This is a genomic window from Burkholderia latens (genome assembly GCF_902499045.1).
Classification (GTDB): domain Bacteria; phylum Pseudomonadota; class Gammaproteobacteria; order Burkholderiales; family Burkholderiaceae; genus Burkholderia; species Burkholderia latens.
Genome location: NZ_CABVPL010000058.1, coordinates 1 through 47,620 on the forward strand (window position 1 = coordinate 1; position 47,620 = coordinate 47,620).

A 47,620-nucleotide genomic window follows, 5' to 3' on the forward strand; every position below is an offset into this window, starting at 1 on the left:
ACGCGAGCTCGACGCCGCGCAGGTCGAGCGCGCCGGGCAGCGGCTGCTCGCGCTTCACGCTCGGCAGCGCGCGGCGCGCGTCCGGCCGCGCGGCAACCGGCGGCGCGTTGCCGGTCGAGTTGTTCTGCGCATCGGCCGGCAGCGATTCGACGTAGCGCAGCTCGTCGTCGGTGTCGTTGTAGCGCAGCACGGCGGGCGGCGCACCGTCGACGACGACGTACGGCCGCGGAATCGCGTCGCTGTAGCGCCGCATCCAGTATTCGGCGACGAACGGCAGCGCGATGCGTTCGCCCGGCGCGAGCCGCACGGAGCCCGGCTGCGGCGTCAGTTCGTACAGGTCGCCCGTGAGCCGCCGCAGCGCGAAGCCCGGCCGGTCGATCCGCAGCAGGCGGCGGATGCTGTGCAGGTAGAGCTTCCAGCCGCCGTCGGCGATCGGCTGGTGGCCGCGGTTCTGCAGAAACAGGCGGCCTGTCGCGCAAGCCGCGCCGTCGGCGCCGAGATCCGCACACGGCACGCCGGCCGCGGCCGCGTGATTGTCGTCGACGGCGACGCGCAGCGCGAGACCGTTCGCGAGCAGCGCGGCGAGATCGGCCGGCTGCGTGGCGGCCCGGGCGGTGCCGGCGACCGTACCGGCGGCCGGTTGCGCCGGCTCGGCGCAGCTTGCCGCCGGCAGCAGTGCCGCGATCAGCAAGCCGGTCAACAGGGAAGGCAACGTGCTTTTCATTCGAACTCCTCAGACAAAAGGGGGCGTAGCGGCATCGCGGGACGACGTCGCTGCGGTCGGGTCTTTCAACGGAGCTGCGGGGACACCAGCGCCCGGCGCGACGACATCGCAACGGGCGTGTTCGGCACGCGGACCGCGTGCATTACGGAACGGGGCGCGGGCACGCGTGCCGATCGAATCGGTGCGGGCGCGGATGCGCGTTCATCGGGGACGAGCGACAGCCGCTACGGCGCCGACGGGGCGATGGCCGGCGCAATCGCGCCGGCGCGCGGGCGCGCGCCAGACCCGGGATTCGCATGTCTCCCCCATCGAATGGAAGCGGCCTGCCAGCGGCCGTGTGGAAAGATCTTATGAAACCTTTTATTGGTATTCAAGTGGTATCAATCTGGCGCTAAATTGGCATCGCTCTGACACGCGTATCCGCGCGACCGGGACGAAAAAAACCTCGCATCGAGCGAGGTTCGTTTCGATCGACACGGCGGCGACGGCGGCGGTGCGGTCGCCCGCTCGTCCGCCGCGCCGGTATCGGACGTCAGCCGCGGCGGGCGCGCGCCGGCGCTTCCTGCGATGTGTGCCGCGCTTCGAGCCACATCGCGTTGACGATGCCGAACGACAGTGCAACGCCGATACCGAGAATCCAGCTGAAATACCACATGATCCGACTCCTTGCGAAACGGTGGGCGAGGGCGCCTGCGCCCCGGCCCGGTTCAATGCATCAATACATCGAGTGCTTGTTCTCTTCGAGCGACTGGTGCGTGACCTTGCCGCGCATCACGCGATACACCCAGCTCGTGTAGATCAGGATGATCGGCAGGAACACGATCACCGCGAACAGCATCACCTGCAGCGTCATGTGGCTCGACGTCGAATCCCACACGGTCAGGCTGCTGCGCGGATCGAGCGACGACGGCATGATGAACGGGAACATCGAGAATCCCGCGGTGAGGATCACGCCCACGATCATCAGGCCGGTGCAGAAGAACGCCGTCTTTTCCTGCTTCGAGCCGGCGAGCAGCAGCGCGAGCACGCCGCCCGCGATCCCGACGACCGGCGCCGCGATCATCCACGGATATTCGCCGTAATTGGCGAGCCACAGGCCCGAACCCGCGGCGACGTCCTTGAGCAGCGGGTTCGCGACCGTGTCGGTCGGCGCGGCATGCGTGATGTGGAAGCCGCCGACGTAAGAGGCCACCAGCACGCCGGCCAGCACGAACAGCACGACCGCGAGGCACGACGCGACGCGCAGCGCGATCGACGCGCGGCGTGCGATCGCGCCGTCGGTCTTCATCTTGATGAACGCGGCGCCGTGCGCGACGAGCATCGTGACGCTGACGAGCCCGCAGAGCAGCGCGAACGGGTTCAGCAGCGCCCAGAAACCGCCGTAATAGGTCACGCGCAGGTCGCTGTCGAACTTGAACGGCACGCCCTGCAGCAGGTTGCCGAACGCGACGCCGAACACCAGCGCCGGCACGAAGCCGCCGACGAACAGCGCCCAGTCCCAGCCCGCGCGCCAGCGCGGGTCGGGCCGCTTGCTGCGATAGTCGAAGCCGACCGGCCGGAAGAACAGCGCGAACAGCACGAGCAGCATCGCGAAGTAGAAGCCGGAGAACGACGCCGCGTAGACGAGCGGCCACGCGGCGAACATCGCGCCGCCGGCGGTGATCAGCCACACCTGGTTGCCTTCCCACGTCGCGCCGACCGTGTTGACGATGATGCGGCGCTCGTCGTCGGTCTTGCCGAGGAACGGCAGCAGCGCGGTCGCGCCCATGTCGAAGCCGTCGGTGACGGCGAAGCCGATCAGCAGCACGCCGACGAGCAGCCACCAGATCAGCTTGAGAGTTGCATAGTCCATAGCGATTCCTTGTTCGGTTGCGACGGCGTGCTCAAACCGCGGCGCGCTCGCGGGCGGCGGCCAGTTCGTGGTGATAGCGGCCGGTGTGCAGCGACGACGGGCCGAGGCGCGCGTACTTGAACATCAGCTTGATTTCGATGACGAACAACACGGTATAGAACAGGATGAAGCCGGCGAGGCTCAGGTACAGGTCCGTCGACGTCAGGCTCGACGCGGACAGATGCGTCGGCAGGATGCCCGCGATCGTCCACGGCTGGCGGCCGAGCTCGGCGACGACCCAGCCGAACTCCGCGGCGAGCCACGGCAGCGGGATCGCCCACACCGCGTAGCGCAGGAACCAGCGGCGGTTGTCCTGCAGCAGCTGCCGGCGCGCGCAGAACCAGAACGCGGCGACGAAGGTCGCGAGAAACAGGAAGCCGAGGAACACCATGATCCGGAACGAGAAGAACACGGGCGCGACCGGCGGGATCGTCTTCTTCGCGGCGGCCTTGATCTGCTCCGGCGTCGCATCGATCACGTTCGGCGTGAACTGCTTGAGCATCAGCCCGTAGCCGAGATACTGCTTGTGCTGGTCGAACAGCGCGCGGGTCGCGTCGCTCGTGTCGCCTTCCTTGATCTTCTGCAATGCGCCGTACGCGACCATCCCGCTGTGGATGTGTTCCTCGCTGTGCTTCGCGAGCTCACGCAGGCCGATCACCGGCTCGTCGATCGAGCGCGTCGCGATCAGGCCGAGCGCGTACGGGATCTTGATCGCGTAGTCGGTGCGCTCTTCCTTCTGGTTCGGGATGCCGATCAGCGTGAACGACGCCGGCGCCGGCTGCGTTTCCCATTCCGATTCGATCGCGGCCAGCTTCATCTTCTGCACTTCGCCGGTCGTGTAGCCCGATTCGTCGCCGAGCACGATCACGCACAGCGTCGCCGCGAGGCCGAAGCCGGCCGCGACCGCGAACGAGCGCAGCGCGAAGTCGACGTCGCGCTTCTTCAGCAGGTACCACGACGAGATGCCGAGCACGAACATCGCGGCCGTCACGTAGCCGGCCGACACCGTGTGCACGAACTTCACCTGCGCGACCGGGTTGAACAGCACGTCGAACAGGCTCGTCAGCTCCATGCGCATCGTCTGGTAGTTGAACTCGGCGCCGACCGGGTTGTTCATCCAGCCGTTCGCGACGAGGATCCACAGCGCGGACAGGTTCGAGCCCAGCGCGACCAGGAACGTGACGATCAGGTGCTTGACCTTCGACAGGCGGTTCCAGCCGAAGAAGAACAGGCCGACAAACGTCGATTCGAGGAAGAACGCCATCAGGCCTTCGACCGCGAGCGGCACGCCGAAGATGTCGCCGACGTAGTGCGAGTAGTACGACCAGTTCGTGCCGAACTGGAATTCGAGCGTGATGCCGGTCGTCACGCCCATCGCGAAATTGATCCCGAACAGCTTGCCCCAGAACTGGGTCATGTCCTTGTAGACCTGCTTGCCGGTCATCACGTAGACGGCTTCCATGATGACGAGCAGCCAGGACAGGCCGAGCGTCAGCGGCACGAACAGGAAGTGGTAGAGCGCCGTGATGCCGAACTGCAGACGCGACAGATCGACGACTTCGCTACTTATCATGGTGGTCTCCCTCGGAGGATGCAGGCGCCGGCACCGAGAGCAGCTTCTCGGCGACGACGGCAGGCGGCAGCGACATGTGCTCGGCCTGCGGATGATTGAAGAATGCGTATTTGAGCGACATCAGCAGGACCAGCTTGACGATCAGCACCAGCGTGATGTCGCGCACGAGGGTCGGCCCGCGTGCCCACGCCGCAATGCGCGCGCGCCAGCGCGCCGTGCCGTCGGCCTGCGGGGAAGGCGCTGAGGGCTCTTTATTGATCGAGATCAAGGCAATAATCCTGAATCGATTTACGTTGGTTTTGGGGCGACTTTACGTCGGATTTATGACGGCAGTTAAGTTGTTTTAATTCTTATAAGCCGACATGCCAATTTTAAAATGCCCGCTTTCCGGTGCCGAGCGCCGCGCTGCGGCAGACCGTCGCGAACTGCGGGCGAAAACTTGAGGTAGATCAACGTAATGCGGAAGGGCGTGGATTCGGCACGATACCCGATCGGTACAGTCGATTAACAGATGAAGCGCGAGGCGACACGACAGGCGAAAAAAAACCGCTGCCTGGCGGGCAGCGGTTTTGAGTAAAACGCTTTGAATCGCGAACTTATGCGTATTCGGCAAGTGCGGTGCGCATCTTCTTCATCGCGCTCGCTTCGATCTGGCGGATGCGTTCCGCCGATACGCCGAATTCGGCCGCGAGGTCGTGCAGCGTCGAGCCGCCCGAGCCGTCGTCGTCGACGTTCAGCCAGCGCGCCTCGATGATCCGGCGGCTGCGCGCGTCGAGCGCGTCGAGCGCCTGCGCGATGCCGTCCGTCTGCAGCATGTCGCGCTGACGCGCGGCCAGCACGGCGGTCGGCTCGTTGTGCGAATCGGCCAGGTAAGCGATCGGCGCGTACGCCTCCTCGCCGTCCTCGACTTGCCCTTCGAGCGCGATGTCGCCGCCCGACAGGCGCGTTTCCATCTCGGTGACTTCCTCGCGCTTGACGTTGAGCTCCTGCGCGAGGCCGTCGATTTCCTCGGGCGTCATCGCCTGCATGCTCTTCTTGTGGCTGCGCAGGTTGAAGAACAGCTTGCGCTGCGCCTTCGTCGTCGCGACCTTCACCATCCGCCAGTTGCGCAGGATGTACTCGTGGATCTCGGCCTTGATCCAGTGGATCGCGTACGACACCAGGCGCACGTTTTGCTCCGGGTCGAAACGCTTCACCGCCTTCATCAGACCGATGTTGCCTTCCTGGATCAGGTCGCCGTGCGGCAGGCCGTAGCCCAGATAGTTGCGCGCGATCGACACGACGAGCCGCAGGTGCGACAGCACGAGGCGGCGTGCCGCGTCGAGGTTGTTGTGTTCGCGGAATTCGGTCGCGTACTTGCGTTCCTCTTCGGCGGTCAGGAGCGGGATCCGGTTGACGGCCTGGATGTACGCGTCGATGTTGCCGAGTTGGCCCGGCAACATTGCATGAGGGGCGAGCGCGAGCGAGCCCGCCGATTCGGCCTTGGCCGGCGTCGGGCTCAGGGTGTTCGGAAGGGTCAGGGCGTGGCTCACTAAAAACTCCTTTGGAATCAGGGACGAACCCGTAGTCTCGGATGAGATTCCGGGGCCCATCTTAGCACTCCCGCAATTCGAGTGCTAATTCCTTAGAGGCCACGGGGGCATCCAAGTTCCCGGTTTTCTATCGAATCGTTGGAGTCGATAGTCTAATTTGCGACCGGGGTGGCGGTACGAAGTTCCGTAAGTGCTTGTTTCCGATAGTAATCAGTAGACGTTTTCGATTTTTGTAGTTTTGGAAGCAAACAATTTCGCTTCGCGATGCCGATCCGAAAAGTCCTTTACCATACCATTCAGTTCGCTCGGGCCGGCCGCTGCGGCAAGGCTCCATTCAACCCGTAAAGTTGGAGTGTCAGATGAACAATAAGAAGAACCGCCGGCCGCGAAACCGGCTTGCGCTGCATGCGTTGCTGGCCGCGTCCCTGCTTGGCGGATCGGGCGCCGCGTTCGCGGACCGGTGGGGGATTCAGGCGGGCGGCGGGTTTTCCGATCGCCACGGGATCGACAAGGCCGATCTGGGCGTCGTTTGGGATCCGGGCTGGAACTGGTGGGAAATCGGCGGCTGGCACTTCGCGTTCGTGCTGGAAGGTCATGTCGGCTACTGGCACACCGGCGGCAACGTGCACGCCAACATCGGCGAATTCGGCGCGACGCCGATGTTCCGTTTCATCAAGAGCGCGGGCCAGGTTCGCCCGTTCGTCGAAGCCGGCGCCGGCATCCGGTTCCTCACGCATCCGACGATCTCGAACAATCTGTCGCTGTCGACGTCGTTCCAGTTCGCGGACGTCGTCGGCGTCGGCGCGCAATTCGGCGAACGGCAACAGTATCAGGTCGGCTACCGCTTCCAGCATGTGTCTAACGCGGGTATCAAAGAGCCGAATCCTGGTATAAATTTCCACCAGTTCTACGTGCAGTACAACTTCTGATCCGCACGCCGGCGCACGGCGGGCGCGTTGCCGAGGAGTCAGGCGATGGCGAAGGTGGTCGATGCGATTCGCGCGCTCGAGCGCGATCGGTTCCGGGCGATGGTCGACGGGGACGGCGAGGCGCTCGACGCGCAATTGTCGGACAAGGTGTTCTTCGTGCACACCAACGGCAAACGCGAAACCAAGCAGCAGTTCATCGACGCCATCGTCGCCGGCCGCCGCCGCTATCGCCAGATCGAGATCCAGTCGCAGGACCTGCTGCCCGTCGGCGATGCCACCTGCGTCGTGACCGGGCGCGCGTTGATCGAGATGGAAACGAACAACGGCGGCCTCGTGTTTCCGATCGCCTACACGGCCGTGCACACGCACGAGCACGGGCAGTGGCGGCTGCTCGCATGGCAGGCGACGCGGTGCGCGACCGAGACATGAGCGCGCGTGGCGCTCGTTTTCATGTCCCGACCGAAGCGGCCTTCTGGGCCGCTTTTTGCTGGCCCGTGCGGCGCGGATCGCGCGGCGCACGGGCGGTCGCGCACCGTTCGCTGACGTTCGAACGCTGAAGCGAACCTTGCCGGTCAGGCCGCCGCGCGGCGGTCGGCGCAATGCCAGGCCGACCGGTTGATCGCACTGACAACCGCATCCAGCGCGGCGCTCGCCGGATCGTCGTGTACGCCCACACCGTGCCGCAGCGGCGCATCGCCGACCCGGCAGCCCACCGATACCGCGATCCGGCCATCCGCCGTGCGCGCGTGCTCGCACGACGCGACGTCGATCGTCGTGCCGGCCGCCGCCGCGAACGCCGCGGCCGCGCGCTGGACCGCGTCTTCGGGCGTCGCGCCGGCCGGCGCCGCGCCCGCGATGTCGCGGTTCTGCCAGCGCGCGCCGTCGCCGTGGCGCGCGGCCGGGCCGTCGGTCTCGAAGAATTCGCGGGCGAACAGCGCGCAGATCGCATCGCCGGTCACTTCCTCGCCGGATGCGTCGGCGAGCGTCTGCACCGCGTGGCTGAATTCGATCTGCACGCGTCGCGTCGGCGTGAAGCCCATCCCGCGTTCGAGCAGGAACGTCGCGCCGCCCTTGCCGGACTGGCTGTTCACGCGGATCACCGCGTCGTAGCTGCGGCCGAGGTCGGCCGGGTCGATCGGCAGGTACGGCACTTCCCACACCGCGTCGGGGCGCTGCTGCGCGAAGCCCTTGCGGATCGCATCCTGGTGCGAGCCCGAGAACGCGGTGAACACGAGGTCGCCCGCGTACGGATGGCGCGGATGCACGGGGATCTGGTTGCAGCGCTCGACCACGCGGCGCACCGCGTCGATGTCCGAGAAGTCGAGGCCCGGGTCGATGCCTTGCGTGTAGAGGTTCAGCGCGAGCGTCACGAGATCGACGTTGCCGGTGCGCTCGCCGTTGCCGAACAGGCAGCCCTCGATGCGGTCGGCGCCCGCGAGCAGCGCGAGTTCGGCGGCCGCGACCGCGGTGCCGCGATCGTTGTGCGGATGCACGGACAGCACGATGCTGTCGCGATACGCGAGGTTGCGGTCCATCCACTCGATCTGGTCGGCGAACACGTTCGGGCTCGCCGCTTCGACGGTCGCCGGGAGGTTGACGATCATCTTGTGATCGCGCGTCGGCCGCCACGCCTGTGCGACTGCGTCGCACACCTCGCGCGCGAACGTGAGTTCGGTCATGCTGAAGGTTTCCGGCGAGTACTGGTAGGTCCAGTGGGTGTCCGGGCGGGCCGCCGCGTGTTCCTTGATCATGCGCGTGCCGTTCACCGCGAGCGCCTTCACGTCGTCCTTCGACATCCCGAACACGATGCGCCGGAACGACGGGCAGATCGCGTTGTACAAGTGCACGATCGCGCGCGGCGCGCCTTCGAGCGCGTCGAAGGTGCGGGCGATCAGGTCTTCGCGCGACTGCACGAGCACTTCGATCGTCACGTCGTCGGGAATCCGTTTCTCGTCGATCAGTTTGCGGACGAAATCGAAGTCGGTTTGCGACGCCGACGGAAAACCGACTTCGATCTCCTTGAAACCGATCGCGACCAGCATGTCGAAGAATTCGAGCTTCTGCTCGATGCTCATCGGCTCGATCAGCGACTGGTTGCCGTCGCGCAGGTCAGTGCTCATCCAGACCGGCGCCCGCTCGATGGTGCGGGTGGGCCAGCGGCGGCCGTTGATGCGGACGGGCTCGAACGGGCGGTATTTGTCTTGCGGGTTGCGCTTCATCTTCGGGACCTCGGGTCTCAAGTCGCGAGCGAAGACGGGCGGCAAGGGCGCAGGTTGGCGCTGCCTCGCACCGTGGCGCGGGAAACGCGCTGCGGGTGCGGATGATCTTCGCGAATCGGCCGACGGATAGACGGACGAATGCTGACGACTTCGGGTTGTAAAAACGGCGAGAAGGGTGCTGCGAGGAACTGCTGGAGGGACCGTGCGGACAGCACACGGCGCTAAGACAGCTTTAGGCTAGTCGTAGCGATAGCGACCGCGCTAGGCGGCCGGAGGTAATTCGGAGGGTGTTCGGAAAGGAACGCATGACGACAACTCTATGCCAGGATGCGTGCGCGTGTCAAATGGTCAGTCGGAAGGCCGGCGCGACCGACGGGCCGGCCCGGCGGATCACGCCGCGATCCGCACGATCCGCACGATCGTTTCGACCTGTCGCGCGAGCGTGTCCGGCACCGGGATTTCGCCGCGCAGCACCGCGTCCGTCCATGCGGCCGTGGTCGCCGCGTCGCGCGATTCGGGCAGCGCGACCGGCGGCGCGTCGCTCGACGAACGCTCGGCCTCGATCAGCGTGTCGCACACGCCGTCGTGCAGCCAGTCGACCTGCACCTGGCGCCGCGTGTCGGCCACCGCTTCGCCTTCGGTGCCGCGCGCGAGCAGCGCGCCGCCGAGCGCGGCGTCCGGATGGTCGCGGAACAGTGCCGCGAGGCTGTCGCGATAGGGCGGATGCGTGTAATTGACGAGCCGCAGCCCGGCCGGCGCGAACGGCTGCAGGATCTTCACGAGCGTGTGCGTGGAGTTGCGCACGCCGAGCACGCCGCGCAGCGCCAGCAGCCGCGCGATGCGCGGAGCGAGCGCGTCGATCGGCGCGAACGCGACGCGGCGCTCGGCGAGCATGTCCTCGATCGCGTCGTGCGACGTCGACGGTGCGATCGACAGCGCGGAGAAAATCTCCGCGCTCGTCACGCGGCCGGGATCGCGTTCGACGCCGTGCACGAGCACCGGCACGCCTTCGCGCGCGAGCAGCAGCGCGAGCAGCGGCACCAGGTTCGGCTGCTTGCGCGCGCCGTTGTAGCTCGGGATCGACACCGGGCGGAACGCGGCATCCTGCACGTGCACGGGTTCGAACGACGCCTGCGCGGCGGCGAGCATCGCGGCCAGTTCGTCGGCGCTTTCGCCCTTCAGGCGATAGGCGATCAGGATCGCGCCGAGCTCGACGTCCGACACGCGCGCATCGAGCATCGCGCGATAGAGCTCGAACGTGTCTTCGGCGGACAGCGCACGCGCGCCGTTCGGGCCGCGGCCGATTTCCTTGATGAAGCGGGCGCAAGGGAACGGCGAGGCTGCGGAGTCTTGGGGAGCGGTCATCGGAACGTGGGGCGGCGGCCGGCATCGGGGCCGCGGTAAGCGGTCGGCAATGCCCCGAGTATCGCACGGGCGTGGCCCGGCCAAGCGCGCGGTTCTCGTGCGCCGACGCGGTGCGGCGCGCTAAACTCGGGTTCCCGGCGGCGCCGAGCATGCGCTGCGGAGCTCGCGCCCCCTGCCGCCGGCCGAATATCACTACGAGAGACACCCGATGAAGCTCTACAGCTATTTCCGCAGTTCCGCGTCGTACCGCGTGCGGATCGCCCTGAACCTGAAGCAACTGCCGTTCGATACGGTCCCGGTCCACATGCTGCGCGACGGCGGCGAGCAACTGAAGGATGCGTACCGCGCGCTGAATCCGGATGCGGTCGTGCCGACGCTCGTCGACGGCGACGCGACGCTGCAGCAATCGCTCGCGATCATCGAATACCTAGAGGAAACGCATCCCGAGCCGGCGCTGCTGCCGAAGGACCCGGTCGACCGCGCATACGTGCGCGCGATCGCGCTGCAGGTCGCATGCGAGATCCATCCGCTGAACAACCTGCGCGTGCTGAAGTACCTGAAGCACACGCTGAAGGTGCCGGAGGAAGCGAAGAACGCGTGGTACCGGCACTGGATCGAAGCGGGTTTCGCGTCGCTGGAGACGCGCCTCGCGAACGATCCGCGCACCGGCAAGCTGAGCTTCGGCGACACGCCGACGCTCGCCGATATCTGCATCGTGCCGCAGGTGTTCAACGCGAACCGCTTCTCGATCGACACGACGCGCTTTCCGACGATCCAGCGGATCGCCGATCACGCGTCGACGCTCGACGCGTTCAAGGCTGCCGAGCCCGGCGTGCAGCCCGACGCCGAGTAACGCCGCGGCCGCCGGCCGACGGTGTGCGGCCGCGCATGAAAAAGGGCGCCCGAAGGCGCCCATGACGATGCGGCCGGCAGCGTTCAGCCGAGCAGCGCGTCCGCGAATTCGACGGCGTTGAACGGCTGCAGATCCTCGACCTTCTCGCCGACGCCGATGAAGTAGACCGGCACCGGGCGCTGCCGCGCGATCGCGGCGAGGATCCCGCCCTTCGCGGTGCCGTCGAGCTTCGTGACGATCAGGCCGGTGAGGCCGAGCGCATCGTCGAACGCCTTCACCTGCGTGAGCGCGTTCTGTCCCGTGTTCGCGTCGATCACGAGGAGCACCTCGTGCGGCGCGCCGTCGTGCGCCTTCGAGATCACGCGCTTCACCTTCTTCAGCTCTTCCATCAGGTGCAGCTGCGTGGGCAGGCGGCCGGCCGTGTCGGCCATCATCACGTCGATCTTGCGCGCGCGCGCGGCGCTGACCGCATCGAAGATCACCGCGGCCGGGTCGCCGCTTTCCTGCTGGACCACCGTCACGTTGTTGCGCTCGCCCCAGACCGCCAGCTGCTCGCGCGCGGCCGCGCGGAACGTGTCGCCCGCGGCCAGCAGCACCGACTGGTCGAAGCTCTGCAGGTGCTTCGCGAGCTTGCCGATGCTGGTGGTCTTGCCGGCGCCGTTCACGCCCGTGATCATCATCACGAGCGGCTGCGCGCGGCCGAGCATCAGCGACTTCTCGAGCGGCTTCAGCAGTTCGACGAGCAGGTCGTGCAGCGCATCCTTCACCTGCTGCGGATCGGTCAGCCGGCCCGTGCGCACCTTCTCGCGCAGCGCGCCGAGCAGGTACTCGGTCGCGTCGACGCCGGCGTCCGACATCAGCAGCGCGGCCTCGAGTTCTTCATACAGATCCTCGTCGATCTTCGTGTTGACGAACACGCCGGTGATGCTCGAGCCCGTCTTCGCGAGCCCGGACTTCAGGCGCGCGAGCCACGATTTCTTCGCCGATGCGTCCTGGGTCGGCGGCGGTACGATCTCCACCGCTTCGACGACGTCGTCGCTGCCGTCGTTGGCGGGCGTGACCGTCATCACGACGGCCGGCGCGGCCGGTTGGGCTGGCGCGGGCGCTTGCGGCGCGGCGGCTGCCGGGCCGGGCTCGGCAACGGGCGCGTCGGACGGCGCGTCCGGCTGCTGCGCGTCGGCCGATTGCGATTCCGCGGAGTCGGACTCCTGCGTTTTCTTGAATCGTTTGAAGAAGCTGAACATGGTCTGACGTCGGGAAGAGGGCGGGGCGCCGCGGCAGCGGAGCGCCGGACGGGCCGCCGCGTGTGCGCGCGGCGGCCGAAACCGTGCATTTTATCAGTGCGGCGCGGCACTCGCGTCAGCCGGCGCCGCCGCTGTGGTAACGTGCGCGTGTTTGGCGGTGCGCCGTCGTGCGCACCCGGTCCCTCCGTCGTCGATATTCCGTATGTCCCGTTCCTCTTCCGGCCGCCCGGCGGCCTCCGCCAGCCGCGGCAAGCCGCACACGATCCGCATCATCGGCGGTGACTGGAAACGCACGCCGCTCGCCGTGCTCGACCTCGACGGCCTGCGCCCGACCCCCGATCGCGTGCGCGAGACGCTGTTCAACTGGCTCGGCCAGGACCTCGACGGGCAGCGCTGCCTCGACCTGTTCGCCGGCACCGGCGCGCTCGGTTTCGAAGCCGCGTCGCGCGGCGCGGCGAGCGTCGTGATGGTCGAACGCCATCCGCGCGCCGCACAGCAGCTGCGCGCGATCAAGGACAAGCTCGGCGCGCGCTCGGTGGAAGTCGCGGAAGCCGATGCGCTGCGGCTCGCGGCCGGGCTGACGCCGGGCGCGTTCGACGTCGTGTTCCTCGATCCGCCGTTCGGCGAGCCGGCCGTGCTCGATCGCGCGATCGCGCTCGCGGCTCCGCTCGTCGCGCCGGATGGCGCGCTGTACGTCGAGACGGGCGCCGAGCTCGAACCGGCTTCGCACGACGCGCTCGCGGGCTGGCAGGTGGTGAAGCACGGCAAGGCCGGTGCGGTCCACTATCATTTGCTGCGGCGCGAAAATGATGAATAATGCGCGTTCCATACGAGGCGGCGCGCTGCAACGGCGACGCACGCCCATCTCGGCAGCGGCGTGCGCGTCGCACGGCTGCCACCCCGATTGCGTGATGACAGGAGGAGCGACATGGTAGTCGCCGTGTATCCCGGTACGTTCGATCCGCTGACGCGCGGGCACGAAGACCTCGTGCGGCGTGCGTCGAGCATTTTTGATACGCTGGTGGTCGGCGTCGCCGACAGCCGCGCGAAGAAGCCGTTCTTCTCGCTCGAAGAACGTCTGAAGATTGCGAACGAGGTGCTCGGCCATTATCCGAACGTGAAGGTGATGGGCTTCAAGGGCCTGCTGAAGGACTTCGTCCGCACCAACAACGCGCGCGTGATCGTGCGCGGCCTGCGCGCCGTGTCCGATTTCGAATATGAGTTCCAGATGGCTGGGATGAACCGCTATCTGCTGCCCGACGTCGAGACGATGTTCATGACGCCGTCCGATCAGTACCAGTTCATCTCGGGGACGATCGTGCGCGAAATCGCGCAGTTGGGCGGCGATGTCAGCAAGTTCGTGTTTCCGTCCGTCGAGAAGTGGCTGACCGAGAAGGTCGCTGCGATGGGAGGCCCGGCCGCGTGACGCGGCGCCGGCCGGTTTCGATCCGAAGCCGGCCGCCGGCCTGAAGAAGTGAGATCAGTATGTCTTTGATGATTACCGACGAGTGCATCAATTGCGACGTGTGCGAGCCCGAGTGCCCGAACGGCGCGATTTCGATGGGCCCGGATATCTATGTGATCGACCCGAAGAAATGCACCGAGTGCGTCGGCCATTTCGACGAGCCGCAGTGCCAGCAGGTGTGCCCGGTCGAATGCATTCCGCGCGATCCGCAGCATGACGAATCGCACGCGCAGTTGATGGAGAAGTATCACGCGTTGATCGCCGCGAAAGGCGACGACGCGCAGTAATCTTGCGGTGACGCCTCGGGCGTCACGACGCCACGGTTTCCTCGGCCGGCGCCGTTCGGCGCCGGTTTCGCTTCAGCTTCGGCTTTGGCTGCAGCCTCCTGCAGTTGCCGCCTCCGCTTCCGCTGCCGTTTCAGCCGAGCACGTCGCGCAAGGCCGCGACGAGCGCGTCGCATTCGGCGTCGGTGCCGACGGTGATGCGCAAGTGCTGGTCGATGCGCGGCGCGCGGAAGTGCCGCACGAAAATTTCCCGATCCTTCAGCTTCGCCGCGATCGCGCCCGCATCGTGCGCGGGGTGGCGCGCGAACACGAAATTCGCGGCCGACGGCACGACGTCGAAACCGAGCGTCTCGAGCGCGTGCGTGAGCCGCGCGCGGCTGTCGATCACGCGCCGGCAGGTCGCGTTGAAGTAGTCGGTGTCTTCGTACGCCGCCTGCGCGGCGGCCTGCGCGAGCCGGTCGAGCGGGTACGAGTTGAAGCTGTCCTTCACGCGGTTGAGCGCGTCGATCAACGCCGCATCGCCGAACGCGAACCCGACGCGCATGCCCGCGAGCGAGCGCGCCTTCGACGTCGTGTGCACGACGAGCAGGTTCGGATGGCGGTCGATCAGCGTGATCGCAGATTCCGCGCCGAAATCGACGTACGCTTCGTCGATCAGCACGACCGACGACGGGTTCGCGGCCGCGATCCGCTCGATGTCCGCGAGCGGCAGCGCGCGGCCGGTCGGCGCATTCGGGTTCGGGAACAGCACGCCGCCGGCGTCGTCGAGATAGTCTTCGACGCGGATCGAGAAGTCGCCGGCCAGCGGCACGATCGTCGTCTCGACGCCGTACAGGCGCGCGTAGGTCGGGTAGAAGCTGTACGAGATGTCGGGAAAGCGCAGCGGCCGGTCGTGCTTGAGCAGCGCCTGGAACGCGTGCGCGAGCACCTCGTCGGAGCCGTTGCCGACGAAGACCTGGTCGGGGTTGATCCGGTGATGGGCCGCAACCGTCTCGCGCAGTGCGCGCGCGAGCGGGTCGGGGTAGCGGCGCAGCGTGTCGCCGGTATCGCCGAGTTCGCGCGCGATCGCCGCGACGACGCGCGGCGAAGGCGGATAGGGATTCTCGTTGGTGTTCAGCTTGACGGGGTGTGCGAGCGCGGGCTGTTCGCCCGGCACGTAAGGCACGAGTTGCTGAACGACGTCGCTCCAGTAACGGCTCACCGCTTGGCTCCTGACGGGCAAAAACGACCAGAGTACCGCATGTGCGCGTTGCAGTGCGCAATTGCGGGGAAGGGCGCCGCCGTGCGGCGCGACCCGACGGCAAGCTGCACCGTGCCGGTGCAGCGGGCGTCAGCTGCGATGCAGCTGCATCGTCGCGCGGTCGAGTTCGCCCTTGACGACCATCGGCATCACGGCGAGCGCGCGTTCGATCGACGCGTCGATCACCTCCTGCTCGTCGCGGCGCGGCGGCTTCAGCACGAAGTTCGCGACGTCCGGCTTCGCGCCGGCGCGCGCGCCTTCGGGAATCAGATCGCGCGGATGGCCGATGCCGATGCGCAGCCGCCAGTACTGCTGCGACGACAGGTGCGCGGAGATGTCCTTCAGGCCGTTGTGGCCGCCGCTGCCGCCGCCGAGCTTCAGCTTCACGGTGCCGGGCGGCAGGTCGAGCTCGTCGTGCGCGACGAGGATCTGGTCGGGCAGGATCTTGAAGAAACTCGCCAGCGCGACGACCGACTGGCCGGAGCGGTTCATGTAGGTCTGCGGCTCGAGCAAATGAACTTCCTCGCCGTGGAGCCGGGCTTTCGCGTAGAAGCCGTGGAAGCGGCGCTCGTCGCGCAGCGTCGCGCCGGCTTCGCGGGCGAGCTGGTCGATCAGCCAGAAGCCGGCGTTGTGGCGCGTCGCGGTGTATTCCGCCCCGGGATTGCCGAGGCCGACGATCAGTTTGATCATGACGTTTCGTAGGCGGCAGCGGCCGCCTGGGCGCAGAAAAAGAAAAACCCGCCGGGCAAGCCGCGGCGGGTTGCGTCGACCGTTTCGCGAAACGGATCGAATGGCGTGTAGGCAGCCGCTTAGGCAGCCGGCGTTTCGCCTTCGCCTGCTGCGTCCGACACGGCGCCAGCCGGGACCGTCGCCGATGCGACAACCGGGTTTTCCGCGTCGACGTGCGCGACCAGCGCGACGCCCTTCGGCAGTGCGATGTCCTTCGCGTGCAGCGACTGACCTGCTTCGATCTTCGACAGATCGACTTCGAGGAATTCCGGCAGCGCCGACGGCAGGCACTCGACTTCGATTTCCGTCGCGACGTGCGAGACGACTGCGCTCGACAGCTTCACTGCCGGGCTGATTTCAGCGTTCAGGAAGTGCAGCGGCACCTTCGTGTGCAGCTTCTTCTTCGCGTCGATGCGCTGGAAGTCAACGTGCAGCACGAGTTGCTTGAACGGGTGGTATTGCACGTCGCGCAGCAGAACCTGTTGCGACTGGCCAGCGATTTCCAGGTCGAGGATCGACGAGTGGAAGGCTTCCTTCTTCAGTGCGTGCCACAGCGCGTTGTGATCCAGTTCGATCTTTTGCGGGGCTGCTTCGCCACCGTAGACGATACCCGTGGTCTTACCGGCGTTGCGCAGGCGGCGGCTCGCACCCGTACCTTGCTGTTGGCGCTCGAAAGCGACGACTTTCATGTGATTCTCCAATTGCTGCCCGCGACCAGGCAGTAAAACGGGGCCGGCGAAATGGCGGCCCCCGATGAAACGGACGGGGTTTCGTCTATCCCGTCCGATTGTGCAAAAAGCGAAGCGTTGCCGCTTCGCTTTCTGCGCATGCTAAATCGTGTCGTTCCGCGATCAGGATTCCGCGAACAGCGACATCACCGAGTCGCCGCGGCGAATCCGCGAGAACGTTTCTGCCAGCAGGCTCGCGCTCGTCAGCGAGCGGATCTTCGAGCAGGCCAGCGATTCGGCCGACAGCGGAATCGTATCGGTGACGACCAGCTCGTCGAGTGCCGATGCGGCGATACGCTCGGCGGCGCCGCCCGACAGAACCGGGTGCGTCGCGTACGCGAATACCTGCTTCGCGCCACGATCCTTGAGAACTTGCGCGGCCTTGCACAGCGTGCCGGCCGTATCGACCATGTCGTCCATGATCACGCAGGTGCGGCCTTCGACTTCACCGATGATGTTCATCACTTCGGCGACGTTCGCCTTCGGGCGACGCTTGTCGATGATCGCGAGATCGCAGTTCAGCTGCTTCGCGAGTGCGCGGGCGCGGACCACGCCGCCGACGTCCGGCGACACGACGAGCAGATCCGAGTAGTTCTGCTTGCGCAGGTCGCCCAGCAGGATCGGCGTTGCGTAGATGTTGTCGACCGGGATGTCGAAGAAGCCTTGAATCTGGTCGGCGTGCAGATCCATCGTGATGATCCGCTCGACGCCGGCGATTTCCAGCATGTTCGCGATGACCTTCGCCGAGATCGCGACTCGCGCCGAGCGCGGGCGACGGTCCTGGCGGGCATAGCCGAAGTAGGGGATGGCGGCGGTGATCCGGCCGGCGGACGCACGCTTGAGCGCGTCGACCATGATCATCAGTTCCATCAGGTTGTCGTTCGTCGGCGCGCACGTGGATTGCAGGACGAAGACGTCCTTGCCGCGCACGTTTTCCTGGATCTCGACCTGGATTTCGCCGTCGGAGAAACGGCTGACCATTGCTTTGCCGAGGGGAATTCCAAGGATATTGACGACTTCCTGGGCCAGCGCGGGATTCGCGTTGCCAGTAAAGACCATCAGGCCATCATGGCTGTGGCTGCTCATCGTGCACCTGCTTCAGGCTTAGGCGGGAAATGCGGGAAAATTTTTGGCAGGGGAGGAAGGACTCGAACCCTCGCATGCCGGAATCAAAATCCGGTGCCTTGACCAACTTGGCGACTCCCCTACACTCAACTGATAACTTCACCGGACTTGTAGGCCATCCGGCAAAGCAAAACTTCATGACGCGAAAGCGAAGAGCGGATGCTCGTTCAGACTCTCGGCAACTGCACCGTTCCAACCGGTGGGCAGCTTGGCTTTCGCCGCTTCTGCCTCGTGCTTGCTGGGAAATGCTGCAAACACGCTAGCTCCGGAGCCGGTCATCCTCGCGGGGGTCACATTATACAACCATTTGACCACCTGTGCAACTTCCGCGTACTTACTTGTCACAACTTGCTGCATATCGTTCCGGCCGAAACTGTCTGGCCATCCCGCATCGCTGTTTTGCCGTGCAAGAAAGTCAGCAATTGTGACTGGCTTTGTGTCCCTTGTCAACAACTCGTCTGAAAAAATTTCAGCGGTGGGGACATGCACTCGCGGCGTCACAACCAGGAACCAGCGAGTCGGCAATTCTACCTCAGCTAATTCTTCTCCGATACCCTCTGCGAACGCATTTTTTCCAAAAACGAAAAACGGAACGTCGGCGCCGAGTTTTACCGCGAGCGACTGCAATTCCGCGCGCGGCAGGTCGAGTTGCCACAGGCGGTTCAGCGCGAGCAGCGTCGTGGCCGCGTCGGAACTGCCGCCGCCGAGGCCCGCGCCCATCGGCAGGCACTTGTCGATCTCGATGTCGACGCCGGCCGCGGTGCCCGTATGCGCTTTCAGCAGGTTGGCCGCGCGCACGACGAGATCGCTTTCCTCGGGCACGCCCGGCACGTCGGTGACGCGTGCGACGCGACCGTCGTCGCGCAGCGTGAAATGGAGCGTGTCGCCCCAGTTCAGCAGCTGGAACACGCTCTGCAGATCGTGATAGCCGTTCGGACGACGGCCGGTGATGTGCAGGAACAGGTTGAGTTTCGCGGGCGCGAGGCAGTTGCGCAGCGAGCGGATCGAATCGGTCATGCGTATGTCGGGGCTAGGTTCGCGTGCTTACTGGTCGAGCACGAGCTTGATGTCGAGCGGCGGCGTCGCGCGCACGAGGTTCACGCGTTTGACACCGGTGGCCGGTGCGTCCGCGTAGGCGAGGTAGTCGATCGTCCAGCCGTCCTGGCGGATCTGCTTCAGCCGCGCGGCGTCGGCAGGATCGCGTACCGTTTGCGCGGGCGTCGCGGGTGCGGGCGTCGGCAGCAGCCAGTAGCGCAGGCCGGCCAGCGGCAGCGAGAAGCCGAGCGTGTTCTGCATCAGTTCGCCGACGTCCGTCGCGTATTGCGGCTGGCGGTTCGGCAGTTCGAGCGACGCGGCCCGCGGCGTCGACTTGACGATCGCGAGCGTTTGCCCGAGCGGGCTGCGCAGTTCGAGCGACACGTCGTCGCCGTGCTCCTGCCAGTCGAAGTTGCCGTACACGTTCTGTTGCCGGCCGAGGCGGTCGTTGTACTGCACGGCGAAGCGGCCGTGATAGGCATGCGTCGCAGCCGTCTGCAGCCCGGCGCCCGCCGGCGCATTCGCCGAAGGCGGCGTGCTCGCGCAGCCCGCGAGCGCGAACGCCGCGGCGGCCGCGGCCAGCGTGCGCTGCGCGCGGGAAGACAGGAAAGGCATCGGGAACATCCGCATCAGAGGCCGTTGATCTGCAAGCGCTTCAGCGTCTGCACAAGCGTTTCGTTGTCGGGCTCGAGCTTCTGCGCGGCACGCCACGCGGTGCGCGCGTCATCCTGCGCGCCGCTCTTCCACAGCACCTCGCCGAGGTGTGCGCCGATCTCGGCGTTCGGCTGCAGTTCGTATGCGCGTCGCAGCACCTTCGCCGCGCCGGCCGTGTCGCCCATCCTGTACTTCACCCAGCCGAGGCTGTCCATGATGTACGCGTCGTTCGGCGCGAGCGACAGCGCCTTGTCGATCAGCTTGCTGGCCTCCGGCAGGCGCTGGTTGCGATCGGCGAGCGAATAGCCGAGCGCGTTGTACGCCTGCGGATTGTCGGGCTGCGTGCGGATCAGCTCGCGCAGCTGCTTTTCCATCGTCGCGTAGTGGCCGGTTTTTTCGGCCGCCATCGCGTAGTCGTAGCGCAGGTCCGGATCGTCCGGGAAGTCCTCGACTGCGCGCCCGAGCCGCGCCTCGGCCTCCGGATAGCGCTTCGCGGTGAACAGGATCGACGCATCGGTGCGCGCGACGACGGCCGCATCGCGCGGATCGCTGATCGGCAGATCGTCGAGCACCTTGCGCGCCTCGTCGATCTTGCCTTGTTTCTGCAGCAGCTGCGCACGGGTGATCTGCGCGGGGAGGTAGTGCTGACTCGTCTGGTCGACCTTGTCGAGCCACTGCGACGCCTGCGCGTCGTTGCCCTGCTCGATCGCGATCTGCGCGAGGTAGATGTACCCCTGGCCGACGTCGAGGTTCGGCTGCTTGTCGCCGAGCTGCACGTACTGTTTCAGGTACGCGGTCGCGTCGTCGAGCTTCTTCTGCTGGATCTTGATCAGCGCGAGCGCCATCAGCGGCGTCGGATCCTTCGCGTCGAGCTTGCGCATCGTCTCGAACTGCTTCTGCGCGTCGTCGAGGCGATCGTCGGCGAGATAGAGCTGCGACAGCGCGAGCCGCGCGTCGCGCGACTTCGGATTCTGCTGAACATATTTCTCGAACGACGCGATGCCGGCCGCGCGCTCCGCGGGGCCCATCTGCGACAGCATCAGCGCTGCCGGCAGGTAGTCGGGGCGAATCTGCAGCGCCTGCTTCAGCGACTGCGCGGCGCCTTCCTTGTCGTCGACCGCGAGCTGCTGCCGCGCGATCGCGAGGTGCGCCTCGGGGCGGTTCATGTCGTTCTTCAGCATGTCCTTCAGCACCGCGAGGCCGCCGACGCGGTCGGAGCCGCGCACCAGCAGCGCCTGCAGCGCGAGGATCGCGGGGCCGCGCGTTTCGCCGGTCGCGCGCGCCAGCTCGCGCGCGAGCATCGGCTGCGCATCGGCCGGCTTGCCGGCGAGTACGAGCAGCGCGGCGTCGACTTGCGACGCGCGGTTCGAATCGGGTGCGTACTGGCGCCACAGATTGGCCGCCGACAGCGCGTCGGCCGGGCTTTGCGCGCCGAGCGCGATCTCGGTCGCACGCTGCGCCATGCGCGGATCGCGCGTGTCGCGGGCAAGCGCGAGATAGGTCTGGTAGGCCGGTGCCGGCTGGTTGCGCTGGAGCGCGACCTCCGCGGCGAGCACCTGGTAGACGATCTGGCTCGTCAGCGGGACGCCCGGGAGATCCTTTTTCTCGTCCGGCATCACGTGCTCGAACGCGCCCTGCGGCTCCGCGTCGTCCGATGCCGGACCCTGCGCGTGAGCCGGGAAGGCGGTGAGGGTCCAGGCGGCGAACAGCGCGGCGCCGAGCGCACGGCGGACCGGGAAGGCACGCGCGCCGCACGCGGCGGCGGGGCGCTTCAGGGGCATCTTCGAGGGCAAGGTCATGGAAATCCGTTCGATGTTTCAACCGATTGTAACGCGCTCGCTACAATACACGCACGATCGTGAATCCCGCCTCAGACCCGCAAAACATGCCAGAGTTGCCAGAAGTCGAAGTCACGCGCCGGGGCATCGCGCCCTTTGTCGCGGGCCGCCGCGTCGAGCGTGTCGACGTCCGTACCGCGATGCTGCGCTGGCCCGTGCCGGCCGGGCTCGCGGAGCAATTGCGCGCACGCGAGGTGCTCGCCGTCGAGCGTCGCGGCAAATACCTGCTGTTCGAGGTCGACGCGGGCTGGTTCATCGTCCATCTCGGGATGACGGGCACGCTGCGCGTGCTGCCCGCAGCCGGCGTGCCCGTCGCCGCGAAACACGACCACATCGACTGGATCTTCGACGAATTCGTGCTGCGGTTCCGCGATCCGCGCCGTTTCGGCGCCGTGCTGTGGCACCCGCGCGAAGCGGGCGACGTGCATGCGCATCCGCTGCTCGCGAGCCTCGGCGTCGAGCCGTTCTCGCCCGCGTTCAGCGGCGCGCTGCTGCACGCGCGCACGCGCGGTCGCACGGTGTCGGTCAAGCAGGCGCTGCTCGCGGGCGACATGGTCGTCGGCGTCGGCAACATCTATGCATCGGAGAGCCTGTTCCGCGCGGGCATCCGGCCGACGACCGCCGCCGGCAAGGTCTCGCTGCCGCGCTACGAGCGGCTCGCCGACGCGGTGCGCGCGACGCTCGCCGACGCGATCGAGCGCGGCGGCAGCACGCTGCGCGATTTCGTCGGCAGCAACGGCGAAAGCGGCTACTTCCAGCTCGACTGCTTCGTCTACGACCGCGCGGGGCTGCCTTGCCGCGTGTGCGGCACGCCGATCCGCCAGATCGTGCAGGGCCAGCGCTCGACCTATTTCTGCCCGACCTGCCAGCGTTGAACGCCGCGCTGCAACCTTTTCCGAAGATTCGAACACTTGAAGCCGCCCCGTATCGCCCCCGCTCCGTTTCCCGTCACGCCGCTGCACCGCACGTTCGCCACGCGCCTGATCGCGTGGCAGCGCGAGCACGGCCGCCACGACCTGCCGTGGCAGAACACCCGCGATCCGTACCGGATCTGGCTGTCGGAAATCATGCTGCAGCAGACGCAGGTGTCGACCGTCATCCCGTATTACGCGCGCTTTCTCGAGCGCTTTCCCGACGTCGGCGCGCTCGCGGCCGCGCCCGCCGACGACGTGATGGCGCTGTGGGCCGGCCTCGGCTATTACTCGCGCGCGCGCAACCTGCACCGCTGCGCGCAGGTGGTGGCCGCCGAGCATGGCGGCGTATTCCCGGCGACACCGGACGCGCTCGCGGAGCTGCCCGGCATCGGCCGCTCGACGGCCGCGGCGATCGCGTCGTTCGCATACGGTGCGCGCGCGACGATCCTCGACGGCAACGTGAAGCGCGTGCTCGCGCGCGTGTTCGGCGTCGAGGGCTTTCCGGGCGAGAAGCGGGTCGAGAACGACATGTGGGCGCTGGCCGAGTCGCTGCTGCCGGATGCCGCGAACGCGGCCGACGTGAGCGCGTATACGCAGGGGCTGATGGACCTCGGTGCGACGCTGTGCGTGCGCGGCAAGCCGGATTGTGCGCGCTGCCCGTTCGCGGGCGACTGCGTCGCGCAGTCGACGGGCCGGCAGCGCGAACTGCCGGCCGCGCGACCGAAGAAGGCCGTGCCGACGCGCAAGACGTGGATGCTGGTGCTGCGCGACGGCGACGCGGTGCTGCTCGAGCGGCGCCCGCCGTCCGGCATCTGGGGCGGGTTGTGGTGTCTGCCGCAAGCCGACGGCGATGCCGCGCTGGCCGAGCTCGCGCGCGGCTTCGGCGGCGCCGGCCCGGTGCCGCTCGCGCCGTTTACGCACACGTTCACGCATTTCCGGCTCGAGATCGAGCCGCGGCTCAGCGACGTGACGAACGGCGGCCCGCCGCACGCGCAGGATGCCGAGACGGCGTGGGTGCCGCTCGCCGCGCTCGACGCGTATGGCGTGCCGGCGCCCGTGCGCAAGCTGCTCGATGCGCTTAGCGGGCCGCTGCTGTAACGAAACGGGAAGCGGCGCGTGCGCTCGCGGAAGCGCAGCGTCGCCCAAGGGCGGCTTGTCGATCGGACGGAGTAATCGCGGGATTGACGGCGCGGCGCCGGTGCGCCGCGACAAGTCGGCGGGCGCCTACAGCCAACCGTGCCGGTCGAGCACGTGGTGCACGGCATCGATCCGCGCGCCGACGTCTGGAAACTCCATCAGCTTCTGCCGCGCGCGCAGGTCGAGCGGCAGCAGTTCGGCAAGGCGGTTCGACACCCAGCTCGGATCGTCGAGGCGGAACGGTTCGGCGAACGGCATCTTGTCCGGCTCGGTCTTCTTCAGCGCTTCGATGATTCGCTCGAGCACCTCGGCGCACGAGCCGAATTGCGCGAGCGCCTGTTCGCCTTCGAGCGGAATGTCGTCTGGCAGCGGTTCCGCGATGCCGACCAGCAGCCCGTTCGCCTCGACGCGATACGACAGCAGTTCGAAACGCTGCGTGCCGACTGCCTGCAGATACAGCATCCCGAATTCGCCGGTGTCGCATTCGGTGATGCGCGCCATGCAGCCGATGGTCTCGGGCACCGACACGGCGCCGTCCTGTGCGACTTCGGGGCCGCTCTTGAGCAGGCACACGCCGAACGGCGCGTCGTCGCGCAGGCATGCGCGGCACATGTCGAGATAGCGCGCCTCGAACACCTTGAGCGGCAGCCAGCCACCGGGAAACAGCACCGTGTGCAGCGGAAACAGCGGCAAGTCGATCAGGGTGGTCGATAGGGTAGACATGGCGCGCCGGCGAGAGGGCGGGTGTCGCTAAGGTCGGTCGACCTCGGTGACGAGCCGCGACGACGCGTCGACATCCACGGGCGCGTCACGATGCCGCACGATCACGTTCGCATCGTGCGCGAGGCGCGCGGCGAGCGTTTCCGCGATGAACACCGAGCGATGCTGACCGCCCGTGCAGCCGATGGCGACGGTCAGGTAGCTGCGGTTGTCTTCGCGAAAGTGCGGCAGCCATTTCATCAGGAACGCATGGATGTCGTCGATCATCTGGTGGACGATCGGCAGTGCGTCCAGAAACGCGATGACCGGCTGGTCGAGCCCGGTGAGCGGGCGCAGCTCATGGTCGTAGTACGGATTCGGCAGCGCGCGCACGTCGAACATCAGGTCGGCGTCGAGCGGCACGCCGCGCTTGAAGCCGAACGACTCGAACATCACCATCAGGTCGTTGTTCTTCTGCTCGATGAAGCGCTTGACCCACGTGCGCAGCACGTTCGCGCGCAGCGTGCTCGTGTCGATCTGGTGTCCGAATTCGGCGAGCGGCGCGACGAGTTCGCGTTCGCGCTCGATCGCTTCCTCGAGCGACGACAGCAGCCCGACGTTCGCGTCGTGCGACGGCGAGCCGGACAGCGGGTGACGCCGGCGCGTTTCGGAGAAGCGTTGGATCAGCGCCTGCGTGCTCGCGTTGAGGAACAGCACGCGGACGTCGTGCTCGAGCGACAGCGAGCGGATCAGGCCGGGCATTTCGTCGAGCGACGCGCTGGAGCGCGCATCGATCGCCACCGCGAGCCGATGCTGGCCGCCCTCGGCAAGATAACGGGCGAGTTCGGGCAGCACGTGCGGCGGCAGGTTGTCGACGCAGTAGTAGCCTGCGTCCTCGAGCGCGTTCAGCGCGACGGACTTGCCTGAGCCGGAGATGCCGGTGATGAGGACGATGCGCATGGGAAGCTGAGAATCCTGACGTTTCATCATAGCACCGGCTCGACGCGTCGGCGCTGCGAGGCCGGCGCGAGGAGGTTACACGAGCTTGCCGGGGAACTGACTGTCGGGATCCTGCATCGCGAGCCGTTGCCGATCCATGAAGTCGCGCAACGTGTCGATGCCGCGCAACTGCAGGATCGTGTTTCGCACGGCGGCCTCGACCAGCACCGCGAGGTTGCGGCCGGCCGCCACCTGGATCGTCACCTTGCTGATCGGCAGACCGAGCACGTCGACGGTCTGGCTTTCGAGCGGCAGCCGCTGGAATTCGCCGTCCGGGCGGCGCACCAGCTGGACGATCAGCTTCAGCTTCATTTTCCGGCGCACCGCGGTTTCGCCGAAGATCGTCTTGATGTCGAGCAGGCCGAGGCCGCGCACTTCGAGCAGGTTTTGCAGCAGCGGCGGGCAGCGGCCTTCGACGAAATCGGGGCCAAGTCGAACGAAGTCGACGGCGTCGTCGGCGACGAGGCCGTGGCCGCGGCTGATCAGTTCGAGGCCGAGCTCGCTCTTGCCGAGCCCGGAGTCGCCGGTGAGCAGCACGCCCATCCCGAGGATGTCGAGGAACACGCCGTGCAGCGTCGCGCGGGGCGCGAGGATGCGCGACATGTAGAGCCGCAGGCTGTCGATCACCGCGGCGGCCGACATCGGCGTCGTGAACAGCGGCGTGGACGAGCGCGTGCAGCGCAGCACGAGTTCCGGCGGCGCCGCGGCGCCGCCGGCGACGACGAGAAACGGCGGCTCGAGCGCGATCAGCTCGGCCATGTGGCGCGAACGGTCTTCGTCGGTCTGCCGCTGGTAGTAGTCGATTTCGGCTTCGCCGAGCACCTGGATCCGGTTCGGGTGGATCAGGTTCAGGTGGCCGACGAGGTCGGCGCTCGACGTTGCGTTGCCGACCGTGTCGGCCGAGAAACCGCGCTCCCAGCCTTCATGCCCCGTCAGCCAGCTCAGCTTCAGCGTGGCCGCGTTGTCGTCGAAGATGCTCTGGGCGTTGATGCTGGACGTATCCATGACTCTCGTCACTCCAATGAGCCGGTGCATGCGCGCGGCGACGGGCGTCGCCATGCCGGGCCGGCGCCGGGCGGCCCTGGACGGCGGCGCGTGCCGCCTCGTTCGGGAAAATATTCCGCCCGGATCAACTCAAGGTTGCCACTGAGTGAGCAGGCGATGCAACTCGGCGATATCCGTTTCGTTGTGCAGACGCTCGCGCGCGTCGCGATCGGACAGCAGTTGCGCGATTTCCGACAGGATCTCGAGGTGCTGCTGGGTGGCTTGCTCGGGGACGAGCAGGAAAATCAGGAGACCGACCGGTTGGCCGTCGGGCGCTTCGAACGGGATCACGTCCGCCAGCCGCACGAACGCGGCGAGCGGGTGCTTGAGGCCCTTGATGCGCCCGTGCGGAATCGCCACGCCTTCGCCCAGCCCGGTCGAGCCGAGGCGCTCGCGCGCGAACAGGTTGTCCGTGACGGTGCTGCGCGCGATGCCGTTCTGATTCTCGAAGATCAATCCGGCTTGTTCGAAGACGCGTTTCTTGCTGGTGACGGAGAGGTCGATGACGACGTTCTCTATGGGCAGGATTTTGGCTAGGCGATTCATGTTGGCAGGCGATTGGGCGGCCTGGGGTCTCCTTGCGGCGGCAGACTGATCTTCCATGTTCGGCGATATCAAGGCGTTCGGCACGGGTGCCCTGCAACGCAGTGATCGCACCCGATGCCCCCCGGCGATAACCGGGACATTATAGAGCACAGCCGCGCGCGTGGCGCAGCATGGACGGACCGGTCGCACCACGACCGCACGGACACAAAAAAAACGCCCGGCGAACCGGGCGGCGTGCGTGTTGCGTTGACCGTTATTGCGGCGGCAGTTCGATCTGGTCGATCGACGGCTGGAGCTTGATCGGGTCGTGCGCATGGGTCTGCAGACGCTCCATGTGCTTGACGACCTGGCGATCCAGCTTGTCGATCAGCAGATCGATCGCAGCGTACAGGTTGCCGTTCGCGCTTTCGACGAAGATGTCCTTGCCCTTCAGGTGCAGATTGATTTCCGCACGCTGCTGCTTGTCCTTTTCCTTGTGGTTGTCGACCGAGAGGATCACAGTGCCATCGATCACCTGATCGCTATGGCGTAGCACCCTGTCCAGCTTGGTGATCACGTATTCGCGAATTGCAGGCGTGACTTCCAGATGATGTCCACTGATCTTCAGGTTCATAGTGCTTCTCCAAGCGAGTGACCACCCGGCCGCATCGAGGCGGCGCTCCGGTCGACTTGCCCCCGCCGCACGTGGCAGCGGAATCGCGGACAGGTCGCCCGGCCTGTTCCCCGTATGCGCGGTGGCCGGAACACGCCTGCCGCCGGGCAGGCAGCAGGCTTAAAGAGACTTGCGCAGATTCACTGCCGGGATCTTGAGGGCTTCGCGATATTTGGCAACCGTGCGGCGCGCGACCACGAAACCCTGTTCTGCCAGCAGCTCGGCAATGCGGCTGTCCGAAAGTGGCGATTTTGGGTCTTCAGCTCCTATCAGTTGCTTGATCAGGGCTCGGATGGCGGTCGACGATGCGGCGCCTCCGGTGTCGGTCGAAACGTGTGATCCGAAGAAGTACTTAAATTCAAGCGTCCCGAACGGGGTCAGCATGTACTTGCCGGTTGTCACACGGCTGACAGTCGACTCGTGTAGGCCCAGCGTATCAGCTATTTCCCGCAAAACCAAGGGGCGCATGGCAATTTCACCGTGCGCAAAGAAATTCTTCTGACGCTCGACAATGGCCTGCGCGACACGCAGGATCGTGTCGAAGCGCTGCTGGATATTCTTGATCAGCCAGCGCGCTTCCTGCAGCTGCTGTTTCAGCGAACCGGCCGCCGGATCGCCGCGGCTGTTGCGCAGGATGTTCGCGTACAGGTTGTTGATCCGCAGGCGCGGCATCACTTCCGGATTGAGTTCCGCGAGCCAGCCCTGGCCGGCCTTCTTCACGATGATGTCGGGCACGACGTAGTCGGCCTCGGCCTTGCCGTACGCGGCGCCCGGGAACGGCTCCAGCGAGCGGATCAGCGCATGCGCGTCGCGCAGCGCGTCGTCGGTCGCCTTCAGGTGCTTGCGCAGCCGCGTGAAATCGCGCGCGGCGAGCAGTTCCAGGTGCTGCGACACGATTTCCAGCGCGAGCGTGCGCGTGGGGGACGGATCGAGGCGCAGCAATTGCAGCTTCAGGCATTCGGACGCCGAGCGGGCCCCGACTCCCGGCGGATCGAAGCTGTGCAGCAGCGCGAGCGCCGCATTCAGTTCGTCGCAGTCGATTTCGAGTTCGGGCGGCAAGTCGGCGAGCACCTCGTCGAGCGACGCGGTCAGGTAGCCGTCGTCGTCGAGCGATTCGATCAGGAACATCACGAGCGCGCGGTCGCGCGGGCTCGCCTGCGTGACGCGCAGTTGCGCGGACAGATGGTCGCGCAGCGACGTCGCGGCTTCCTGGACCTGCAGCGGCGGGAGGTCGTCATCGTCCGATGCGCCGCTCGAACGACCGAATTCGTCGAGATTCCACTGCGGGCCGTCGCTGGCGTCGCCGGACGCGTAGCCGTCGTATTCGTCGGCACCGGCCGGCTCGTCGCGTTCGGCACGGTCGCCGGACTGGCTGCTGCCGTTCGATACGCTCGGTTCGGCATTCTGGCCGGGCGGTGTCTGCGCGATCAGCGATCCGTCCGCCGCGACGCGCAGCGGACTCGCGATCCATTCGTCATCGTTTTCGAGCAGCGGATTCTGCGCGACGGCCATCGCGACTTCCTGCTGCAGTTCGAGCGTCGACAGCTGCAGCAGCCGGATCGACTGCTGAAGTTGCGGGGTCAGCGCTAGATGTTGCGACAGGCGGAGTTGAAGGCTGGCTTTCATGGCAAAGAGGGAGTCATACCGGCAGTTTGCCACGACCCAGGCGCATTGAGCCATCCGCGATTACGCGCGGCGCGGCGCCCGGGCGCGCAGGCCGCTGCGCGGGGGCGTGCGGGCGCGGCCCTGCGCGGCGATGCCGGGCAGGGTGCAGCCAGCCAGGGGGAGTTACATGCGGAAGTGTTCGCCGAGGTAGACGCGGCGCACGCTTTCGTTTTCGATGATTTCGCTCGGCGCGCCGGCGGCGAGCACCGAACCGTCGCTGATGATGTACGCGTGGTCGCAGATGCCGAGCGTTTCGCGGACGTTGTGATCGGTAATCAACACGCCGATATTGCGCTGCTTCAGGAACTTGACGATCTTCTGGATCTCGAGCACCGCGATCGGGTCGACGCCGGCGAACGGTTCGTCGAGCAGGATGAAGCTCGGATTGGTCGCGAGCGCGCGCGCGATTTCCACGCGGCGGCGTTCGCCGCCGGACAGCGACAGCGCCGGGTTCTCGCGCAAATGGCCGATCTGCAGCTCGTCCAGCAGCGCCTCGGTGCGCGACGCGATCGCATCCTTCGACAGCCGCTTGCCGTCTTCGCCGTGCTGCAGCTCGAGCACCGCGCGGATGTTCTCCTCGACGGTCAGCTTGCGGAACACCGATGCTTCCTGCGGCAGGTACGACAGGCCGAGCGACGCGCGCTTGTGGATCGGCAGCAGGCTGATCGAGCTGCCGTTCAACGAGATCTCGCCCGCATCCAGCGGCACGAGGCCGACGATCATGTAGAACGACGTCGTCTTGCCGGCGCCGTTCGGGCCGAGCAGACCGACGACTTCGCCGCTCTTCACGTCGAGCGACACGTCCTTGACGACCGTGCGCGAGCCGTAGCGCTTCTTCAGGTTGCGGACGACGAGCGAGCTCGTCGTGCCGGCCGGCTGGCGGTTCGGGAGCGCGTTCATTGGCCCGGCGCTCCCTGGATCGTGGTCGACGGCGACAGCTTCGCCGGCGCGCCGTTCAGCGGCCCGGCGCCGCCGTTCTTCGGCGACAGCATCGCGCGCACGCGGCCGTTCGGGTTGCCCGGCGCCGCGACGTCCTTGCCGCCCTTCGCGGTGTAGAAGTCGTGCTGGCCGTCGTACGTGATCACGCTGCCGTGCACGGTGTCGGCGATCGTCGACGTGCCCTGCAGGCGGCGCACGGTCGCGGCCGTCGTCAGCGTCGTCAGGTCCTGCTTGCCGTCGTAGTCGATGCGCTCGGCGTCGCCGTCGATGTATTCGTCGAGACCTTCGCGCTTCTGGCGGAACGTCGCATGCTTCTTGCCGCTGCCGAACGACGTCGCGTACTGATAGCCTTCCGGGTCCTGGCGCACTTCGACGCGGTCGCCCTTGATGATGATCGTGCCCTTCGTGATCACGACGTTGCCGGTCGCGACCGTCACCTGCTTCAGGTCGTCATAGGTCAGATTGTCGGCCTCGACGTTGATCGGCTTGTTCTGGTCGGCCTTCTCGGCATGGGCGAGCGGCGCCAGCCCGACGAGCGGGAGCGCCACGAGCGTCGCGGCGAGCGCGGCGCGGACGGCGCGCGCAGCGCCGCCGGAATTCTGTCGAGGGAACGGTTCGTTCATGCAGTCACGTGAGGGATGCGTCACTTGGGTTGACCTTTCGAGCCGCCGGACGTGTCCGCGGCGGCGATCGTGCCGCGCACGTTGCCGTAAAGCTCGATGACCCGGGTGACGTTGTTGTACTTCATGCCGTCGGTCGCGTTGACGAGCGACAGGCCGCGCTGAAGTTTAACCGGCTTTTCGGTCTGGATCACATCGTCATTGACGAAGATCCGGAAATGCTGGGAATCGGCCTGCATCTGCGGATCGCCGCCGCCGGCCACGCGCCGGATGCGCGCGTCGTCGTACAGGTCGACGATCGACACGTCGCCGTTGACCGTGCCGCGCTTCGCGGTGGTCGTCACGACCGGCTTGCCGGGCTGGAACGCGCGCATGGCCGGATCGGTCAGGTCGCTGTTCTCCGTGTCTTCGTAATGGATCAGCTTCGCGGCCGTCAGCCGGTACTGCGTCGTGCCGGTCTGGTCGAGCTCGGTGACCGAGAAGTTGTCCGCGAAATAGTCGGGCGTGTGGCGCTTCGGCTGCGCGGCGCCCTCGCCGGGCGGCGGCAGCGTCGCTTGCAGCAGCCACCACGTGACGCCCGCGAGCGCGGCGACCGCGACGAGCGGCAGCAACTGGGTCCAGCGGAAATGCGTGTTCATCCGTCAGGCTCCGCAGGCGGCCGCGAGCAGCGCGTCGTAGCGGCGCTGCGCGCGCAGGATCGCGTCGCACACTTCGCGCACCGCGCCGTGGCCGCCGCGGGCCTCGGCCACCCAGTGCGCGCGGGCGATCACCTCGGGGTGCGCGTTGGCCGGCGCGGCCGCGAAGCCGCAACGCAGCATCACCGGCAGGTCGGGCCAGTCGTCGCCCATGTAGCCGCACGCGTCGGCGCCGATGCCGAGCGATGCGGTCAGGTCGGCGAACACGGCGAGCTTGTTCTCGACGCCCTGGAACAGGTGCGCGATCTTCATTTCCTTCGCGCGCGCCGCGACGATGTCCGAGCGGCGGCCGGTGATGATCGCGGTCGCGATGCCGGCCTCGCCGAGCAGCTTCACGCCATGGCCGTCGAGCGAATTGAACGACTTCATCGCGTCGCCGGCCGCGGTAAACAGCAGGCCGCCGTCGGTCAGCACGCCGTCGACGTCGAAAATCATCAGCTTCACGCGGCTCGCGCGTTCCGCCGCAGTCAGCGCTGCGCTCATCAGATCACCTTCTTCGAAAACAGGTCGTGCATGTTCAGCGCGCCGATCAGCGCGCCGTCCGCATCGACCACGAGCATCTGGTTGATCCGGTGGCGCTCCATCAGTTCCACGGCTTCGACCGCGAGTTGATCGGGGCCGATCGTGCGCGGTGCGCGCGTCATCACGTCGGCGATCGGCAGCGTGCGGAAATCGCCGTCGCGCGCAAGCACGCGGCGCAGATCGCCGTCGGTGAAGATGCCGGCCACGCGGCCGTCGTCGCCGATCACGGCCGTCATGCCCATCCGTTTCGCGGTGATCTGGAACAGTGCATCCGACAGCGTCGCGTCGAGCCCGACGCGCGGCACGTCGTCGCCCGAGCGCATCACGTCGCGCACGTGCGTGAGCAGGCGGCGGCCGAGCGCGCCGCCCGGATGCGAGCGCGCGAAGTCCTCGGAACCGAAACCGCGCGCGTCGAGCACCGCGACGGCGAGCGCGTCGCCGAGCGCGAGCGCGGCGGTCGTGCTCGCGGTGGGCGCGAGGTTCAGCGGGCACGCTTCCTTCGAGACGGCCGCGTTCAGGTTCACGTCGGCGAGCGTGCCGAGGCTCGATTCCGCGCGGCCCGTGATCGCGATCAGCTTCGCGCCGATCCGCTTGACGAGCGGCAGGATCGCGACGAGTTCTTCCGACTCGCCCGAATAGGAGATGCCGATGAAGACGTCGTCGGAGGTGACCATCCCGAGGTCGCCATGGCTGGCCTCGGCCGGATGGACGAAGAAGGCCGGCGTGCCGGTGCTCGCCAGCGTGGCTGCGATCTTGCGGGCGATATGCCCCGATTTGCCGATGCCGGATACCACGACGCGCCCGCGGCAGCCGAGCAGCAGCGCAACGGCATGGACGAAGTCGCCGTCGAGCTGGTCGCGCAGCGCGCGCACGGCGTCCGCCTCGATGTCGAGCACGTCGCGGGCGAGCGCGAGCGCCCGATCATCATTGATTTTCGCTATCATGCGCGGAGTATAGCAAAGGCGTTTGTTCGCCGCGCCGCGCCTTCGGACTTGTCCGAGGTTGCCGGTCCACCGCCACCACCCGCGCCCGCATTGCCGTGGCCCCGACGAACGAGGACGCTTCGCCCGTGATTTCCCCGCTCGAAATGACCCTGCTGCTGCTGCTGGCCTCGGTGGTGGGCGTCGTCGTGTTTCGCTCGCTGAATCTGCCGCCGATGCTCGGCTATCTGACCGTCGGCATCCTGGTCGGCCCGCACGCGTTCGGCGTCGCCGCGGACCTCGAGCGGGCCGAGCATCTCGCGGAATTCGGCGTGGTGTTCCTGATGTTCTCGATCGGCCTCGAATTCTCGCTCGCGAAGCTGCGGGCGATGCAGCGGCTCGTGTTCGGGCTCGGGCTGCTGCAGGTGGTCGTGACGCTTGCGGTCGCGGTCGTGCTCGGCGCGCTGTTCGAGCGCTGGATGCACATCACGTGGCAGGGCAGCGTCGCGCTCGGCGGCGCGCTCGCGATGTCGTCGACGGCGATCGTGTCGAAGATGCTCGCCGAGCGGCTCGAGATCGAGACCGAGCACGGCCGCAACATCTTCGGCGTGCTGCTGTTCCAGGATCTCGCGGTGGTGCCGCTGCTGATCGTGATCGCCGCGTTCGGCGCCGAATCGTCGAAGGATCTCGCGCTCACGCTCGGCTTCGCGGCGGTCAAGATCGTGATCGCGCTCGCGCTGCTGCTCGTCATCGGCCAGCGGTTCATGACGCGCTGGCTCAACGTGGTCGCGCGGCGCCGCTCGCAGGAGCTGTTCGTGCTGAACCTGCTGCTCGTCACGCTCGGCGCCGCGTTCATCACCGACCGCTTCGGCTTGTCGCTCGCGCTCGGCGCGTTCATCGCGGGGATGCTGATCTCCGAGACACCGTTCCGCCATCAGGTGGAAGAAGACATCAAGCCGTTCCGCGACGTGCTGCTCGGGCTGTTCTTCGTGACGACGGGGATGCTGCTCGATCCGCGCGTGATCTGGGAGCATCCGCTGATCGTGCTCGGCTTCTTCGTCGGGCAGATCCTGTTCAAGGCGACGATGATCGCGGGGCTCGCGAGGCTGTTCGGCGCGACGCCGGGCGTCGCGATGCGCACCGGCATCGGGCTCGCGCAGGCCGGTGAATTCGGCTTCGTGCTGCTGAACCTGATCCTCGACCGGCATCTGGTCGATTCGACGCTGTTGCAGGCGATCCTCGCGTCGATGCTGTTGTCGATGCTCGCCGCGCCGTTCCTGATCCAGAACGCCGACCGGATCGTGATGCGGCTGTCGTCGACGGAATGGATGCAGCAGTCGCTGCAGATGACGCGGATCGCGACGCAAAGCCTCAAGCAGCGCGGCCACGTGATCATCTGCGGCTACGGCCGTGCGGGCCAGAACCTCGCGCGGATGCTCGAGCAGGAAGGCATCTCGTACGTCGCGCTCGACCTCGACCCCGATCGCGTGAGCGCGGCGGCGACGGCCGGCGAATCGGTCGTGTTCGGCGACGCGGCGCGCCGCGAGTCGCTGCTCGCGGCCGGTATCCATCGCGCGGCGGCCGTCGCGATCACGTATGCGAACACGCCGTCCGCGCTGCGCGTGCTGCATCACGTGCACGAGCTCGAGCCGACGCTGCCCGCGATCGTGCGCACGGTCGACGACGCCGACCTCGAGAAACTGCTCGCGGCCGGCGCGACGGAAGTGATTCCGGAGATCGTCGAGGGCAGCCTGATGCTCGCGTCGCACACGCTGGTGCTGGTCGGCGTGCCGATGCGCAAGGTCGTGCGGCGCGTCGAGGAGATGCGCGACGAACGCTACAGTCTGCTGCGCGGCTATTTCCACGGCGCGGACGACGCGGACGACGACGATCACGAGCAGGTGCGGCTACAATCGGTGCCGGTCGATGCGCGCGCGGACGCGGTCGGGCGCTCGCTGGAGGAGCTCGGGCTGTACGCGCTCGGGCTCGAAGTCACGGCGATCCGCCGGCACGGGATCCGCGGCGTCGAACCCGATCCGCAGACCAAGCTGCGCGCGAGCGACATCGTCGTGCTGCGCGGATTGCCCGAAGCGCTCGCGCTCGCGGAGGAGCGGCTGTCGCGGCATCGGCGCGAACCGCCGGCCGCGGTCGCATGAGCCGCGACGCCACGCGTGTGTCGATTCAGCGAGTCGATGCCATAACCTGACCCGTATTTGTTCGAAACGGTGCCCGATCTTCGCGCACCGTTTTTTTCGGAGAGTTTCATGCCGCATTCGTCGTCGGGCGCACCGCTCGATCCGGTCGCCTTCATCCACAGCCAGATCCGCACGGTGCCCGACTGGCCGCAGCCGGGCGTGCAGTTCCGCGACATTACGACGCTGCTGCAGAGCCCGAAGGCGCTGCGCATCCTCGTCGACCTGTTCGTCGAGCGCTATGTCGATGCGAAGCTCGACTACGTCGCGGGGCTCGACGCGCGCGGTTTCATCATCGCGCCGATCGTCGCGTACGAGCTGAGCGTCGGCTTCGTGCCGATCCGCAAGGTCGGCAAGCTGCCGTACAAGACGCGCTCGGAGTCGTACGACCTCGAATACGGCAGCGCGACGGTCGAGATCCACGAAGACGCGTGCCGCCCCGGCGATCGCGTGATCATCATGGACGACCTGATCGCGACCGGCGGCACGATGATGGCGGGGCGCAACCTGCTGCAGCGGCTCGGCGCGGTGGTCGTCGAGGGCGCGGCGATCATCGACCTGCCCGATCTCGGCGGCTCGACGCTGCTGCGCAATGCCGGGCTGCCCGTCTACACCGTCACCGAATTCGCCGGCCACTGAGCCAGTGAGCCACTGAACGCCGGCCCACGCCGAGAGGTCACGATGCCCAATTTCATGCTGTTTCTCGCCACGTCGATCGCGATCACGTTCGCGCCCGGTCCCGACAACCTGCAGGTGCTGGCGCGCGGGATCTCGCAGGGCCGCGCGGCCGGCTTCGTCGCGGCGCTCGGCTTCACCGCCGGCATCCTGTTCCATACGACGCTCGCGGCGCTGGGCGTCGCGGCCGTGCTGCGTTCGTCGCCGGTCGCGTTCCAGGCGCTGAAGCTGGCGGGCGCCGCGTATCTCGTATGGATCGGCATCAAGGCGCTGCGCAGCCAGGGCCTCTCGAATGCGCACGCGCGCCCGCCGCAGCCGCTCGGTGCGATCTTCCGGCAGAGCGTGATCGGCAACCTGATGAACCCGAAGGTCACGCTGTTCTTCGTCGTGTTCCTGCCGCAGTTCGTCGATCCGCACGGCGTGCAGGGCGTCACGCTGCAGATGTTCGAGCTCGGCGCGCTGTTCATGCTGCAGACGGCCGCGATCTTCTCGCTGTTCGGCATCGGCGCGGGCGTGATCGGCGCATGGCTGAAGCGTCGCCCGAAGGCCGGCGTGTGGCTCGACCGGATCGCCGGCGCGACGTTCATCGCGATCGGCATTCGCGTCGCCCTGAAGGATTGAAGCCGATGACGTTTCCGTGCATCGCGGCCGCGCGCCGCTTCGATCCGGCCGCGCATCTGCGTTTCGAGATCGGCGGCCGGCAGGTCGGCTGGGTGCGGCGCAGCGACGTCGCGAAGCTCGTGCGCTGGCCCGACGTGTTCGAGCTGACGGACGAGCGCGTCGTGCTGTCGGCGCGCTACGACACGGTCGATGCGCGCAGCATGGCGCTCGCGAGCGCGATCGGCGCGCTGGCCGCCGAAGGCGCGATTCCCGGCTGGCGCGACGAGATCTATGCGATCCGCAACCGCTTCGACGATCCGCCGCTCGCGTATATCGAGCGCGCCGCGTCGCGCTTCTTCGGGACGCAGACTTATGCGGTGCATCTGAACGGCATCGTAGAATATGCGGTTGCGCCGGGTTCGCCCGCCGCGCCGCAGATGTGGCTCGGCCGCCGCAGCGCGACCAAGGCCACCGACCCCGGCATGCTCGACAACGTCGTCGCGGGCGGCATCGGCTGGGGCCTGGGCGTTCACGAGACGCTCATCAAGGAGTGCTGGGAAGAGGCCGGCATGCCGGCCGAACTCGCGGCGCGCGCGATCGCGGGCCGGGCGGTGCAGGTGTTGTGCTCGCTGCCGGAAGGCACGCAGTCCGAATTGATCTTCGTGTACGACCTGCCGTTGCCGCGCGACTTCGCGCCGCACAACCAGGACGGCGAAGTGGCCGAACATCTGCTGGCCGGCGTGCCCGAAGTGATCACGTGGCTGCGCGAAGGCCGCGCGACGATGGATGCGAGCCTCGCGATGCTCGACACGCTGCTGCGCCATCGCTGGCTTGCGGCGGCCGATGCCGCAGGCATCGACGCGCTGTTCGCGCCGGCCGCGTAGCGCCGCGCCGCATGCGGAGCCGGCCCGCGCTTTGTGCGCCGGTGCGGCCGAGCGGGCGCCTATTTGACGAATACCGAAACGAAGGGAGTAGCGGTCATGTCGACCGATCACAGCTTTATCTTGAAATTGTCGTGCCCCGACCGGCACGGCATCGTCCACGCGGTCTCGGGCTTCCTGTTCGAGCGCAACAACAACATCCTCGATTCCGCGCAGTTCGGCGACAGCCGCACCGGCGAGTTCTTCATGCGCGTGCACTTCGAGCAGGACGCCAACGGCACGGATGCCGCGTCGGCGCTCGACACGCTTCGCAACGAATTCGCGCCGCTCGCCGAGCAGTTCGCGATGCGCTGGGAACTGCACGACGCGTCGGTGAAACCGCGTGTCGTGATCATGGTGTCGAAGATCGGCCATTGCCTGAACGACCTGCTGTTCCGCTATCGCACCGGCCAGCTGCCGATCGAGATTCCGGCGATCGTGTCGAACCACAAGGAGTTCTACCAGCTCGCCGCGAGCTACAACATTCCGTTCCATCACTTCCCGCTCGCCGGCGGCTCGTCCGATGCGGCGAAGGCCGCGCAGGAAGCGCGCGTGCTGGAGGTGATCGACGAACACCAGGCCGATCTCGTCGTGCTCGCGCGCTACATGCAGATCCTGTCGCCGAACATGTGCGAGCAGCTCGCCGGCCGCGCGATCAACATCCATCATTCGTTCCTGCCGAGCTTCAAGGGCGCGAAGCCGTACTATCAGGCGTTCGACCGCGGCGTGAAGCTGATCGGCGCGACTGCGCACTACGTGACCACCGATCTCGACGAAGGCCCGATCATCGAGCAGGAAGTCGAACGCGTCGATCACAGCATGACGCCGGACCAGCTCACCGCGATCGGCCGCGACGTCGAGTGCGTGACGCTCGCGCGCGCGGTGAAGTGGCACGTCGAGCACCGGATCGTGCTGAACGGGACGAAGACGGTCGTGTTCCGCTGATCGGCGCTTCGGGCCGGGCGGCAGCCGGTGCCGGCCGCTCGCGGCCGCAAGCGAAAACGCCGCGCACTTTACGGTGCGCGGCGTTTTTTTTATCGCGTGACGAGCGGCGCGCTGGCGGCGGCGCGTCAGATCAGCCGCAGCATGTACAGCTCGCGCTTCAGGTACGCATAGAAGATCGGCGCGGCGATCACGCCCGGCAGCCCGAACGCGGCTTCCATGATCAGCATCGCGAGCAGCAGCTCCCACGCGCGCGACTCGATCTGCCCGCCGATGATCTTCGCGTTCAGGAAGTATTCGAGCTTGTGGATGATCACGAGGAACGCGAGCGATGCGATCGCGGTGCCCATGCTGACCGACAACGACACCGCGACGATCAGCGTGTTCGAGATCAGGTTGCCGATCACCGGCAGCAGCCCGACGATGAACGTGACGAGCACGAGCGTCTTCGACAGCGGCAGCCGCTGATGGAAGACCGGCAGTGCGATGAGCAGGTAGATCGCGGTGAACGCCGCGTTGATCGCCGAGATCTTGATCTGCGCGAACACGATCCGGCGGAACGATTCGGCGAAACGCGACACGCGCGTGACGAGCGCGGTCGACAGCGGCCGGCGCACCTTGCCGTGCTCGACGCCGATCGCGATCATCGCGCCGATGATCATCCCGAACAGCACGTGGCCGAAGCCGCGCGCGACGCTCTTGCCGCCTTGCTGCAGCTGATCCATGTGCGAGTGCATCAGCAGCGCCGCCTTCGCCTTCATCTGCTCGACGTCCACCGGCAGCAGGTTCGCGATCCAGGCCGGCGTGCGCGCGCGTGTCTGCTCGACTATCTGCATCAGCTGGCCAAGAAGGCTCTGCAGGTTCGGCACCGTGTGCTCGAAATGCTCGATGATGCCGATCGTCAGGCCCGTGAGCCCGCCGACGATCGCGATCGACAGCAGCACGACCGCGACCCAGCGGGCGCGCATGCTGGTGGTGTGGCGCTCGATGACCGGCGCGATCGTGTGGATCAGCTGATAGACCAGCATGCCGGCCAGCAGCCCGCCGAGCAGCTTGAGCTCGATGACCAGCACCATCGCGACGACGGCGAGCAGATAGCTGCCGATCTCGATCGCCGACAGCTTCGGCAGGCTGAAGTCGCTCGTCAGCCGCACGCTGCGCAGGTGCGGCTCGCGGCTCTGGGCGTCGCGCGACTCTTGTTGCTTCTCCATCGTGGATTCCTGTCGTTCGAGTGTCGTGACGCGCGGTAGGCGGCAGGACGGCGGTCGGCCGGCGCCGCACCGGATTGGTGCGGATGGCGAACCTTACGACCGTAAAGTATAGCTGCCATTATCGTCCGCCACGGGACAGTTTGGCTCGTGGTGTAAACGCAGAGGGGGAAAACCGCGGAAGGGAAAACGATGACACCGGCGCCGCTGCGGGCGCCGGACGCGCGCGGCCCGGGCAGCCGCGCGCGGGAACGGCCGCCGTCAGCCGGCCGCCGCCTTGCGGGTCGGGCGCTTGAGCAGCGGCGCGAGGTACTTGCCGGTGAAGCTCGCCTTGGTCTTCGCGACCTGCTCGGGCGTGCCCTGCGCGATGATCTGGCCGCCGCCGGCGCCGCCTTCGGGGCCGAGGTCGATCACCCAGTCGGCCGTCTTGATCACGTCGAGGTTGTGCTCGATGATCACGACCGTGTTGCCCTGGTCGCGCAGCCGGTGGATCACCTCGAGCAGCAGCGCGATGTCGTGGAAGTGCAGGCCGGTGGTCGGCTCGTCGAGGATGTACAGCGTGCGGCCCGTGTCGCGCTTCGACAGCTCCAGCGACAGCTTCACGCGTTGCGCCTCGCCGCCCGACAGCGTCGTGGCCGACTGGCCGAGGCGGATGTAGCCGAGGCCGACGTCGAGCAGCGTCTTCAGCTTGCGCGCGATGACCGGCACCGCGCTGAAGAACTCGTACGCATGCTCGACCGTCATGTCGAGCACTTCGCTGATGTTCTTGCCCTTGTACTGCACTTCGAGCGTTTCGCGGTTGTAGCGCTTGCCGTGGCACACGTCGCACGGCACGTAGACGTCCGGCAGGAAGTGCATCTCGACCTTCAGCACGCCGTCGCCCTGGCACGACTCGCAGCGGCCGCCCTTCACGTTGAACGAGAAGCGGCCCGGATCGTAGCCGCGCTCCTTCGCGGTCGGCACGCCCGAGAACAGCTCGCGGATCGGCGTGAACAGGCCCGTGTAGGTGGCCGGGTTCGAGCGCGGCGTGCGGCCGATCGGCGACTGGTCGACGTTGATCACCTTGTCGAAGTGCTCGAGGCCCTCGATCGCCTCGTGCGGCGCCGGTTCGGCCGACGAGCCGTACAGGTGGCGCGCGACCGCGTGATACAGCGTGTCGTTGATCAGCGTCGACTTGCCGGAGCCAGATACGCCGGTGATGCAGGTCAAGAGGCCGACCGGCAGCTCGAGATCGACGTGCTTCAGGTTGTTGCCGTGCGCGTCGACGATGCGCAGCATCCGGTCGGGATCCGGCGCGATCCGCTCGTCCGGATACTCGATCGTGCGCTTGCCGACGAGGTACTGGCCCGTCAGCGATTGCGGGTTCGACTGCACCTGCTTCGGCGTGCCTTCGGCGACCACGACGCCGCCGTGCTCGCCCGCGCCGGGGCCCATGTCGACGACGTAGTCGGCGGTGCGGATCATGTCCTCGTCGTGCTCGACGACGATCACCGAGTTGCCGAGGTCGCGCAGGTGCTTGAGCGTCGCGATCAGCCGGTCGTTGTCGCGCTGGTGCAGGCCGATCGACGGCTCGTCGAGCACGTACATCACGCCGGTGAGGCCCGAGCCGATCTGCGACGCGAGCCGGATGCGCTGCGCCTCGCCGCCGGACAGCGTCTCCGCGCTGCGCTCGAGCGACAGGTAGTCGAGCCCGACGTTGTTCAGGAAGGTCAGGCGCGCGACGATTTCCTTGATCACCTTGTCGGCGATCTCGCGCTTCGCGCCGTCGAGCGTGAGCCCGTCGAAATAGCCGAGCGCGTCGCGCAGCGGCCAGCCGCTGATTTCGTAGATGCCGCGCGCGTAGTCGCCGGTGCCGACGCGCACGTGGCGCGCCTCGCGGCGCAGCCGCGTGCCGTCGCACGACGGGCACGGCTGGTTGTTCTGGTATTTCGCAAGCTCTTCGCGCACCGCGACCGAATCGGTCTCGCGGTAGCGGCGCTCGAGGTTCGGGATGATCCCTTCGAACACGTGCTCGCGGATCGTCGTGCGGCCGCGCTCGTTGATGTACGAGAACGGGATCGTCTGCTTGCCGGAACCGTACAGCAGCACCTTGCGGATCTTTTCGGGCAGATCCTCGAACGCCGCGTCGATGTCGAATTCGTAGAACGCCGCGAGGCTCTGCAGCATCTGGAAGTAGAACTGGTTGCGGCGGTCCCAGCCCTTCACGGCGCCCGCGGCAAGCGACAGCGACGGATGCGCGACGACCCGCTTCGGGTCGAAGAACGTGATCTGGCCGAGGCCGTCGCATTCCGGGCACGCGCCCATCGGGTTGTTGAACGAGAACAGCCGCGGCTCGAGCTCCTGCAGCGAGTACGAGCAGATCGGGCACGCGAACTTCGAACTGAACAGGTGCTCGCGGTCGGTGTCCATCTCGAGCGCGATCGCGCGGCCGTCGGCGAGGCGCAGGGCCGTCTCGAACGATTCCGCGAGGCGCTGCTTCATGTCCGGGCGCACCTTCAGGCGATCGACGACGACGTCGATCGTGTGCTTGTCGTTCTTCTTCAGCTTCGGCAGCGACTCGACCTCGTAGATCTTCGCGACGCCTTCGTTCGCGGTGCCGCCGCCCGAGCGTACGCGAAAGCGCACGAAACCCTGCGCCTGCATGTCCTCGAACAGCTCCGCGTGCTCGCCCTTGCGGTTCGCGACGACGGGCGCGAGGATCATCAGCTTGGTTTCCTCGGGCAGCGCGAGCGCCGCGTCGACCATCTGCGACACGCTCTGCGCCTCGAGCGGGATGTCGTGGTCCGGGCAATACGGCGTGCCGACGCGTGCGAACAAAAGTCGCAGGTAGTCGTGGATTTCGGTGACGGTGCCGACGGTCGAACGCGGGTTGTGGGACGTCGCCTTCTGCTCGATCGAGATCGCCGGCGACAGGCCTTCGATCAGGTCGACGTCGGGTTTCTCCATCAGCTGCAGGAACTGGCGGGCGTACGCGGACAGGCTTTCGACGTAGCGGCGCTGGCCCTCGGCATAAAGGGTGTCGAACGCGAGCGACGACTTGCCCGACCCGGACAACCCGGTAATCACGATCAGCTTGTGGCGCGGCAGGTCGAGATTGACGTTTTTCAGGTTGTGGGTGCGTGCCCCACGGATACGGATCTGTTCCATGAACCTGGCGAAAATGGAGGGAACCAAACCTGCTACTATAACGGCTTTTCGAGGCCGTCGTTGGGGGCCCCCAGCCTTTGCAGCAGCTGGCAGCAAGGCGGTGCCCACGCCGGTGAAAGCGGCCCGCGCCGCCCGGCTCGAGGCGGCCCGCAGGCTGCCTGCACGGCGTGCCGGAAAGCACCCCGGAGCGCGTCCGCCGGGCCGGTGGCCCTGATCTTCGCCGCCCGCCGCCGGGCGGACATTCCGATCATTCGAAATTCATTCCCGATGTCCAATCCGTCCGCCACGTCTTCCCGCATGACTGCGCCCGAGCTGCGCGCGACCACGTCGCTCGCGGCGATCTTCGCGCTGCGCATGCTCGGCCTGTTCATGATCATGCCGGTGTTCTCGGTCTACGCGAAAACCATCCCGGGCGGCGACAACGTGCTGCTCGTCGGGATCGCGCTCGGGGCGTACGGCGTCACGCAATCGCTGCTGTACATCTTCTACGGTTGGGCGTCGGACCGGTTCGGCCGCAAGCCCGTGATCGCCACGGGGCTGCTGATCTTCGCGCTCGGCAGCTTCGTCGCCGCGTTCGCGCACGACATCACGTGGATCATCGTCGGCCGCGTGATCCAGGGGATGGGCGCCGTGTCGTCGGCGGTGCTCGCGTTCATCGCGGACCTGACCTCCGAGCAGAACCGCACGAAGGCGATGGCGATGGTCGGCGGGTCGATCGGCGTGTCGTTCGCGGTCGCGATCGTCGGCGCGCCGATCGTGTTCCACTGGGTCGGGATGAGCGGGCTGTTCGCGATCGTCGGCGTGCTGTCGATCGTCGCGATCGGCGTCGTCATGTGGGTCGTGCCCGACGCGGCGAAGCCCGTGCACGTGCCGGCGCCGTTCGCCGAAGTGCTGCACAACGGCGAACTGCTGCGCCTGAACTTCGGCGTGCTCGTGCTGCACGCGACGCAGACCGCGCTGTTCCTCGTCGTGCCGCGCCTGCTGGTCGACGGCGGGCTGCCGGTCGCCGCGCACTGGAAGGTGTACCTGCCGGTGATGGGTCTCGCGTTCGTGATGATGGTCCCGGCAATCATCGTCGCGGAGAAACGGGGCAAGATGAAGCCGGTGCTGCTCGGCGGCATCCTGGCTATCCTGATCGGCCAATTGTTGCTCGGCAGCGCACCGCATACCATCCTGATTGTGGCGGCGATCCTGTTCGTGTACTTCCTGGGCTTCAACATCCTGGAAGCGTCGCAGCCGTCGCTCGTGTCGAAGCTCGCGCCCGGTTCGCGCAAGGGTGCGGCCACGGGCGTCTACAACACCACGCAATCGATCGGGCTCGCGCTCGGCGGCATCGTGGGCGGCTGGCTGCTGAAGCACGGCGGCGCGAATACCGTCTTCTATGCATGCTCCGGGCTCGTGGCGGCGTGGCTTATAATCGCGGCCAGCATGAAAGCGCCGCCGCGCAAGGCCTGAACCTACTTTCGGGCACGCAGCGGCAGCGCTTGCCGGCTTGCCCGGCGGGCTGCTCCGACGACATGCGCGGGCGGCCCGGCACCGAATTTACTGGAGAAACACATGGCATCCGTCAACAAGGTCATCCTCGTCGGCAACCTCGGCGCCGATCCTGAAGTCCGTTACCTGCCGAGCGGCGACGCGGTTGCGAACATCCGTCTCGCGACGACCGATCGCTACAAGGACAAGGCGAGCGGCGATTTCAAGGAAATGACCGAGTGGCACCGCGTCGCGTTCTTCGGCCGTCTGGCCGAGATCGTCAGCGAATACCTGAAGAAGGGTTCGTCGGTCTATATCGAAGGCCGCATCCGCACGCGCAAGTGGCAGGGCCAGGACGGCCAGGATCGCTACTCGACCGAAATCGTCGCCGACCAGATGCAGATGCTGGGCGGCCGCGGCGGTTCGGGCGGCGGCGGTGGCGGCGGTGACGAAGGCGGTTACGGCGGCGGCTACGGTGGTGGCGGCGGCCGTGGCGGCGAGCAGATGGAACGCGGCGGTGGCGGCGGTCGCGCCGGCGGTGCGCCGCGCGGCGGTGCAGGCGGCGGCCAGAGCCGTCCGAGCGCGCCGGCGGGCGGCGGCTTCGACGAGATGGACGACGATATTCCGTTCTAAGCCGAACGTCGGTTCCCGACGTAACGACAGGCCCGAATGTCCGTGCTGAATCAGCGGTTCAGCCTGGATCTTCGGGTCTTTTTCCGTTTACGGCTTTTTCGATCCGGGCGGAACGTGTGCGATTCGAGCGACCCAAGCGTCGCGCGACGCGGGGAGAAGCCGCCGGGCGGCAAAGGCCTCAAGGAATTTCCCGGACCGGGCCTGATGCGTCCGCGCGCACGACTGGCGCCCCGCGCGCCAAAACGAAGCTCGTTACGCTTCCGTCACGATCGCGACCAGATTGCTGACGCGCTCGACCGACTTGCCGCCCTTCGGCCAACGGACCAGCGCATCGCCGCCGTGAATCGACAGGATCACGCCGTCGCTGCGGTCCACGGCGCCCGAAAACGTGACGCGGTTCACTTTTGCCGACGGCGAAAACGAACCGGCGCGGCGGCCCGGCAGCAGATCCATCAGAAACGAAAATACGGGGTACACAACAACTCCTTCACAAGCTTGAATAAGGGTTTTCCCGTAGTTTAGCAGTTCGAATGTTGCGTCGCAACATCGCCGTCTCTTTCCGCTCCCCGTGCGCGGGTACGCCGACGACATTTCCGGTCCACCCGCCGCGCCGCCCCGGACCTTCCGCATGCGGCGCGCATCTGACGGATGTCATGCGGCCGCCACGGTTGACCGGCTAAGCTGGTTCCTTCGACGTTTCGAGCGAAGGAGACACGATGCGGCGGGTCGTATTCAACCAGAAGGGCGGCGTGGGCAAGTCGACCATCGTCTGCAACCTGGCGGCGATCAGCGCGAATGAAGGACTGCGCACGCTCGTGATCGACCTCGACGCGCAGGCGAATTCCACGCGCTACCTGCTCGGCGACCGCGCGGCCGCCGCGCACCCTGGCGCCACCGACTTCTTCGAGACGGCACTGACGTTCAACTTCCGGCCGGTGGACGTCGCATCGTTCATCCATCCGACGCCGTTCGACGGCCTCGACGTGATGCCCGCGCATCCGGACCTCGACACGCTGCACGGCAAGCTCGAATCGCGCTACAAGATCTACAAGCTGCGCGACGCGCTGAACGAGCTCGACGCATACGATGCCGTCTACATCGACACGCCGCCCGCGCTGAACTTCTACACGCGCTCGGCGCTGATCGCGGTCGAGCGCTGCCTGATTCCGTTCGACTGCGACGACTTCTCGCGCCGTGCGCTGTACACGCTGCTCGAGAACGTGAAGGAGATCCAGCAGGACCACAACGCAGCGCTCGAAGTCGAAGGGATCGTCATCAACCAGTTCCAGCCGCGCGCGAGCCTGCCGCAGCGGCTGGTCGACGAACTCGTCGGCGAGGGGTTGCCGGTGCTCGCGTCACGGCTGTCGGCGTCGGTGAAGATTCGCGAGTCGCATCAGCAGTCGAAGCCGCTCATTCATCTGGAGCCGGCGCACAAGCTCGCGCAGGAGTTTCTCGCGCTGCATCGCGAGTTGGCCGGCTGAGCATTTCATCGGTGCAACCGGTATTCATACGATAATTAAATTTGGTATTAATAATCCCGGTAACGATTTCAAAGTAAATCGCGGAAAAAACGATTTCATATAAGAATTCATCGCGAACCAATACACGCCGATTCCTAATAGTAGAAATAATGACGAGGTAAAGCTTGCGGTTGCAGCATGTGCGTCATGCTGTAAAAAGGTAAAAACCCTTTTGGCATAAGGATTTGCGGCACGGTTTAAGGCGCATTGTGACTCGCTACCTTTCAGTCAAAATTACCGATAAGGGTTTTCACCTAGCATTAATGACATTTAATTCGCAATCAATGCCTCTAGAATGGCCTTCCTCGACATCTCGCATTCAATCGATTTGCGGGTCGTGAATAAGGGAGCAGGCCCCGATCTGACTTCCATTTTTTCTTACGTTATCTCTCGCATTGCTAACAGGAGCGTGCCCGATGTCCGTCTTTGCCCCCGAAAAATTCGCCGCCGATTACCAGTCCGGAGTCGCCGCGTGGTTCGCGATCGCCCGTCCGGCAATCAATGGCTTCGAAGCCGTGGTTGAGCTCAACCTGCAAGCGGCCAAGACGGCGCTCGAGGAATACGAGGACAAACTGAAGAACGCGTTCGATGCGAACAACCCGGTCGCGGGTTTCGCGCAGCAGGTGGCGGCGCCGCAGGAAGCCGCCGGCAAGGCGGTCGCGTACGGCCGCCATCTGTTCGACATCGCGGTGTCCACGCAGGCCGAATGGGCAAAGGTCGCGCAGGCTCAGTACGAGCAGACCGACAAGCGCGTGAAGGATGTGGTCATCGAACTGACGAAGCATGTGCCGGCCGGTTCCGGCGCCGTGGTCGCCGCATTCAACTCGGCACTGTCCGCGGCGACTGCGGCGGCCGACTCCGTGCGCGCCGCGACGGGGCAGGCGATCGAGGCCGCGCAAAGCGGTTTCGACGCGGTCAGCGAAACGACGGCGCGCGGTGCCAAGCAGACGGCCGCCGTGTCGCGCAAGGAAGCAGCCTCGCGCGACACGGCCGCCTGAGCGGGTCGCGCGCACGCGCGACACATACGAACGAGAGCGGCGCGGGCGAGCGCCGGTTGCCGCGGGTGCCACGCGGCGATCGACGAATCGCCTGCCCGCCACAGCGTGACCGGCTCCGGCCGATCGTGCGGAGGCGTCGCGCGCGCGAAGCGTGCGGCCGTTGGACCGCATTCCCGGCCGCGCGGCGCGTATGCGCCGTTCGGGCCTGGGCACGCACACGGATCGACCCACTGACTTCAATGCAGGAACACAACATGACGGACGTAGTGATCGTATCGGCCGCGCGGACCGCGGTCGGCAAATTCGGCGGCTCGCTCGCGAAGGTCGCGGCACCGGAGCTGGGCGCGACGGTGATTCGCGCGGTGCTGGAGCGTTCGGGCGTGAAGCCCGAGCAGGTGAGCGAAGTGATCATGGGCCAGGTGCTGACGGCGGGCTCGGGGCAGAACCCGGCGCGGCAGTCGCTGATCAAGGCCGGCCTGCCGAACGCGGTGCCGGGCATGACGATCAACAAGGTGTGCGGCTCGGGCCTGAA

At 66.7% G+C, this 47,620-nt stretch carries 49 protein-coding genes and 1 tRNA gene; 19 read left to right on the forward strand and 31 right to left on the reverse strand.

The window, feature by feature from the left end:
- From BSE24067_RS28160 to rpoH, 6 genes are all read right to left on the reverse strand, one after another.
- Positions 1-724, reverse strand: a 724-nt coding sequence (locus BSE24067_RS28160) for a carbohydate-binding domain-containing protein (protein ID WP_174904931.1), incomplete at its 3' end; no start/stop codon positions are given.
- Positions 725-1,256: 532 nt separating this feature from the next.
- A complete protein-coding gene (gene cydX / locus BSE24067_RS28165) occupies positions 1,257-1,379 on the reverse strand; it encodes a cytochrome bd-I oxidase subunit CydX (protein WP_151068632.1) in 123 nt (40 codons plus the stop codon).
- Between the two features lie 60 nt (positions 1,380-1,439).
- Entirely contained in the window at positions 1,440-2,576 is a 1,137-nt protein-coding gene (cydB, locus tag BSE24067_RS28170) for a cytochrome d ubiquinol oxidase subunit II (RefSeq protein WP_151068631.1), read from the reverse strand.
- A gap of 31 nt (positions 2,577-2,607) precedes the next feature.
- Positions 2,608-4,188 (reverse strand): cytochrome ubiquinol oxidase subunit I, encoded by a 1,581-nt coding sequence (locus tag BSE24067_RS28175; protein ID WP_151068630.1) that lies wholly within the window; start codon positions 4,186-4,188, stop codon positions 2,608-2,610.
- Positions 4,178-4,456: a cytochrome oxidase putative small subunit CydP gene (gene cydP, locus BSE24067_RS28180; RefSeq protein WP_151068629.1), complete on the reverse strand. Its 279-nt coding sequence runs from the start codon at positions 4,454-4,456 to the stop codon at positions 4,178-4,180. Before cydP ends, BSE24067_RS28175 begins: the two co-directional genes overlap by 11 nt.
- A gap of 328 nt (positions 4,457-4,784) precedes the next feature.
- The gene (gene rpoH, locus BSE24067_RS28185; protein ID WP_151068628.1) at positions 4,785-5,720 is read right to left on the reverse strand and encodes an RNA polymerase sigma factor RpoH; all 936 of its coding nucleotides are present in this window, start codon (positions 5,718-5,720) and stop codon (positions 4,785-4,787) included.
- A gap of 359 nt (positions 5,721-6,079) precedes the next feature.
- Here rpoH and BSE24067_RS28190 point away from each other — a divergent pair, with 359 nt between their 5' ends.
- Positions 6,080-6,649 (forward strand): acyloxyacyl hydrolase, encoded by a 570-nt coding sequence (locus BSE24067_RS28190; RefSeq protein WP_151068627.1) that lies wholly within the window; start codon positions 6,080-6,082, stop codon positions 6,647-6,649.
- A 45-nt stretch (positions 6,650-6,694) separates the two neighbouring features.
- Positions 6,695-7,078, forward strand: a complete 384-nt coding sequence (locus BSE24067_RS28195; RefSeq protein ID WP_011886076.1) for a nuclear transport factor 2 family protein — start codon at positions 6,695-6,697, stop codon at positions 7,076-7,078.
- A 143-nt stretch (positions 7,079-7,221) separates the two neighbouring features.
- Here BSE24067_RS28195 and leuA read toward each other — a convergent pair whose 3' ends face one another.
- Together leuA and ybiB are read right to left on the reverse strand one after the other, a co-directional pair.
- On the reverse strand, positions 7,222-8,868 hold the full coding sequence (gene leuA, locus BSE24067_RS28200) for a 2-isopropylmalate synthase (protein WP_174904932.1): 1,647 nt from the start codon (positions 8,866-8,868) through the stop codon (positions 7,222-7,224).
- 390 nt (positions 8,869-9,258) lie between these two features.
- Positions 9,259-10,233: a DNA-binding protein YbiB gene (gene ybiB / locus BSE24067_RS28205; protein WP_151066210.1), complete on the reverse strand. Its 975-nt coding sequence runs from the start codon at positions 10,231-10,233 to the stop codon at positions 9,259-9,261.
- A 208-nt stretch (positions 10,234-10,441) separates the two neighbouring features.
- On the opposite strand from ybiB, the gene maiA reads away from it, so the two are divergent.
- Complete coding sequence (gene maiA, locus BSE24067_RS28210) at positions 10,442-11,086, forward strand: maleylacetoacetate isomerase (RefSeq protein WP_151066209.1); 645 nt, start codon at positions 10,442-10,444, stop codon at positions 11,084-11,086.
- 83 nt (positions 11,087-11,169) lie between these two features.
- On the opposite strand, the gene ftsY is transcribed toward maiA, so the two are convergent.
- Positions 11,170-12,330, reverse strand: a complete 1,161-nt coding sequence (gene ftsY / locus BSE24067_RS28215; RefSeq protein WP_151066208.1) for a signal recognition particle-docking protein FtsY — start codon at positions 12,328-12,330, stop codon at positions 11,170-11,172.
- 202 nt (positions 12,331-12,532) lie between these two features.
- Here ftsY and rsmD point away from each other — a divergent pair, with 202 nt between their 5' ends.
- The 3 genes from rsmD (at position 12,533) to BSE24067_RS28230 (ending at position 14,082) form a co-directional block, all read left to right on the forward strand.
- On the forward strand, positions 12,533-13,147 hold the full coding sequence (gene rsmD, locus BSE24067_RS28220) for a 16S rRNA (guanine(966)-N(2))-methyltransferase RsmD (RefSeq protein ID WP_151066207.1): 615 nt from the start codon (positions 12,533-12,535) through the stop codon (positions 13,145-13,147).
- Between the two features lie 111 nt (positions 13,148-13,258).
- Positions 13,259-13,756, forward strand: coding sequence for a pantetheine-phosphate adenylyltransferase (coaD, locus tag BSE24067_RS28225; RefSeq protein ID WP_006398238.1), 498 nt, complete (start codon positions 13,259-13,261; stop codon positions 13,754-13,756).
- Positions 13,757-13,815: 59 nt separating this feature from the next.
- On the forward strand, positions 13,816-14,082 hold the full coding sequence (locus BSE24067_RS28230; protein ID WP_151066206.1) for a YfhL family 4Fe-4S dicluster ferredoxin: 267 nt from the start codon (positions 13,816-13,818) through the stop codon (positions 14,080-14,082).
- Between the two features lie 130 nt (positions 14,083-14,212).
- On the opposite strand, the gene hisC is transcribed toward BSE24067_RS28230, so the two are convergent.
- From hisC to BSE24067_RS28245, 3 genes are all read right to left on the reverse strand, one after another.
- Positions 14,213-15,280 carry a histidinol-phosphate transaminase gene (gene hisC / locus BSE24067_RS28235; RefSeq protein ID WP_151066205.1) on the reverse strand — a complete coding sequence of 356 codons (1,068 nt, stop codon included), beginning with the start codon at positions 15,278-15,280 and terminating at the stop codon, positions 14,213-14,215.
- A 129-nt stretch (positions 15,281-15,409) separates the two neighbouring features.
- Positions 15,410-16,009, reverse strand: a complete 600-nt coding sequence (gene pth / locus BSE24067_RS28240) for an aminoacyl-tRNA hydrolase (RefSeq protein ID WP_151066204.1) — start codon at positions 16,007-16,009, stop codon at positions 15,410-15,412.
- 119 nt (positions 16,010-16,128) lie between these two features.
- The gene (locus BSE24067_RS28245) at positions 16,129-16,683 is read right to left on the reverse strand and encodes a 50S ribosomal protein L25/general stress protein Ctc (RefSeq protein WP_341772581.1); all 555 of its coding nucleotides are present in this window, start codon (positions 16,681-16,683) and stop codon (positions 16,129-16,131) included.
- On the opposite strand from BSE24067_RS28245, the gene BSE24067_RS33020 reads away from it, so the two are divergent.
- The gene (locus BSE24067_RS33020) at positions 16,627-16,773 is read left to right on the forward strand and encodes a ribose-phosphate pyrophosphokinase (protein WP_315854979.1); all 147 of its coding nucleotides are present in this window, start codon (positions 16,627-16,629) and stop codon (positions 16,771-16,773) included. The two genes, BSE24067_RS28245 and BSE24067_RS33020, sit on opposite strands and share 57 nt — an antisense overlap.
- Positions 16,774-16,899: 126 nt before the next feature.
- Here the strand turns inward: BSE24067_RS33020 and BSE24067_RS28250 are convergent, their stop codons facing one another.
- The 5 genes from BSE24067_RS28250 to BSE24067_RS28270 form a co-directional block, all read right to left on the reverse strand.
- Complete coding sequence (locus tag BSE24067_RS28250; RefSeq protein ID WP_040142028.1) at positions 16,900-17,862, reverse strand: ribose-phosphate pyrophosphokinase; 963 nt, start codon at positions 17,860-17,862, stop codon at positions 16,900-16,902.
- A gap of 44 nt (positions 17,863-17,906) precedes the next feature.
- Positions 17,907-17,983 (reverse strand) — tRNA-Gln (locus BSE24067_RS28255).
- Positions 17,984-18,036: 53 nt separating this feature from the next.
- Positions 18,037-18,918 carry a 4-(cytidine 5'-diphospho)-2-C-methyl-D-erythritol kinase gene (gene ispE / locus BSE24067_RS28260; RefSeq protein ID WP_151066202.1) on the reverse strand — a complete coding sequence of 294 codons (882 nt, stop codon included), beginning with the start codon at positions 18,916-18,918 and terminating at the stop codon, positions 18,037-18,039.
- Between the two features lie 27 nt (positions 18,919-18,945).
- Positions 18,946-19,566 (reverse strand): lipoprotein insertase outer membrane protein LolB, encoded by a 621-nt coding sequence (gene lolB, locus BSE24067_RS28265; protein ID WP_151066201.1) that lies wholly within the window; start codon positions 19,564-19,566, stop codon positions 18,946-18,948.
- Complete coding sequence (locus tag BSE24067_RS28270; protein ID WP_151066200.1) at positions 19,566-21,389, reverse strand: tetratricopeptide repeat protein; 1,824 nt, start codon at positions 21,387-21,389, stop codon at positions 19,566-19,568. The genes lolB and BSE24067_RS28270 overlap by 1 nt, the downstream gene beginning before the upstream one ends.
- A gap of 86 nt (positions 21,390-21,475) precedes the next feature.
- Here BSE24067_RS28270 and mutM point away from each other — a divergent pair, with 86 nt between their 5' ends.
- Positions 21,476-22,303, forward strand: a complete 828-nt coding sequence (gene mutM / locus BSE24067_RS28275; RefSeq protein WP_151066199.1) for a bifunctional DNA-formamidopyrimidine glycosylase/DNA-(apurinic or apyrimidinic site) lyase — start codon at positions 21,476-21,478, stop codon at positions 22,301-22,303.
- Positions 22,304-22,339: 36 nt separating this feature from the next.
- Positions 22,340-23,440: an A/G-specific adenine glycosylase gene (gene mutY, locus BSE24067_RS28280; RefSeq protein ID WP_151066198.1), complete on the forward strand. Its 1,101-nt coding sequence runs from the start codon at positions 22,340-22,342 to the stop codon at positions 23,438-23,440.
- Between the two features lie 126 nt (positions 23,441-23,566).
- On the opposite strand, the gene BSE24067_RS28285 is transcribed toward mutY, so the two are convergent.
- The 11 genes from BSE24067_RS28285 to kdsD form a co-directional block, all read right to left on the reverse strand.
- Positions 23,567-24,202 carry an LON peptidase substrate-binding domain-containing protein gene (locus tag BSE24067_RS28285; protein WP_151066197.1) on the reverse strand — a complete coding sequence of 212 codons (636 nt, stop codon included), beginning with the start codon at positions 24,200-24,202 and terminating at the stop codon, positions 23,567-23,569.
- Positions 24,203-24,229: 27 nt separating this feature from the next.
- Positions 24,230-25,138, reverse strand: coding sequence for an RNase adapter RapZ (gene rapZ, locus BSE24067_RS28290; protein WP_151066196.1), 909 nt, complete (start codon positions 25,136-25,138; stop codon positions 24,230-24,232).
- Between the two features lie 75 nt (positions 25,139-25,213).
- A complete protein-coding gene (gene hprK, locus BSE24067_RS28295; protein ID WP_006483133.1) occupies positions 25,214-26,182 on the reverse strand; it encodes an HPr(Ser) kinase/phosphatase in 969 nt (322 codons plus the stop codon).
- Positions 26,183-26,311: 129 nt separating this feature from the next.
- A complete protein-coding gene (locus tag BSE24067_RS28300) occupies positions 26,312-26,824 on the reverse strand; it encodes a PTS sugar transporter subunit IIA (RefSeq protein WP_151066195.1) in 513 nt (170 codons plus the stop codon).
- A gap of 196 nt (positions 26,825-27,020) precedes the next feature.
- Positions 27,021-27,380 (reverse strand): ribosome hibernation-promoting factor, HPF/YfiA family, encoded by a 360-nt coding sequence (hpf, locus tag BSE24067_RS28305; RefSeq protein ID WP_006477786.1) that lies wholly within the window; start codon positions 27,378-27,380, stop codon positions 27,021-27,023.
- Between the two features lie 159 nt (positions 27,381-27,539).
- Entirely contained in the window at positions 27,540-29,045 is a 1,506-nt protein-coding gene (locus BSE24067_RS28310; protein ID WP_151066194.1) for an RNA polymerase factor sigma-54, read from the reverse strand.
- Between the two features lie 162 nt (positions 29,046-29,207).
- Entirely contained in the window at positions 29,208-29,984 is a 777-nt protein-coding gene (gene lptB / locus BSE24067_RS28315; RefSeq protein WP_040142006.1) for an LPS export ABC transporter ATP-binding protein, read from the reverse strand.
- The gene (lptA, locus tag BSE24067_RS28320; RefSeq protein ID WP_040142004.1) at positions 29,981-30,646 is read right to left on the reverse strand and encodes a lipopolysaccharide transport periplasmic protein LptA; all 666 of its coding nucleotides are present in this window, start codon (positions 30,644-30,646) and stop codon (positions 29,981-29,983) included. The genes lptB and lptA overlap by 4 nt, the downstream gene beginning before the upstream one ends.
- 20 nt (positions 30,647-30,666) lie before the next feature.
- Positions 30,667-31,281: an LPS export ABC transporter periplasmic protein LptC gene (lptC, locus tag BSE24067_RS28325; RefSeq protein WP_151066193.1), complete on the reverse strand. Its 615-nt coding sequence runs from the start codon at positions 31,279-31,281 to the stop codon at positions 30,667-30,669.
- A gap of 3 nt (positions 31,282-31,284) precedes the next feature.
- On the reverse strand, positions 31,285-31,821 hold the full coding sequence (locus tag BSE24067_RS28330) for a KdsC family phosphatase (protein WP_151066192.1): 537 nt from the start codon (positions 31,819-31,821) through the stop codon (positions 31,285-31,287).
- Positions 31,821-32,804, reverse strand: a complete 984-nt coding sequence (kdsD, locus tag BSE24067_RS28335; RefSeq protein ID WP_151066191.1) for an arabinose 5-phosphate isomerase KdsD — start codon at positions 32,802-32,804, stop codon at positions 31,821-31,823. Before kdsD ends, BSE24067_RS28330 begins: the two co-directional genes overlap by 1 nt.
- A 125-nt stretch (positions 32,805-32,929) precedes the next feature.
- Here kdsD and BSE24067_RS28340 point away from each other — a divergent pair, with 125 nt between their 5' ends.
- The 5 genes from BSE24067_RS28340 to purU all read left to right on the forward strand — a co-directional run bounded on the left by BSE24067_RS28340 (position 32,930) and on the right by purU (position 38,112).
- Entirely contained in the window at positions 32,930-34,936 is a 2,007-nt protein-coding gene (locus tag BSE24067_RS28340; protein ID WP_151066190.1) for a monovalent cation:proton antiporter family protein, read from the forward strand.
- 108 nt (positions 34,937-35,044) lie between these two features.
- Positions 35,045-35,611 carry an adenine phosphoribosyltransferase gene (locus BSE24067_RS28345; RefSeq protein ID WP_151066189.1) on the forward strand — a complete coding sequence of 189 codons (567 nt, stop codon included), beginning with the start codon at positions 35,045-35,047 and terminating at the stop codon, positions 35,609-35,611.
- Positions 35,612-35,653: 42 nt separating this feature from the next.
- The gene (locus BSE24067_RS28350) at positions 35,654-36,268 is read left to right on the forward strand and encodes a LysE family translocator (RefSeq protein WP_151066188.1); all 615 of its coding nucleotides are present in this window, start codon (positions 35,654-35,656) and stop codon (positions 36,266-36,268) included.
- Between the two features lie 5 nt (positions 36,269-36,273).
- A complete protein-coding gene (locus tag BSE24067_RS28355) occupies positions 36,274-37,131 on the forward strand; it encodes an NUDIX hydrolase (RefSeq protein ID WP_151066187.1) in 858 nt (285 codons plus the stop codon).
- A 96-nt stretch (positions 37,132-37,227) separates the two neighbouring features.
- The gene (gene purU / locus BSE24067_RS28360; RefSeq protein ID WP_151066186.1) at positions 37,228-38,112 is read left to right on the forward strand and encodes a formyltetrahydrofolate deformylase; all 885 of its coding nucleotides are present in this window, start codon (positions 37,228-37,230) and stop codon (positions 38,110-38,112) included.
- A gap of 125 nt (positions 38,113-38,237) precedes the next feature.
- Here the strand turns inward: purU and BSE24067_RS28365 are convergent, their stop codons facing one another.
- Positions 38,238-39,320: an AI-2E family transporter gene (locus BSE24067_RS28365; RefSeq protein ID WP_170297512.1), complete on the reverse strand. Its 1,083-nt coding sequence runs from the start codon at positions 39,318-39,320 to the stop codon at positions 38,238-38,240.
- Between the two features lie 258 nt (positions 39,321-39,578).
- Positions 39,579-42,464 (reverse strand): excinuclease ABC subunit UvrA, encoded by a 2,886-nt coding sequence (gene uvrA, locus BSE24067_RS28370; protein ID WP_151066185.1) that lies wholly within the window; start codon positions 42,462-42,464, stop codon positions 39,579-39,581.
- Positions 42,465-42,731: 267 nt separating this feature from the next.
- Between uvrA and BSE24067_RS28375 the strand changes: the two genes are divergently transcribed.
- Together BSE24067_RS28375 and BSE24067_RS28380 are read left to right on the forward strand one after the other, a co-directional pair.
- Positions 42,732-43,919, forward strand: coding sequence for an MFS transporter (locus BSE24067_RS28375; protein WP_151066184.1), 1,188 nt, complete (start codon positions 42,732-42,734; stop codon positions 43,917-43,919).
- A 102-nt stretch (positions 43,920-44,021) separates the two neighbouring features.
- Positions 44,022-44,570: a single-stranded DNA-binding protein gene (locus BSE24067_RS28380; protein ID WP_059464499.1), complete on the forward strand. Its 549-nt coding sequence runs from the start codon at positions 44,022-44,024 to the stop codon at positions 44,568-44,570.
- Between the two features lie 252 nt (positions 44,571-44,822).
- On the opposite strand, the gene BSE24067_RS28385 is transcribed toward BSE24067_RS28380, so the two are convergent.
- Complete coding sequence (locus BSE24067_RS28385) at positions 44,823-45,047, reverse strand: hypothetical protein (RefSeq protein WP_151068750.1); 225 nt, start codon at positions 45,045-45,047, stop codon at positions 44,823-44,825.
- A gap of 239 nt (positions 45,048-45,286) precedes the next feature.
- Here BSE24067_RS28385 and BSE24067_RS28390 point away from each other — a divergent pair, with 239 nt between their 5' ends.
- The 3 genes from BSE24067_RS28390 to BSE24067_RS28400 all read left to right on the forward strand — a co-directional run.
- Entirely contained in the window at positions 45,287-46,051 is a 765-nt protein-coding gene (locus BSE24067_RS28390; protein ID WP_151068749.1) for a ParA family protein, read from the forward strand.
- 455 nt (positions 46,052-46,506) lie between these two features.
- Positions 46,507-47,088, forward strand: a complete 582-nt coding sequence (gene phaP, locus BSE24067_RS28395) for a TIGR01841 family phasin (RefSeq protein WP_151068748.1) — start codon at positions 46,507-46,509, stop codon at positions 47,086-47,088.
- 254 nt (positions 47,089-47,342) lie between these two features.
- Positions 47,343-47,620 (forward strand): thiolase family protein (locus tag BSE24067_RS28400; protein WP_477021222.1); only part of this gene is annotated, 278 nt, incomplete at its 3' end.

Coding starts and splice junctions, on each gene's coding strand:
- mutM (WP_151066199.1), top strand. CDS start 21,476: ATGCCAGAGTTGCCAGAAGTCGAAGTCACGCGCCGGGGCATCGCGCCC.
- BSE24067_RS28390 (WP_151068749.1), top strand. CDS start 45,287: ATGCGGCGGGTCGTATTCAACCAGAAGGGCGGCGTGGGCAAGTCGACC.
- ftsY (WP_151066208.1), bottom strand. CDS start 12,330: ATGTTCAGCTTCTTCAAACGATTCAAGAAAACGCAGGAGTCCGACTCC.
- BSE24067_RS28230 (WP_151066206.1), top strand. CDS start 13,816: ATGTCTTTGATGATTACCGACGAGTGCATCAATTGCGACGTGTGCGAG.
- pth (WP_151066204.1), bottom strand. CDS start 16,009: ATGATCAAACTGATCGTCGGCCTCGGCAATCCCGGGGCGGAATACACC.
- cydX (WP_151068632.1), bottom strand. CDS start 1,379: ATGTGGTATTTCAGCTGGATTCTCGGTATCGGCGTTGCACTGTCGTTC.
- uvrA (WP_151066185.1), bottom strand. CDS start 42,464: ATGGAACAGATCCGTATCCGTGGGGCACGCACCCACAACCTGAAAAAC.
- purU (WP_151066186.1), top strand. CDS start 37,228: ATGTCGACCGATCACAGCTTTATCTTGAAATTGTCGTGCCCCGACCGG.
- lptB (WP_040142006.1), bottom strand. CDS start 29,984: ATGAACGCGCTCCCGAACCGCCAGCCGGCCGGCACGACGAGCTCGCTC.
- BSE24067_RS28330 (WP_151066192.1), bottom strand. CDS start 31,821: ATGAGCGCAGCGCTGACTGCGGCGGAACGCGCGAGCCGCGTGAAGCTG.
- BSE24067_RS28270 (WP_151066200.1), bottom strand. CDS start 21,389: ATGACCTTGCCCTCGAAGATGCCCCTGAAGCGCCCCGCCGCCGCGTGC.
- BSE24067_RS28190 (WP_151068627.1), top strand. CDS start 6,080: ATGAACAATAAGAAGAACCGCCGGCCGCGAAACCGGCTTGCGCTGCAT.
- BSE24067_RS28355 (WP_151066187.1), top strand. CDS start 36,274: ATGACGTTTCCGTGCATCGCGGCCGCGCGCCGCTTCGATCCGGCCGCG.
- BSE24067_RS28375 (WP_151066184.1), top strand. CDS start 42,732: ATGTCCAATCCGTCCGCCACGTCTTCCCGCATGACTGCGCCCGAGCTG.
- ybiB (WP_151066210.1), bottom strand. CDS start 10,233: ATGACCGCTCCCCAAGACTCCGCAGCCTCGCCGTTCCCTTGCGCCCGC.
- maiA (WP_151066209.1), top strand. CDS start 10,442: ATGAAGCTCTACAGCTATTTCCGCAGTTCCGCGTCGTACCGCGTGCGG.
- leuA (WP_174904932.1), bottom strand. CDS start 8,868: ATGAAGCGCAACCCGCAAGACAAATACCGCCCGTTCGAGCCCGTCCGC.
- ispE (WP_151066202.1), bottom strand. CDS start 18,918: ATGACCGATTCGATCCGCTCGCTGCGCAACTGCCTCGCGCCCGCGAAA.
- BSE24067_RS28345 (WP_151066189.1), top strand. CDS start 35,045: ATGCCGCATTCGTCGTCGGGCGCACCGCTCGATCCGGTCGCCTTCATC.
- BSE24067_RS28300 (WP_151066195.1), bottom strand. CDS start 26,824: ATGGAAGATCAGTCTGCCGCCGCAAGGAGACCCCAGGCCGCCCAATCG.
- hpf (WP_006477786.1), bottom strand. CDS start 27,380: ATGAACCTGAAGATCAGTGGACATCATCTGGAAGTCACGCCTGCAATT.
- rsmD (WP_151066207.1), top strand. CDS start 12,533: ATGTCCCGTTCCTCTTCCGGCCGCCCGGCGGCCTCCGCCAGCCGCGGC.
- lptC (WP_151066193.1), bottom strand. CDS start 31,281: ATGAACACGCATTTCCGCTGGACCCAGTTGCTGCCGCTCGTCGCGGTC.
- BSE24067_RS28350 (WP_151066188.1), top strand. CDS start 35,654: ATGCCCAATTTCATGCTGTTTCTCGCCACGTCGATCGCGATCACGTTC.
- hprK (WP_006483133.1), bottom strand. CDS start 26,182: ATGGATACGTCCAGCATCAACGCCCAGAGCATCTTCGACGACAACGCG.
- rapZ (WP_151066196.1), bottom strand. CDS start 25,138: ATGCGCATCGTCCTCATCACCGGCATCTCCGGCTCAGGCAAGTCCGTC.
- BSE24067_RS28285 (WP_151066197.1), bottom strand. CDS start 24,202: ATGTCTACCCTATCGACCACCCTGATCGACTTGCCGCTGTTTCCGCTG.
- BSE24067_RS28380 (WP_059464499.1), top strand. CDS start 44,022: ATGGCATCCGTCAACAAGGTCATCCTCGTCGGCAACCTCGGCGCCGAT.
- phaP (WP_151068748.1), top strand. CDS start 46,507: ATGTCCGTCTTTGCCCCCGAAAAATTCGCCGCCGATTACCAGTCCGGA.
- BSE24067_RS28365 (WP_170297512.1), bottom strand. CDS start 39,320: ATGGAGAAGCAACAAGAGTCGCGCGACGCCCAGAGCCGCGAGCCGCAC.
- BSE24067_RS28195 (WP_011886076.1), top strand. CDS start 6,695: ATGGCGAAGGTGGTCGATGCGATTCGCGCGCTCGAGCGCGATCGGTTC.
- lptA (WP_040142004.1), bottom strand. CDS start 30,646: ATGAACGAACCGTTCCCTCGACAGAATTCCGGCGGCGCTGCGCGCGCC.
- BSE24067_RS28175 (WP_151068630.1), bottom strand. CDS start 4,188: ATGATAAGTAGCGAAGTCGTCGATCTGTCGCGTCTGCAGTTCGGCATC.
- coaD (WP_006398238.1), top strand. CDS start 13,259: ATGGTAGTCGCCGTGTATCCCGGTACGTTCGATCCGCTGACGCGCGGG.
- kdsD (WP_151066191.1), bottom strand. CDS start 32,804: ATGATAGCGAAAATCAATGATGATCGGGCGCTCGCGCTCGCCCGCGAC.
- BSE24067_RS28310 (WP_151066194.1), bottom strand. CDS start 29,045: ATGAAAGCCAGCCTTCAACTCCGCCTGTCGCAACATCTAGCGCTGACC.
- lolB (WP_151066201.1), bottom strand. CDS start 19,566: ATGCGGATGTTCCCGATGCCTTTCCTGTCTTCCCGCGCGCAGCGCACG.
- cydB (WP_151068631.1), bottom strand. CDS start 2,576: ATGGACTATGCAACTCTCAAGCTGATCTGGTGGCTGCTCGTCGGCGTG.
- BSE24067_RS28250 (WP_040142028.1), bottom strand. CDS start 17,862: ATGAGCAGCCACAGCCATGATGGCCTGATGGTCTTTACTGGCAACGCG.